Here is a 57,671-nt window from a genome sequence, read left to right as displayed (position 1 = left end):
CTAGCTTTCTTGTTAGTTGTGAGATTAAATAGTTTTTGTTCAGATTGCTCAAATACTTGTTCTAATTCAATGCTAGTATCGCAACCTAAATCAACTATGGTATGTCCTACTGCTACTAATTGACGGCGTTGGTATTTATCCAGTACTAGGGCAGCATAATGGTCTATATTTACTGCTGATACAGTACGGGTAAGAAGTTGAGATAGTTTATTATTACCTCCTATTTTTTCTAATACTTTATGGTCTGACAACCAAGTAGAAATAGTCATTAAATCTGTTTGCTTATTATTTTGATATAACTCTAAAGCTGCCTTATAAATTTGTTGATTACCATGAGTACCAAAAGCCTCTACAGGAAGAATATTAGCAACTATGCTAATAGCATTAGGGTCAAGTAAGATACCCCCTAGTATGGCTTCTTCTGCTTCTAAGTTTCCTAAAAACTGGTTACTCTTAGACATTGATAATATCTTTAGTTGGTATAGTAAGCTGCCAATAATTTGCAGCTTGTTTCATAGTCATTGATAAAAGTTTGGGATCTCCCAGATCCAAAACATCTTCAGGAGTAGTTGGATTCATTCCCAAACATTTCATAATTTCTGTACCAATTGCTCTCGCCAATGGTGGCGGAACTGAATTTCCTACCTGTCTCGCACCATGCCATTTTGTGATGTGAAAACGAAACCAATCAGGAAACCCATGTAATCGTGCCATTTCTCGTACAGTAATACAGCGAGGACTACTGTAATGAATAGGTCTTGGAGATGTGTGTGAGCCATGAGCAGCATCAGTTCCTGCCCTTAAGGTATTAGCTATGCCATCTTGTGCCAATTTGAAGAAGTGAGAAACAGGTTCTTTCTTTCCCTGTACTGTGGCATGAAATCTAGCTCGTGAGATTGGCGAATGATTAGTTCTTATGCTAGAAGTCAAAAGAAAGGGATTCCAATTTCTCCTATAGCCAAAATGCCAGCTACTATCATCTAAACATCTCATTTCTCGCCCATAGTGGCTGGGATTGCTCCATTGTCCCGTTTCTACGCAATCACTATATAGTAATTCCTCAAATTCTTCTGCTTCTGGTAAATCTTTGAGGGCATCCCAACAAGATGGAGTAGGAGGTAAGATAGGATTGGCTAACTTTGCAAAAAGTGGTTGGCTACATGGAGCAGGATACTCAGGCAAGACACAACCTTTCTTTGCACCAATTAGAAATAGTCTTTCTCTCTTTTGTGGTATTCCATAATAAGCAGCATTAAGGACTTTCCAGGGTAAACAGATTTGATAATTATTATTACTGAAAGTTTCAATTAATTCATCTAAAAATGATTGATATTTACTAACTGTAAAACCTTTGACGTTTTCAAAAACGAAATAAGAAGGCTTTAGCTCTAAGACTAATCTTATAAAATCTTTTACTAAAAAATTTCTTGGATCGTCTAATACTCGACGACCCATATAGGAGTAACCTTGGCAGGGAGACCCAGAAATAATAATTTCTATATTTTGGTTGCCAATTCCACTTCTTTCTCGAATATCTTTCCCTGATAACTCAGTGATCGAACAAGGTAATACAACGCAATAAGGAAAATTAAACTTATGAACAGCAGCATGAACTGGATCGATTTCAACAGCAGCTTTTACATCAAATCCAGCTTGCTCAAATCCTAAACTTAGCCCTCCCGCACCAGCAAATAGATCTATTGCTATTGGTCTTTTTAGCTTACTCTTCATTCTTTTCGTTAAATAACTTGCTAAGTTGTTTGAGCTTATCGTGAGAAATTAATTTTTTTTGATTATTATGCATAGCAACTGAAGATTTACTTGATGGTTTAAGTGTCGATCCTTCGGGGATATTAGGCTTTGCTTCATCACGTATCATGGTTAGTAAGCAAGCAGCAGGATTCTCTATATCAGTTTTACTACGATACTCTTGAAAAGCTTCAATTGATAACTTAACTTTATGATATTCACGACTTGCTATTTCTTGCTTTAGTTTTGAATTCATCTTAATCCCCATTTCGTTAATTAATTGAAAGATATCCGAGTCTTCTAGTTGAATATCAGCAGTATGAACTTCACTGGGTTTAGGTATATCAGGTGTAGAGGAACTTGTCTCAGGTTTATTTATTCTTAAGGAAATTATCTTTGTCGATGAATCAGCAGAAGCTTTCTCTCGTAACTGCGATCGTAGGCGATCGCACTCATCTTTAAGTTCATAGATTTCTGCGACATGACCTCTGAGTTTTTCATTCTGGTGTTTGAGTTCCCTAATCTCCGCTTCCAGTTCTCTAATTCTTTGCCTAGCAACTTCATGTAGAGTTTTAAGGCTATGGGGTCTTGGGTCTTTTTCTTCTAAGGGATTTAGTTTAGTCTCCTTTTCCTGTTGAAGTTCGTGGATATATGCCTTAATCTCATCCCATTTATAGAGATAAGAAATAGAACAGCCAGAAACATTAGCAATCTTTGCAAATGTCAATGGCTGTTTTTGATCAAGTATTACTTTAATAGCTTTTAATACTTGTTCTTTTTTTTGTTCCTTTCTTTGAGCTTGAGTACGACGCAGAACTTCAGCTTGTTTATCGCGATTATGTTTTTTAGCCATGTGCTAAATTTCTTAGTTCTGGTAGCCATTTATCCATCGCCTCGATGGTGGCTTTGGCTTCTTCTTTTGCTAATTCTGCACCAGCTTGTTCTGCTTCAGTTAGTCTTTGTTGTTCTCCGTTATATTGACGTTCATAGAGAGGTAATTTACCAGTGCTAGGGCGAAAACTGGAACAGCCATAGCATTTGGGGTAAAGATTAACAGGACAGGGCGTTTTCGGGTCGAGGGCACAGTGTCCATAGACCACTAAGCGTGGTGCAATTTCGAGATCGAGTTCGTGTGCTTTAGGGTTGTTGAGTAGGCTTTCTGGCAAAGATTGCCAAGGGAGGAACTTGTTATCCAGGTTCATTAACAGTTCCTGAAAAGGCAAGTCTACTGCTGCTACTTGTTCTCTAGTAGGAGGTGTATAGTTTTGAAAAGTAGTAGTACTTCTAACATGGTCAGCATAAAGTTGAGCAGCTTCAATACCATGTTTTACTCGTACTTCTTGTAACCTGTTATGGCGAGTGATTTTACCTGTGAAGTGGGGTCTCTGCCCATTAGCATCACGGATGTCTTCTTTTTCTATCAGTAAACGAATAATGGCTACCATCCTATTATCATTTATAGTTAACGGAGGTGGTATTGGCAAAGGCTTCATAGTAGTAAAAGTAGGGTAATTTTTGATCCTGATATTCCTGAAATGACAAAATAAATATGAATATTCTAGACCAATTTCTTGTCTTATCCATTGTTGTTGTTCCTCAATTAATTGCCTAATTTCACGGGTAGCAGGTACTTGATGCCAACGCTTAGTTTTATGTTGATAGAATTTGATATACCATTTGCTATTTTCCTCTACTAAGCAATCAAAAATTAATTGGCAAATATCTCCTGGACGAGCAGCAGTGTACTCCTGTACCAGGTAATGGCGAGCAATAGGTGCAGGAATTTTCGACAAATGTTCTTTAATAGATGTGCGCGTTACTTCATCCAACCAGTCAGCATCATTTTTTGATTCTTTAAGGTAATCACGGCTACGAATTAGGTGTGATGCATCAAGTTCTAACCATTCAAAAAAAGATTTTATGTAGCTTAATTTATGATTGATTGTTTTGTTATCGCAATTTTTGTAATTATCTAAAAATCTGAGTACAGCTTCGCGACTGATATCAGCAGTTTGTTTTATTTTATAAGTGTCTAGAATTTTTCCAAATTGCTTTAAATTTGTTAGAGTATGTCTAACTCCTGATGGTGAAGAATACACTCTAGATTTGAGTAAATATTGAATATATTTTTTAACTTCTAATAGATACCATTGCGGCGATATGTTTTGAAAACTAATTGATTGCGGAAAAGGATTATCGTAGAAATGTCTTAAATACCAAATGTCATCCTCAAAACAAAAAGGTAATAATTGACCTTCCGTTGTCCTATTAACCCAGCTTGATGCGGCAGTTGATTGAGGCTCAAAGCCAACACCGCAATAGCGACATTTACACTGTTCATATATATTTCTTATTGTATATATCCATCCTTTTTGCCCATCATGTCCTAATTGAGTACAAAGTGGGTTGGGACATTCTATATCAGAGCGGTATTTGTAAATAAAGGCAGGAACTAGACAAGTCAGAGAGATCCGTTTATTGCAGGTATTACAAATAAATCTAAGTTTACATATTGAATTTTCTTTATAGGAAGTTTTCTTCAGATTGGTTTTCTGACAATTGGGGCAAATAAATTCACCTTGATATTCTTTATTCCAATCTACTTCTAATTGTCCATATAAAGTAGGATGAATAGAAATTGTATTAGATATCTGTTGAGTCATTATATTGCATCCATCTTCAAATTTTGTAGTTCTACTAAGCCTTTTAATCGAACTTTAAGCAAATCTATTAATCGATTAATTTCAGTAATTCTTCTTTCTTGCCCTACAGTTTTTGCTTGCTCTAAATCTTGTTGTAAGCTTTCGCAATCAGCCTCTAACTTAGCCTTGTCATCTAGAGTAACTCGATGGTGATCGCAACTTAGACAGGCATAACGGGACTGGCAATCACCTAATATACTTGGTCGGTGGCATTCTCCTAGCGGAGTGCTAACTTTTAAAATTTCAGCTAGTTTCTCGTATCTATGTTTTCTAGGTTTAAAGCTACTAACTTGACCATACTTATTGACATATCCTTGAGAATTAGCCTCTTTCTCCAATCGCTCTAAAGAACGCTTACGATAATGTGGCAGCATATCCAAAGAAGCATGACCTAAAACCGCAGCAATATATTCATCTTCTGCTTCACAATAAGCCATGATACTAGCTTTAGTACGGCGGAAATGATGGCTAGTGAGTTTAAATCTATTACCGTGTTTATCTTTTAGGTCAGCCTCTTCTCGAAATTCACTTAACCAAAGTGCAGTTGTTGCAAAAGATAGAATTTCAGGTTGATAAACTGGCTCTACGTGAAATCTTCCTTTATAACGATGAGATGAAACATCAACTTTACAAAACAATTTATCAAATTTGGAATTAGCACCAAATTTACCATCTAAAAATTTCTGTTGCTCTTGAACCAATTCAGCTAACAAATAATGAATTTGATAGAACCGCCATTGTTTGCGTTTCTCTACCCAACGCAGCATAAACCACTTATCGTCTTCTTGTTTCAAACATTGGCGAGGTATCCTGAGCATTTCTCCGATGCGACATCCCAAAACAAGTTGGAGTCTAAATAATCTTTCTAGTTGCGGTGGGAAAAGATCAAAATTCTCATAAATTTGATAAAGAACTTCTTCTGGAATTGTCTCTAGTTTAGGAACTTTTTTTTTAATTTTAAAATGAGTATAAGTTAATTTCAACCATCCTTCTTCAGCCCATAATTTGACTGCATAGGCTATACATTGTTGACGAGCTTTTGTCATTCTTTGAGATACATACTCTCGCAATAGAGTATCGGTTAAATCTTCTGGCTGACTATAGCCTTTAGCCATCAAAAACTCATCCAATTGTCTTAAGTAAGTAATTCGATGTCTAATATTATCCAATGATTGTTTTTGTCTAAAGGTTGCTAAAACGGTTAATTTTGCCAACAACTTAAGCCAAAGTAGTGAAAACCCCTTGAAATAAAGATTGCTGTGTCCAATAAATTTACGTTCTTCTTCTGTGTAACTAAGTTCTTCAAGAGACCAAATATCTCTCTCAAAAAAAGGGAGATATAGCCATTTTGGTCCCAATTCTGATTTTGCTATCTTTTCTTTTAAGACTTCTAGAGATAACATAATTATTTTTGCTCATCTGCTGATAAATAAGCATCTAGACTCATTTCATTCAGTACATGAGAATAGATATCTTTAGTAGTCACAATCGAACTATGCCCTAATAGTTGCTGTACGTAGTGATCTGCATAACCCGCTTGGAGCATCCTAGTAGCGAAAGTATGTCTGAATAAATGAGGATGTGCTTCAATTCCTGTTCGATCTTTTAGTTGATAAAACAGACTATTTAACCTTGCACTGGTCATGGGTTTTCCAATATACTTGCCATCCAAATTAACGAACAGCATCCCATGTCCGAGTTTTTCTGCTTCTGAGGGATATTCTTCTAATAGATAAGCATGAAAAGTTTCTTGAACCGACTCTCTGTTATGAAGGACTGCTATTTCTCTTTCTGTGCCTTTAGCTATTGCGCCATTGGGATTATTGTCCCGCCTTACAACTCTAATTCTTCCTCTAGTATCAAAGTCCTGTACGTCTACTAAATGTAAGCCTAATAATTCTCCTCTCCGCAATCCCGTTTCTCTCAGTAGCATGACTATCAGCCTGTCTCTGTAGCTGTAACAGGCATTTGCTAGTTGACCTACTTGTTCGTCGGTCAGACAACCAGGGAATATTTTTGGCTCTTTTACTTTAATCCGTTTGCGTTTTTCTGGGGTGCTTTTAACTATGCCTCGTAAGAAGCCACCTCGTTTGCCCCATCCATGAACCAATTTAGCAAAAACTTTTTCGTCAATCCTACCTTCTACAATGTGGAATTCATAGAGTCCTTGTATAGCTGTAACTGCTTGATTGACTGTTTTTGGGCTACGTTTGGAAACTATTTCACGTACTTCTTCGGAGATAACTTCTACTTCGCCACCAAGGAGATACCAGTTAACAAAATCAGCCAGTTCTTGGAGTCCTACATCTTGCCAGCTAAGAGATTTATATTCTAGCCACTGCCAGAAATCTACTAATCGACAAGCATAAGTGTTAACTGTGTTAGCTGCTAATTGACGCTTACGGCAGTAGTTTAAGTATCGCTGGATTGGTTCTATTGGCAAGCCAGTTTCTGTGTCAAATACGCAGCAAAATCTTTCCTCTGTTTGAGGATTAATTGCTCTTTCTAGGCTTATCACTTTCTACTTCGTGGAAGTTTTACTATAGTAACTTTACCATGAAGAATAAGCTATTTGTTGTTGTTTTTCTAAATTGTGTAATATAAAATTGTTGTTGTTATAAGGACTCCCACAAATGACTACATCAATTTCACGATCGCCAATCTGCGATCGCTTTCTAATTTCATCCCCAGTTGTGTCTACAACGCTTTGGCATAAGACCGTCCAGAAGGGAAAGTTAAATTCGTGGATTGCACAATGAATGGGGTCAATTTCCACCGATGCGAGTACATCAAAGCCAGCTTGTTCAAAGCCAAGAGTCATCCCACCTGCACCGGCGAACAAGTCAACTGCGATTGGTCGTTGTTTTCTCAACTCATGAGCCATGACACCTCTAAGCTGACTCTGAAATTTCTACAAATAACTCCCAATCTAAAATCTAAACTCCCATATCCGGTAGCATTTGCAAAATTTCTTGAGCAGCGCGATCGCATACTCCTAATTCTCCCAAACCCTGCCGCATTTCTTGATAATCTGCTAAGGTTTGCTGTCTCTTATCAGGATTGAGCAGTAATTCCATCGTGGCTTGGATAATATTCTCTGCTGTAGCTTGCTCTTGTAAAAACTCTGGCACAATTTCCCGCATCACCAGCAAATTGGTTGGCGATGCAAAGGGGATAGAACCTTTAAGGATGTTACGAGCAATCCAAGCTGTAATTGGGTTTAGGCGATAGACAACCACTTGCGGTACATTTAACAGGGCAAGTTCCAGGTTGACAGTGCCTGATTTGGTAATAGCAAAATCAGCAGCAGCAAAAACTTCTTTTTGTTGACCCGATACAATTGTCGCGCGCAAACCATAACTCTGAATTCCTGCTGCAATGGGCTTTCTAAATTCTTCTAAAGATAAGGGAATCCAGAAATGCACCTCTGGTAATTTAGCTTGAATAGTTTGGGCAGCTTGAAAAATTACAGGTAAAAGATATTTTACTTCTTGACGACGAGAAGCGGGTAGGAGAGCGATCGCGATCGTCTCTGGGTCAATTCCCAATTGAGCGCGGGCTTTCTGGCGACTGGGGGCAGTTTGCATCCGATCGACTAGTGGATGCCCCACCCAGGTAACGTCGGCACCTTGCTGGCTAAAATAACGGGCTTCTTCGGGGAAGATGGCTAAAAGCTTATTTGTAAACCCGACAATGCGGTTGGTGTTACGCACACTGACAGACCATACCCACTCTTGGGGAGCGATGTAATAAACTACTGGCACTTTTGGTAAATGCTGTTGCATATAGGTACCAATGCCGAGATTTGGACTCATGTAGTCAATTAGCAGCACCAGGTCAGGGGGATTTTGCTTCAAGTAGGCGATCGCTTTTCGTTGTACCTGGAGAGTAGGTACAAGATAAGGCAGGCCTTCTAGAAGACCCATTGAGCCAATATGACTAGTATCGCCCAGTATCGTTGCTCCTACCTCTGCCATTTTTTCGCCACCAAGTGCCACAATCTCTAATTCCCAGCCAGCAGCCACAGCTTGACGCTTCAGCGCCGCAATTAGTAAAGAACCTTGCAAATCGCCAGACACTTCGCCAGTGCTGATAAATATCCGCATTTAGTAATTAGGAAGAAAATAAGGGACAGGAAAACATCTTTTTTATCTCACGCAGAGTCTCAGAGTCGCAGAGAAAAACGCAACAGAGTAATCTTGTACTTACGCAAAATCTCTTTCAAACTCTTATTTCTACCCTTCAAGAACGCCTCCGGCGAACGTGACCTTTGTGTCCTTTGTGGTACCCTACCCTGCGGGAACCCTCTTCTCCTACGGAGACGCTAACGCGGTAAGCGCAGCTATGCCCGAAGGGCTTTACGAGGGAACGGGAAGCCGCTAGCCTGCGGCAACGCTCCGCGTAGCTTGCTTCTTTGAAGGAGTACGCGTCTACGTTATTCTTAGTTTGAGTCGGGGATTCAGACCTCAACTCAAACTTCTAACTGACTCAGGACTCATCACTAGCGCTTGGTCTACCCTTTCCAGGAATTAAACCACGTCTTCCTGGCATCTTAGAAAGTAGCAGGAAGCGGCGCAGGTGTTGTAGCTGTTCGGTATCACCCAGCAGTTCTAGCTGTTCCAAAGCCTCTTTAAAGGTTAAGTTAGAGCGATAGAGAATCCGAAAAGCTTTTTTTAGGGTTTGCAACTCGCCCGGGTTCATACCAGAGCGTTTTAGCCCTACCAAGTTGAGGGTACGCACTCGTGCTGGATTTCCCTCTACAAGCATATATGGCGGCACATCCCGGTCAATACGTGCCATACCCCCGATCATGGAGTGCTTGCCAATACGCACAAATTGATGGACTCCCAAAACCCCGCCTAGTCTAGCGCGTGATTCTATATGAACATGACCCGCGAGCGCTACGGAGTTGGGAATAATCACATGGTCTTCAATAACGCAGTTATGAGCCACATGGACATAAGCCATCAATAGGTTGCCGTTGCCAATGACTGTCGCTTCCCCTGCACCAGTAGCGCGGTTAATGGTGACGTACTCACGAATTTGGTTATTGTCACCAATTTTGACCCAGGTAGGTTCTCCCACATATTTGAGATCCTGGGGTTCCATGCCGATAGTTGCACCAGGGAAAATCTGATTTCGCGCCCCAATTTCACAGGGTCCTTCTAGCACTACATGAGCGCCAATTATTGTTTCAGGACCTACTTTAACATGCGCTCCAATCACAGCATAGGCACCGACTTGCACTGATGGGTGGAGTTCCGAGTTAGGATGAATTACAGCAGTTGGGTGAATAAGCGTCTTCAAGGGTGAATCTCCAGAACTGTCTTGAGAGCCTGCGCCTTTCTGGGTTGGGCTGGCAGCGTACTGCTAGGGTTTCCCCGTTGAGGCGACTGGCGTTGCGGAACATTTAAGCTCTCAGTAACTGAACACTAAGTATTCAGTTACCGAAAGTGTCGGGCAAAGCAAGTTAAGTGTGAGGGCGACGAAATTAAGAAATTATAAATTACTCTTGTGGCTAGTTAGTTTTACTGCTATCCTTTTTCAGGTTTCAGTAAAGGCACTTCACGGCTGTGCCCCTACCACAAGAGCAGGTTTTTAGTTTACTAAAGAAAACATTAATTCGCCTTCAGCAGCTATCTGACCGTCAACTTCAGCACGACCCTGCATTTTACCGAAACGACGCTGTTTTACCCACAACAGTTCCACCGTCATGATTAGCTGATCTCCTGGAACTACTTGGCGACGAAAGCGGACTTTATCGATACCAGCAAACACGAATAGTCCACCTGCTTCATAATCTGGTAGTTGCGTCAGGACTATACCGCCTACTTGTGCCATTGCTTCGACAATTAGCACTCCTGGCATCAGTGGCCTTCCTGGGAAATGACCTTGAAATTGGGGTTCATTGACAGTGACGTTTTTCACACCTACCGCTAGTTTTCCTGGAACATAGTCAATAATTTTATCTACCAGTAAAAACGGGTAGCGGTGAGGCAGGAGGTTTTGAATTTCTTCAGTGGTGAAGATTTTTTTCGGTTCCGGTGTGCTTTGAGCTTTAATGCTATCGGCTTCGGTGAGGGTTGTCATTGGCTGTGCGCTTGTTTTTCAATCTGGAATCGAGCAGCGAAGGAATTTTAAATTTGAAGGTTAAGATTTGTGAATCAATCCAAAATCTAAAATCTAAAATCTAAAATCCTTTGTGCCAGTTGAATATGTAAATTGTGGCTGGCCTTATACGCTAAGAAGTGAGCACGAGGAATATTACCCAGTAAACTCAAATCTCCTACTAAATCCAAGATTTTATGACGTACTGGCTCATTTGCAAATCTTAATGGTGGATTTAACCACCCATCAGGGCCGCAGACGAGTGCATTCTCCAAGCTGCCACCTTTGATTAAGCCAGACTGTTGCAAATGTTCGATTTGATGCAGCAAACCAAAGGTGCGTGCGGGAGCAACCTCTGTAGCAAAGCTAGCAGAGGCATTTTCCAGATCGGCAGTTAGTGACCAGCTGTGCCATTGGTTACCAATAGCAGGCAGATCAAAGTCAATACCGTAACTAAAGCGGGTTTCTGGTGCGGGGATAGCAGCAACAAAGGTATCTCCCTCATAAATCCAAATTGGCTCTTTAATAGCTACAGATACTTCGCCGTCAGTTACGGCTTGCGATCGCAAGCCAGCTTGGGCGATGCTTTCTGCCCATACCCTTGCCGAACCATCCAGCAGTGGCACTTCCGGTCCATCAATTTCAATCCGGGCGTTATTTATACCCATACCCGTAAGAGATGCCAATAAATGCTCGACAGTACGGATGCACGCCTCACCTTTACCCAATTGGGTTGAGAGCAGAGTTTGACTAACTGCTGCAACTTGCGCTGGAATAATTGGCGAATTTGCTAAATCTACTCGCACAAAGTAGCGCCCACTACCCACATCGGCTGGTAGTATCCGAACTTGGGTACTCACACCGCTATGCAGCCCCACTCCGGTTTGAGTGATTGGTGCGGCTATTGTGTGTTGTTGCATAAGCAAAAAGTCAATATCTTGCGGTTGGTATTGTTCATGTTCAGATTTAGTTAAACCTGCGAACTGCACCTGAAAATATTAATAATTCCTCGTCAATGGTCAACAGTCAAGAGGAGCCACTGCGGTCTTGGGATCTGCTCAAGTAGAGCAAATGGCGTTTAGCGGTCAAAAGTTCTTTGACTTTGGACTCTTGACTAAAGTTAAAATCTTTCGCCAATCCCAAAATTGATCCGGCTGTCACCGTCATCGTTGAGACCGTAGTCAATACGAATTGGTCCTAATGGTGATTGCACACGAACACCAAGACCATAGCCATAGCCAGTACCATTTTTGTTCAGTAATTCAGCGGCTCTGGTATTGGTTCCTAAATCTGTACCAAAATCGAAAAATAGTGCCCCACTGACTACTGAGAACACGGGAAAACGATACTCAACAGAGGCTTGCACATAACTGCGGGAACTGGCTAGCGTACCTTCTTCATAACCACGCACAGAGTTACTACCACCTAAGGTAAAGGCTTCATAGGGGGGCAAGTCACCTAAAACAGTACCTCCTTGCAAGTTAAAAGCCAGAGTTTGCGGTCCTTTGCTGAGGCTAATTAAGCTGACCGGAAGATATTGGCTGTAGCTACCCCGTAACCGTGTGAGGAAAATACTACCTTGTCCTATGGGAACTGACTGATCGACCCCAAAACGAAGATAAGAACCACTAGTGGGTTGCAAGGGGTTATTACGGCGATCGCGCTGTGCTCCCAGTTGAAGTAGCAACAAATCGTCATCACCTGTCCCAGATTGGGTTAGGGGAATTAGTTCTGTCGGCAGTCCATCCCTGTAGACTGTGCCTTGGTTTCTGCTATTGCCATCAGCATCTTTGGTGGAAACTCGTTGATATTGGAAACCCGCTGAAGCAGTCCATTCAGAACTTGCGTAGGGATTAGCCGAAAGCGGACGGGTAAAAGTGAGACCGCCACCTAAACGAACAACACGGGGGCGATCGCCTTCAGTATCTCCTGGTGCAAAGGTCTCAATATTTTGATCTTTGCCATCAAAAATTAAGGAAATTGAACGGCGACGGAAAATATTAGCTGTGTAAGAAGTCCGGTATGGATCGCCGGCAATCCAAGGATCTGTAAAGCGCAGGTCAAACAGCAGTTCCCGTTCACCTACTTGTAACTCAGCTCCTAGTCTTTGGTTTCTACCATTGAAGTTTTGCTGCTGATAACTAATGGTGCCGAATAGTCCGCTAGCAGAACTAATCCCCGCACCTGCGGCAATAGAACCGCTATTGCGTTCAGCCACATTCACTACTACATCTACTTTGCTGGGGTCACTACCAGGGTCAAGGGAAACGTTCACATCTTCAAAGATGCCCAACCCATATACCCGTTGTAGGTCTTTTTGTACGGTGTTGCGGTTGAATACCTGTCCTGGCTTCAACTCCAACTCTCGCGTGACGATATATGTCTGTGTTCGTCCCCGGATTGGTTGGCCCTTCTCGTCTGTATCCTGACCTTCTTTATTGCGAAACCGGACTCTAATGTTCTCAACTACCCCTTCTGCTACCTGTAAGGTAACAACTCCATTTTCTGAGACTTGGGGCGCTCCGATGACATTCGCTAGTACGTATCCTTTGTCTTGATACCGCTTGGTTAATTGCTTGATACCTTCCTGCAAGTCACGCAAGTTGAGGATCTTGCCATACTGATCGCGAAAAACTTCATCCGCAGTAGTTTGCGGGAGTACGGAAGTCACACCTGTACCAGGATTTGCTTGGATTTGTACCTTAGTGAGGACTGGGTTTGGTTGGACTATAAAACTTACCCTTACTCCTAAAGGTGTATCTTCTGGCACTGCTTGGACATTCGAGAAGAAACCTGTACCAAAGATAGCATTGATATCTTCTTGAAGTTGGGAACGGGTGGTTGTCCTCCCCGGTTGGGTACGAATCACTGAGTAAACTTGATTTTCCAGTTCTGGTACTAGTTGCCCAGATTGAGTTCTCACCGCTACTTCTGATACCAATACGCGGGGTTCACTCGATTCTGGAGTAGTTTCTGGATTACTGGGAAATATAGGTGCCCCTACTGGTGGGTTGGTATTGTCTTGGGATGGATTGTTACCAGGAGCCGGAGCAGGTGCTGGTTGTTGCGTACCTGGGGACGGAATGTTGGGAACTGGTGTTTGTTGGGGAGTAGGCTGTGGGGTTGTTTGTTGTGGAATTGGCTGGGGAGTAAGTTGGAGAGTCGGTTGTGGCGTTTCTTGGGTAAGTTGTGCAGTTTTTGGTGTTGTCGTGCTTGGCACCAATACTTCTGGGGTCCCAGTCTCCGCTGACTGATTTGGTAATGTAGCGATCGTCCGAGGCTGGAGACCTTCTAATGCTTTTACCCCTGCACTAGGGGGTTTTTGCACTTGTATCGTTGTCGGCGTTATCGTCCCAGCTGAGCGATTGGGGAATGCTGCCACGAGAGTACGGGGCTGGAGTCCCTTCAGTGCCCTTACCCCGGCGCTAGGGGGTGTTTGAGGAATTTGTGTAGTTTTTGGCGTTGTTGTGGTTGGCACTATTACTGCTGGTGTCGTAGCCCCCAATGAGGGATTGGGGAATACTGCCACGACAGCAGGAGAATGGAGACCTTCCAATACCGAAACCGCTGGGGAGTGCGCGGAAGATTCCACATTTTCACTAGAGTGTTCTTGACCGATGTCATTTTCAGACTGCTGATTTGTCGTCGGTGTAAACACCTCTGCTGTCTGTTGGAAATTGTTAGTGGCTTGTGCATTTGCACTTAGCGGAGCACCCAAAGGGGCTGCAATTGTTACCGCTGCCACTAATACGGGAGATAAACGCATTTTATTTCACTTCCTCTTCTCGTCCACACACCATCACAAGGCAATCATGCTCTCATGTAAAAGGTAAAAAATAAAAATGGTATTTTTACCGATTTTATTTAATTTAGGCTTTCCACTGCTTGTAATACTCTTTGTAAAACCTCCTGGTAGGCGTTTTCTACATTTCCTAAGTCTTTGCGAAAGCGGTCTTTGTCCATTACCCGGCGGTTACTATCCTCTTGGGCTGTGTCCCACAAACGGCAAGTGTCGGGGCTAATTTCGTCTGCTAAAAGCACTTGCCCTTTTGAGTCCAAGCCAAACTCTAGTTTGAAGTCTACTAGGGTAATACCGCAACGCTGCCAAAAGCTGCGCAGAAACTCATTGATTTGCAATGCTAGATGGGTAATTGTCTCAACTTGTTCCGGAGTAGCTAGTTCCAGCAGGTAGAGGCGATCGCGAGTCAGTAACGGATCACCTAAGTGATCGTTTTTGTAATAAAACTCTACCAACGGCTGCTTTAGTATTGTGCCCAATGACAGCCCTGTTTGCTCACACAGACTACCAGCTGCAACATTTCGCACAACGACTTCTAATGGCAAAATTTTCACTGCCTTTACCCGCATTTGATGTGGGGCAGGGCTGTCAATATAGTGAGTTTTTATACCTTGTTTTTCTAGCTGCTGAAACAGTTGACTGGAAATACTACAGTTAATATTTCCCTTACCTATGATACTGCCACGTTTTTGGGCATTAAAGGCCGTGGCATCGTCTTTGAAATCAGCCAACAAGACTTCAGGATCATCCGTCTTGTAGAGGATTTTTGCTTTGCCTTCGTATAGCTTGGAATAAACAGACATGGCGAGCAGTAAATTTACAGGTGATGGGCAGATTTGGCTCTTAAAGCTAAACCATTTTATCTTTAGTTATTAGTAATTAGCCATTGCTTATGAATCAACGGTCAATCACAACAGGCAGTTCGCACTCTTATTTGATTGATGAATTTACTCGTAAAGGTAGGCAATAGGTAAAATCTGAGCCAGCCCAGTATTGGGTTTCCCACGCCATGTGCTACGACGGAGAACATCCCTTACGCGACGCTATTACCTTGCTAATGCTAGTTCCCTACGGAGGAAAACTCTTTCAAGGCAGTGCTGGTCTCCCTAGCAGCGACTGCCTTGAAAGAATGCTGAGTGCTGAGTACAGAGTTAAGAGTAATTAATTATCTCCCAATTCCTGCCTTCGGGTAGCGCTCGTACCTCGCTAACGCAGTCGCCTGCGGAGGGAAAACGCTACTTGCTACCCTTCTCCTAACGGAGACGCTACGCGAACGGGTTCTCCTTTGGAGTACAAGCTAGGAAACCCGTCCACCGGACTGGCTCACCGCTACGCTAACACCAACGGAGTGGCTCCCCTCCCGCAGCGCTGTCTCACCTTGTCCCTTTTTCATACATAGCGATGAATTTTTTTCATCGAGACTGCCTTGAAAACCCCGTAACGCACAGCCCTCCTCTGAGCGACTGGCGAATCAGAAGAGCAACAAACAATCCCCAGGAAAGAAAGGAGGTTCAGCATTAGGTCTATTTTTAATCAAACCAGATTTCCATAGCAGTGTTAAATTATCTTTGGCGCAAGCTAAATTTTTGAATAAAGTGTATTTTTTGACAATGTAATTAATTTTCTATATGCAAGGAAAAATATTTTAAATTGGCAAGATAGTATATATTAATACCTTGTCAATAAGGCTTTTAGCGTAGTTAATGGTAGTCGTTATTTCGTGCAATCATGCACTAAGATGTAATGAATTGGTAACTAGCAGGAGTAAACTATCCTACCTAGTTTGCAACGTTAATTAAAAACCTGTCTTGGTAAATCCTAATATTTAATGATTTTTAGCTTTGATAATCTCTGTCAAAAATTAAAATTGACAATTTTGCCCAAAAGGTTTAAACAAGAGGGATTTAATTTTTTAATTACTCCCGACTGAATAAAACAGAGATTTAGAGCGGCTAGTGATTCAGCTTCAGATATAAACACAGGGGGAGTTGAATAAGTGGAGAAAAAAATAGTGAGTAAAGATGATTTTCTCTATCCTCGTGGCCGCTACTACGGTCACGTAAAGCCAGAAAACTTAGTTTTCAATGCAAATCTACAGGAATTCGCCCAGAAAGTAAGTTATATTTGTAACTTAGAAACAGGGGGGAAATTACCGCCAGAAGAAGCTTATGAACAAATAAAAGAGCTTTGGAAACAGTTAAAACGTACAAAAAAACAACTAAAAATTGGTGAAAGCCCTTTTCAGGATGACCAGGGTAACCAGGATCAGCCTCAAGGATAAAGCCAGAAAAATTACTAACACTACCCTCCGGAGCAAGCGGAATTCTCAATAAGAATGAGTTTTTAGAGGCTCCGGGTTTACTCTGCGAGAATCTTTGGCTCCAAAGCGCAGGGTATATTGTCTTCATGCCCGCGATCGCGGTACTAAGTAAAAGTCAATAAATTGTTGGTAAAAATTTAAGATATCAATTTGCTTGTTAAGTAGCTTTATTAATTAAACTTCAGTTACTTAGCAGTCATTGTCCAGACACCATCCCAAGAATCAGGGGGTGGTGTTTTTTGATAATTATGAGCGCGTTCTAAGTGGATATTTACGGCTTGGTCTTGAGGGCGAATATTTTTGGCAGCTTCAAAGCAAACGATCGCACGTTGGAAGTTATGGGCTAAATAAGCCATCCTTCCAGACTGATAGTAGAACAAAAAATCTTGAGTGGCATCATCTAGAGGAGTAGTGCGATCGCTAATTAACTCATAGATATTTACTGCTTGATACTTACCTTTGACGCGAATTTTATCTAACTGGCGTGTCCAAATGCGATCGCTACAGAGTTGATAAGTAAATTCACTCAAAACGATGTCACAACCATATTCTTTTGTCACACCTTCCAAGCGGGAACTTAAATTGACGCCATCGCCAATGACGGTATAATCCATGCGTTTGTGGGAGCCGATATTACCAGAAACCACTTCTCCCGAACTAATCCCAATGCCAATATGAATTTGTGGCTGTGCTTGAATAATCCGGCGCTGATTAAATTCTGCTAACCGTTGGCGCATATCCAATGCTGCTTGTACGGCTCGCCAAGCATGATTTTCTGTGAGGGGTAAAGGCGCACCAAACACTGCCATTAAAGCATCGCCAATAAACTTATCTAAGGTGCCTTCATGGTTAAAAACTGCCTCTACCATTGTTTCAAAATACTGGTTAAGTAACGATACCACCTCAGCTGCACCGAGATTTTCTGTAAGTGTGGTGTAGCCACGGATATCAGAAAACAAAATCGTTACTTCCTTGCGTTCTCCCACCATTAAGGCATCTTCCCCCAAAGCCATAACTTGCTCAGCTACATGGGGTGTGAGGTAGCGGTACATGGTAGTTTTCAAGCGTTTTTCCTGGCTGATGTCTTCCAACACCACCAAACCACCCCTAACTCCACCTTCTGGGTTGGTTAAGGGATTCACAGTCAGATTGGTGCTGCGTTCGACTTTTTGCACCTCACTTGCACTCAAAAACTTAGATTGGGGTGTCAGGGGTAGATTCCAGGGAATAAAAACATCTAGATTTTGGCGATCGCTCACTGCCAAAATTAAGGAACCAGGGGTGTAAAAGAGTTCCCCCAGTGGCGGCGTATTACTTTGGTTCTGACGTTGCTGTGTCCATCCCGCATCCATTTCACTTGGTACTCGGCACTCAGAACTTTGGACGTGGTACAGTCCCACAGTTAAACTTTGCTCGGGAACGTAATGTTTTGCTCCGGTTTTTAGACTATCTTCCAGCCGCATTTGCAAATTTTCAATGGGCACTACTTCCCAAACTAAGCGCCCAAGCAAATTTTGTTCCCACAAATGTTTATTACTTTTTTGATGAGTATCTCCTATCGGACAACCAAGTAATTCCAGTGCGGCATCATTAATAGTGACAATTCGACCTGCCATATCTGTAGAAATTACAGCATCAGACAAACTTTGCAAAATGTCTTTTTGATACTGTTTTTCTAACAACACATTTTCAAAAAGGCGAGCGTTTTCCAGAGCAATTCCGGCTTGGATATTAAAAGCTCGCATAAATTCTTCATCAGAGGCAGTAAAACTACCTTGTTGCTTATTAATCAACTGGGTGACACCAATTAATTCATTCGCGGAATTAAAGACTGGCAAACATAAAATATTGCGAGTTACATACCCAGTCTTTCTATCTGTAGATGGATCGAAGCGGGGATCTTTATAAGCATCTGGGATATTCACAGCTTCACCAGTGGAAGCCACATAGCCAACAATGCCGCGATTGGATGGCATCCGGATTTCAATTGAGTTTGTGCCATCTGCTGCCGCCGCTACTTTTGTCCAGAGTTCCCCCATTTCTTTACGATATAGAAATAGCGTGCTGCGGTCTGCTTGCATTAAGATCCGGGCTTGCTCCATCACTATTTGCAAAGTTGCTTCTAAATCTAAACTTTGCCCTAGGGTTTGAGTTGCCCGTAAAAGTGCTGTGGCTCCCCGTTGATTGCGAGCTGCTACATAGAAAGTTTGGCAGCTTTCCAAGATAATACCAATCGAAGCTGCAAAATCTCGAAATCGTTCCTCATCATCATGATTAAAGGGAAGATCTCCCGCTTTATTAGCCAGTTGTACCACTGCTACGGTTTGGCTTTTGCTACTAACAACTGGCATACATAAAAGATTCCGGATTTTGTAGCCCATTTGTTTTTCTAGTTCTGGGCTAAATAAGGGATGAGTAGCGGTTTCAGATATATTTAAATATTGACCAGTGCTAGCAACATGACCAGGAATACCAACTGTAATTGGAGTGCGAATTTCTAAGAATTTTTGGCTGTTATCTTGGGGAACTTTTGACCACAGCTGGCCTTTGTCATAATCTACTAAAAAAATTGCCGTGTGCTCTGCTTGGAGAATTTGACCAATTTTTAGTGTGATCGCTTCTAGGACTTTCTCCAACATAGTTTCTAGAGCTTCATTATTGATCAGTTCAATTGCTCTAAGAAATTGCTGGAACTCAGCAGTAATAAAATCGAGTAAACAAACAAATTCGTTAACAGAAAGATCTTTAACACGACGCAATAAAGCGTGGGTACGATTAACTTGAGTCAGTTCAGTTAATGTAGCCAGGACGCTACCAGGATTAGGGAGTGTCATGGGAATTTTAGTTTTAGATTTTAGATTTTAGATTTTAGATTTATATTGCTATACACCATTTAACTGAGAATTACCACAGCACACAAAAATCAGCCGAAGGGGGACGCGAAGATAATTTTTCTCAAAATCTCTCAATGTCCCCGCATCTTGCTTTTGCGCATCCGTCCTATGGGTTAACTTAGTACCATTTGTGTTCAAATGCTTAGCTAGATAGCTCTAGTTAACTTTTGAGAAAACAGCACCTTTTGATAGTAATCTTGTAGCTGGCGTGTGGCGTTTGCCCATCCCCACCTTTCGGCTTCTCTACGAGCATTTTGACGGATTAGGTCACATTCTTGTTTCTCCTGTAAAAGGCGAACAGTAGCGGTAATTGCACCTTGAATATCTGCTGTTGGCTCAAAGAGATAGCCATTAACCCCGTCTGTAACAATATCAGGAATTCCGCCCGAACGAGCTGCGACTACTGGACAACCAGCCGCCATTGCTTCTAGTAGAACTAATCCCAGTGTTTCTGTACGGGAAGGAAAGATAAAAGCATCTGCACTCGCAAAGGCAGAACCTAACTCCCGTCCCATGAGATAACCGACAAAGTTGGTGTTCGTGCCAGCAAAGTGTTTTTCTAGCGCTTGGCGGTGAGGGCCATCTCCTACCAATGCCAACCGTGCTTCTGGAATTGCCTCTAAAATCGGTTTGATGCGCTCAATTTCTTTCTCGGCAGATAGACGACCAACGTAGAGTAGCAACGGACTTTCTGGGTGATTCTGTGTTAAACGCGATCGCATCTCGACACTAGCTAAATCAGGATGAAATAATTCTGTATCCACCCCCCTTTGCCATAAATCTACCCGTTCAATACCATGTGCTGTTAATTCTTCCACCATCGCTGTGGAAGTACATAGATTTAACTCGGCTTGATTGTGAGCGCCTTTAAGTAATTCCCAGAGCAAGCCTTCCAGCATCCCCAAGCCGTAATGTTGGAGATATTGGGGTAAATGGGTATGGTAAGACGCCACTAAAGGAATTTTGAGGACTTTGCTATAAAATATCCCAGACAATCCCAAAACTGCTGGATTTACGACATGGATGATATCTGGTTGAAATTCTTCTAAGGCGTAACCAATGGCTGGTCGCGGTAAAGCCATTTTTAATTCTGGATACAATGGCAAAGGAAAGCCAGTCACGCCATAAACTTTCGCTCCTTTATGTTCGGTGATCCCGCCTTCCGGGGCAATCACTAGGACTTGATTTCCATGACGCTGTAGGTGGTCAACGGTGTGACGCAGGCGCGTTACAATGCCATCAACCTTAGGCAAAAAGGTTTCAGTGAATAGGGCTATTTTCATGAACAACTATTCAGTCCAAGCAGATAATTCCAGCTTCTTTTGCGTTTCTTTCTCAATCACAGCGTAAACTGTCTCCCGTGGCGTAATCAATTCTGTACAGTCAGAATTAATGTTTTGTCGCTGTTTTTGGACAAAATCGGAGATGTCCTCAATATTCAAAATCCAATCTTTAGCATAAGTAGCTAGCACTTTTCCTCGTAACCCTAACTGAATAGCACGGCGCTCTAACTTGGCTCCAGATGGGTAACGATCGGGGTCCCATTGTAAGCGAACCTGTGACTGCTTCAGGGCTGTTTGCCATGCATTTCTATTGGGATAAAGTTCTAGAATATAGCTGGAATGAATAGCCATCGCTAAAATTTCATCAAAAGCCGAGCGTTTAATCCAAATAGCCAATACCACCTCTTGTCCTGCTTTTGTACCCCAACCGGAACGGTACATCATCCACAAGAAATTAGGCTTGATCCAACTCATGCGATCTAGACTAAATTCGCCACCAAAATAACCGTGTGCAGCAGCGAAGTTACCAATAGCTGGACGATACGCTTGATAAACAATAATTGACTGGTCATCATATTGCGCTAGGATATGACGACCAGTTTTTGGCCAGCGACTTACTTGACTTAAATAAGGTTCTGTAATCAGCCGCACACAGAATTTACCCTACTCAGCACTCAGGACTCGGTACTCAGGACTCTTCATCCTACTTTCTATGCCAAGAGACTTTAGGCAGAATTTGCTGATTATCAACTCGTTTCTGATACTTAATGGCAAAGTTTAACAGAGAATCAAGTAGAGAATCAGAGAGATAGTGCGGTTGTAAACCTAAATCGAGTAGTTTGGTGTTTTTAGCGTTGAAATAATGTTCTTCTTTCTCAACTCTGGGATTTTCTAAGTGATTTACTTCCACATTCAATCCCATAGCGTTCCCGGCTTTTTTCACCATCACTGCCAATTCACCAACACTGAATAGTTCGGTAAATTGGTTAAAGACGCGGAATTCACCAGGTTGAGCAGGATTTGCGATCGCTAATTCTACACACCGGACTGTATCCCGAATATCTAAAAACCCGCGGGTTTGTCCGCCTTTACCGTAAACAGTGAGGGGATGACCAATAGCTGCTTGAATGCAGAAGCGGTTAAGTGCTGTACCAAACACCCCATCGTAATCAAGGCGGTTGATTAACAATTCGTCCATTCCCGTTTCTTCGGTTAAGACGCCATAAACTACACCCTGATTTAAGTCTGTAGCCCGCAACCCCCAAATTCGGCAAGCAAAATGGATGTTGTGACTGTCATGGACTTTGCTGAGGTGATACATTGAACCCGGTTGTTTGGGATAAGGCAATGTATCTTTGCGCCCGTTGTGTTCAATGGTGATGTAGCCTTCTTCGATGTCGATGTTGGGTGTACCATATTCACCCATTGTTCCCAACTTCACCAGATGACAGTCTGGGAAATCTTCCCGCATCGCATAAAGCAAATTCAAAGTGCCGACTACATTATTGACCTGAGTTAGAACTGCATGTTCGCGGTCAATCATTGAAAATGGAGCCGAACGCTGTTCCCCAAAATGAACTATGGCACTGGGTTGGAATTTGTGCAGTGCTTTGTTGAGGAATTCGTAATTAGTAATATCGCCAACAAACAAGTCTATGGATTTACCAGTTAAGTCGTACCAGCGCTGGAGACGTTGCTGAATTGGCGCGATCGGAGTGAGAGTTTCGACACCTAGCTCGTTATCCCAGTGCCGCCGCACTAAACTATCTAAAATCCCGACCTCATAACCTTGATTTGAAAGGTAAAGAGCAGTCGCCCAACCACAATACCCATCGCCACCAATAACCAGGACTTTCATTTTTACCAGTTTTCACTCGCTGTAAGCTAAATCTACCAGGTTTGTGTCACCTCTCAACTATCCAAAGGGGTAAACTACTCAACAGATGTTTTTTCAAAGTGCTGTTTGCCATAGCTGGGAAAAGGTTTTAAAGGCAAAAGGAAAATTCTATTCTTTTTTGCTTCAGCTTTTTTCTTTGCTGTGCTTTGCCCAACTTCTACAGAAAATTTCATAATTGGTGCTGATGAGCCGAAATTTTGTCAAGGCATTTGTCAAGGAAATTTATGACAAATTGTATAATTAATTACTTAGGAACTTTGTACTGCTGGGCAACGTAGTAAAAAAAACGGTAGTAATCAGTAAAATCTTGGCTTTGGCTTCGGCCTTGCCAGTAGTATTTAACTTGTCCCTGAGTAATTGTGAGAGTCATTGAACTTACTTGCTGACCCACTTCTACAACGATTACCCCAGGTATTCCTTGGGCCGTCTTAAAGTTGGGATTGACGGTAACTTTAGTATTCCGGTTGAAAGACTCTGGTAGCCGGTTACCCGCCCAAGAGCGAATTTCTACTGTATTTTTTTCTGAAGAGACAAAGGCAACCCCATCATCATTTTCTGGTGGTGGTAAAGCATTCCAGTTGCTAGGATAGGGAAACTCAAAGCCGTACCGGGTATTAGTATAAGTCTTCCAAGTGACATTAGAGGCATTAAAACCAGGTGCTGCACACCCCCACAGCATCATTAATAAAGCGATCGCTCTGCCAAAGCTGTGGGCGTTAAGATAAATTTTTCGCTCCAAACTACAAGCCTTAACCGTAGCAGTAGACATTATTGCACCTAGTTACCAATTCTGGAAAATTGGTTTTAGTTTATACTCAAAATCTATTTTTAGCACCTTGAGTTTTTATTTGAGCATGACAACGGCTATGACCTGGATTTCTCACAAGTAAGAAATCCGGGCTAGATTATCTGACGGTATTTGAGCAGTTACACTAGTTGTAGAAAGGATAGATGCGGCTATGACTGCCAGCACTGCACTAGTTTTGTAGTGATTTGAGAAAATGTGAGTTAGGGCTGTAATCATAAAAGTTGTGAGCGCACAAATTACGCAAGGTAATAAAAGGTTTAAGACAAAAAGATAGAAATTTTCTCCTCTTTCACTACATTGGGAGTGATTATTCTTTCGCTCAATTTTACTAAACTTAATTGACTCAATCGTCACGCCTAAATCCTTGTAGAAGTTCCTTTAATTTGGAGAGCAAAGTTTATATGCATACACTTGAGAGAAAGTCAACGAAAAGAGCTTGGTCTCAGGCGATCGCTCAACCTGCGACCGAATTTCCTTCTACGGAATTATCGATTCTTTCTGGCAACATCCCGCAAGGTTTACGCGGCACACTTTACCGCAATGGCCCTGCACGCCTAGAACGTGGCGGGATTCATGTAGGACACTGGTTTGATGGAGATGGGGCAATTCTAGCTGTGAATTTTACCGATGCAGGAGCAACCGGAGTTTATCGCTACGTGCAAACCACTGGTTATCAAGAAGAAGCAGCCTCAGGTACACTGCTTTACGGTAACTATGGCATGACCGCACCAGGGGCAATTTGGAATCAGTGGCGCAGACCAGTCAAGAATTCAGCTAATACCTCAGTATTGGCATTACCTGATAAACTACTGGCACTTTGGGAAGGTGATAACCCCTATGCCCTTGACCTTCAAACCTTGGAAACTAGAGGTTTAGATAATTTAGGTGCTTTGGATAAGGGATTACCTTATTCTGCTCATCCCAAAGTTGACTACCAAACTAAAGAGATTTTTAACTTTGGCGTTAGTCCTGGGCCAAATGCTACGCTCAATGTTTACAAGAGCGATTTTACTGGCAAAATTCTCCAAAAAGCCAAGTTCACTGTAGAAGGTGTACCCTTAATCCATGATTTTGTACTAGCGGGTCAGTATCTTGTATTTTTTGCCCCAGCTGTGCGGGTAAATATTTGGCCTCTTCTGTTTGGGACCAGCCCATATAGCGATTCACTAAAATGGCACCCAGAAGTAGGTACTCAAATTTTGGTGATTGACCGTGAAAACTTATCTTTGGTAAGTCGGGGACAAACCGAACCTTGGTTTCAATGGCATTTTGCCAACGGTTATGTTGATGCTAGCGGTACAGTAATTGTTGATATCGCCCGTTATCAAGATTTTCAGACTAACCAGTACCTTAAAGAAGTAGCCACAGGAGAAACTCACACTCCTGCTAAGAGCACGCTAACGCGCGTTCATCTACATCCCGACACAGGTAAAGTTACAGCAATTCAAGAACTAATAGACAGACATTGTGAATTTCCGGGTGTACCTCAGCAAAATGTTGGGCAAGTCTCACGGTATACATATATGTCTTCATTCCGCCAAGAATCAGATATTAGTCAAGAAATATTAAACACGATCGCCCGTTTCGATCACCAAACTGAAACCTTTACCGAAGCAGATTTAGGCGAAAACTGCTATTGTTCAGAACCCATTTACGTTCAAGATGCGCAAAATCAAGAGCAAAGTTGGCTGGTAACCGTTGTCTATGACGGTAATTCTGATAGTAGTGAAGTTTGGGTATTTGATAGCGATCGCCTGGATGAACCGCCTGTTTGTAAACTAGGATTACCTAGCGTTATTCCTCCAAGTTTTCACGGTACATGGAAACCAAATTAATTTTGCAGGTTTCTAAGATGCCCAACTTCTTCAAGAAGTCGGGCATCTAAAAGTTATTGGAAGTAATCATCAACTAACTGTTGCGATGCTTGATTTAATCGCTCAATCATATTTTGCCGATCAGCATCTTCTAATGCATTGAAAATACTTTCGTACTCTTCTTGGAAGCTTTCTAATACATCTTTAACTAATAATTCCACTAATTTGTTTACAGAAACTCTACCCAATTTAGAAATAACATTGTTCAACCTGGTAGGCGTTACTAAAGCCAGCATTTCCTGAGTCAATTCCTCTTCTATACTCATCTGTTGAGTAATTATTGGCTGTTGTTGCACAGTCCATTTTTGCGCCTGATGAAATCGGCTATCTTCTGCAAATTCCGGAATCTTCTTTTTCAGAATTGGACGAATTCTTTGTTTACCTGTCTCTATATAAATAGAATGAAGTGGTTTAATTACAACTCCCTCAGCCTTATTCACAAAAGGTAGCTTAGGCAAACCTAAAGCTGCTGGAATTGTAGACTCAAACTCAATATTATATGCTAAAGCTTTTTCATATTTACCGATAAATAATGGTTCTGCTGCTATTATTCCCACTTGCTGAAACAGCTTGAGCGATATTTGATAATCTAGATAATATCTTAATGCTAGATTTTGACTCTCTAACCCAACAATATCAAAAGCACAATATTCTATTTTTGGTGAGTAATAAACACCAGTTTGTACAGCCTGAATACGATTAACAGCAGGTACATCTGGGTGGGGATACTCTCCGCCAAACAATTCACCATAAACATATATTCTTTGCAACGGAGCTTCGGACTGCAAAATTTGGAATATCTCTTTTACCTGGTGCGCTAATTTATCTTTTAAAGATTGATAATCAAAAAAATCGTCTTCTGGCTGTAAAAACTCTTTTCTTTTGGCAAAGCGGACTTGTGAACCATTGGTAGTTATACCAAAATTAGCACCATGAATTTTTTCCGTTACCACCCAATCTGTTTTGTTGAAAAGGCGATAATCGGCTTCTGTCAAACCCCATTTATTGAAATTCTCCGGAATCTTTTCATAGCTGAGGTACGTCCACTCATTGATGTTGCTATCTACTGCGTCCATAAATAGCGAAAATATCCTAACAATTCATTTTGTAATATTTATTGTATTACAAAAAATAATTTTAGAGAATTTTGTTAGCGATCGCCTAGACGATCAACCCGTTCGTCAACTAGAATTATCCAACTTGGAAATCAGTATAAACGCCAATCCCTAGTTAAAGACATTAAAGCTAATCATTAACTAACTTTAACGATGCTGGATGCAATTGCTCTAGCATAATTTGCTGATGAATATGCAATGAGAAGCTAAAAATATAGGCTCTACCGTACTTGTTATGCTAAATTCATAGTCTTTAAGAGGGAACAGGGGAAAGAGGCAATATTAAGAAATAATCTGACAAATAAGCATGATTTCCCATGTATACCAAGCTTTTTGAGATTTTCTCACGTAAATTTAGCATACTAGGTACTGAAGAACCAAAATATATTTTCTTATATATCAACAAAAGAAAATTCGCTAAACCTACGGCACCAATCATAGCCTGCCACTAATAAACTGGATTACGCACTTTTATTTCATTATGCAAGATAATATACTCGAATTAGCTCGCAGTGGAGACATCCAGGCGATCGCGTCTTTAATAGAACAAGCAATTAGTACAAAAGTGGAACCCAAAATACAATATCGGGTGGCTTTATTGTTAAAAATTAAATCCGCTGATCCCAAGGTTTGCGTCCGAATTATTCAAGTGCTTGAAGAAATCCAGTTGCCAATTAAATCAATTCACATAGCTGGAATCAATTGGAACAGATATTTTGCACTTCATTCTGATAAGTATGTAGATAATACAAATCTTGTGCAAGTGGTGAGTGCAGTTTTGGTGGGTTTGATTGGCGGCATAATTGCTATCAGCGATGTTTCCTACAGACTTCCTACACCAGTAGTAGCTAAGGCTACCACTACCGAGCAAAGAACTTTTAAGGGTCGCAGTGAAGCGGGTTATGAACTCTGGGCAGATAAATCGTGTATATATGTCAAAGGCATCAAAGAATCTGATGTTACACGCTTAAATACTACATTGGCGGGCTATAAACAAGTAATAAAGCAGCAAACTGGGTTTCAATGCGTGCTATTTGAGTAGCATCCTTCAGGTAAAGCTACAGCTTCATCCCATGCCTAGAAAGAGTCAGCTTTTACGCTCCCGCTAGTTCTTGTAAAAAACCTTTCAATTACTAACAATAAACATCTTCACCGAATTAATTTTCATTTTTTACAATTACACAAAGCCGATTGTCTGCCAACTATCCATCAAGTAGATAGTTAAGTGGGATACTTGGAAAAATCGAGCCAGCTTTTAATTAGGAGATGAGACGAATGTTAGAGTCGAGAGGAGTGTTCTCGCTCAAGTCTATCTCCTGGCAGATCCCTCCAAGACAGAATAAGCGCATTCTTAAAATGTATTATAAAAAGTAAATTCTTAAAGTAATTACTTTAATATCTCTTGCTACTAATTACTCTTGCACTAAATTCTGTTCAGATCAGTCCAGTTTATGCGAACAAGTAGACAAATCACTACAGAAATTGAAGAAAAGTTTGGTTTCTTTCCGCCTTTTTTCTCTCCAGCATTAGCAACTCCAAAGATATTGGAGAATTTGTGGCAGCAAACGCTTGCTGCCTATGTCGAGAATCCTTTACCATCTTTATTTAAGGAAAAACTTTCTGCCTACCTGTCGCGTTTTTGCCCCGTCCCATACTGCTTGGTCTGCCATAGTTGCTCACTGCGTGAGTTGGGAATGCAGGCACAAGAGATCCTCACCTTTCTTGAGTCAGCCCCTCCAGATGAACAAGAGGTTGAGCGGCATCTGCATTTGCTTGCAGCACAGGCAGACGTACTGAAGATTTTATCTGATTTAAATTCGATCCTCGAAGAAAGTTTACTTTGCTGCTCAATCTTTATCGCACTGAAAACCGATCTGTCTGAAGACTACCGAGATGAGCTACGCCATATTTTGGGAGATGAGAATTACGATTACTTAGTTACATTTATTGCTTATGTTAAAACTTGCCATGAGTGGATGAAAGCTCATCCTGAAGTGAGATACGAAACTGATAAGCGCGTTCAAGAACACTTCAGTGATTTAACCGTGGAGGAACCTCGTCTTGTAGACTTCTTCAACACCTACTGGAGTAGGGTTCAGCAGGAGTCGTTAAGCCCGGTAGAACAAATAAGTACGACGGAACCCCAAACTAATCAAGACAAAGGCGAAACAGCCGCGATCGCTAAGTTAGGGCTGGTACAAGCAATTGATTCCGCTTCTGATGGGATTATCATAACCGACCCCAATCAGGAAGATAACCCAATTATCTACTCAAATCCCGCTTTTACTAGAATTACGGGTTACTCTTCTGAGGAGATTCTGGGTTGCAACTGCCGATTTTTACAAGGGGAGGACACCGATTGGAACGTTGTGGCTCAGATCCGCGAGGCGATCGCGCAAAGACGAGAGATACAGACCACCCTCTTGAACTATCGCAAAGACAATCAACCCTTTTGGAATGAATTAAAAATTGCTCCGGTCTCTTCAAGTATTGGTGACCTGCTTTATTTTGTTGGCATTCAAACCGATATTACACAGCGGGAACAGACCCAAGAGCAAATGCGAGAGCAAGCAATGCTCTTTAATCGATCTCAGGATGCCATTGTAGTTGTGGATTTAGAAAATCGCATTCTTTTCTGGAATAGTGGTGCAACAAATCTATTTGGTTGGACGGCGAATGAAGCCTTAGGGCGTTATCTAGATGAACTGCTGTTTGAAGATTTTTCTCTGCTACTCAAAACAGCTCAAAAAGCGGTTCATCAAAAGGGTGAGTGGCAGGGTGAACTTCAGCAACGGACGAAAGATGGTAAGCGACTAACGCTTGAAAGCCGTTGGAAATTGATTTTTCAAAATGGCAAATCTAAATCGATTTTGATTGCCAATACAGATATTACACAAAGAAAACAAACTGAAACTCAACGGTTACAAACTCAACGCTTAGAGGGCATCAGCACAATGGCAACAGGTCTGGCTGCTGACCTCAATAATGCTCTGTCGCCGATTTTATTGGCTGTACAACTGCTCTCTGAAAATCTTCAAGATGAGCAGAGCCAGCAATTATTAGCGATCTTAGAGGAGAATACCAAGCGCAGTGCCAATATGCTGAAGCAGGTGCTGAATTTTGCCCAAGGGACTAAGGGTCAAAAGAGGATTTTAGATGTAAACCAATTGCTTTTAGAAGTTAAAAAATACGTTCAACAAAAATTTCCACCAGACATATTAGTTCGGACAAAAGCACCTGTAACGGACTTGTGGAAGATTTCTGGAGATCCAGACCAACTACGCGAGGTGTTAATACACCTGTGCAATAATGCTCGTGATGCTATGCCCGATGGTGGCATCTTACGCATTACCGCAGAAAATACTTGGATGGAAGAGAGTATCGCTCGTATCCCTTTAGGTGCTGGTATTGGTCCTTACATTGTGATTACAGTCTCTGATACTGGTATTGGCATTCCTCCAGAAAATTTGAACCGGATTTTCGACCCCTTCTTCACAACAAAAGCTTTTGGACAGAGAGCAGGGTTAGGACTATCGGCGGTAATAGGAATTATCAAAGGTCATGGGGGTGCAGTCGATGTGTTGAGTGAGGTGGGAACGGGATCTCAATTCAAAATCTACTTAAGAGCAACACCTGAGTCCACATCCTTTGAACAGACACAATCGATAGGAGATGCAAGGCTGATTCTGGTTGCTGATGGTGAAAATGATTCCCGCCAGATTATGAAGACACTGCTAGAAAGTTGTGGCTATAGAATTATGACTGCAACTAACGGAATTGAAGCGCTCTCACTTTATGCTGAGCATCAATCGGAGGTCAGTTTGGTTCTGCTTAATATGAGAATTCCAGAACTTGATGCACCAAAGGTAGTTCGGACAATGCGAATAATCAATACGCAAGTTAAGATTATTGCACTCAATGGAGTGGAATCGAATGAGCAACTTGATGAAGCTCTCAGAGCAAGTGTTAAAGCTGTTTTGAATAAGCCTTACACCCGAGAAGATCTGATAACGACTTTAGAAGCAGTTTTGGGAAACAGCGAGCCGTAGACAGCATTTAACCGAGATAGACCATTCCCCTTCGCCTCATTAAATGTCTTTAACGCTGTGCCAGTTTTCGCTAAAAAGCCCTGTAGACGTTAGGTTTTACTCCCTTTAAATGGGGCGGGAGCAATATCAGTTAGTAAAGCTTCTTGAACCATTAGTGCGATCGCCTCCTGCTTCCGGTGGACTTTTCTATACTTTAATAGAATAGAAATAAAGCTTATATAACTTACGCTGATTAAGCATAATTCCCCATGACCACTTCTAAACGCCGCTATCACATCACTACTTTTGGTTGTCAAATGAATAAAGCCGACTCAGAGCGCATGGCTGGCATTTTAGAAGACATGGGCTTTGAGTTTTCAGAAGACCCTAATCATGCAGATGTAATTCTCTACAATACCTGTACGATTCGGGATAATGCCGAGCAAAAAGTATATTCTTACCTGGGTAGACAGGCGAAGCGCAAACACGAACAGCCTGATTTAACATTAATTGTTGCTGGATGCGTTGCCCAACAGGAAGGCGAGAGCCTATTGCGTCGCGTGCCAGAATTAGATTTGGTTATGGGGCCGCAACACGCCAACCGTCTCAAAGATTTGCTGCAATCGGTATTTGAGGGCAATCAAGTTGTGGCTACCGAGCCAGTTCACATTATGGAAGATATCACCCAGCCACGACGCGATAGCAAAGTTACGGCGTGGGTGAATGTAATTTATGGCTGTAACGAACGCTGCACCTATTGCGTAGTTCCCAACGTGCGTGGTGTAGAACAATCCCGCACACCGGAAGCCATTCGCACCGAAATGGTAGAACTAGGAAAGCAAGGTTACAAAGAAATTACTCTACTTGGTCAAAATATTGACGCCTATGGTCGTGACTTGCCAGGAGTGACTCCAGAGGGGCGACATCTGCATACATTCACAGATTTACTGTATTATGTGCATGATGTGCCAGGTATTGAAAGACTACGGTTTGCTACTAGTCATCCCCGTTATTTTACTGAGCGTCTAATTAAAGCTTGTGCGGAATTACCCAAGGTTTGCAAACACTTCCATATTCCCTTTCAATCTGGGGATAACGAACTGTTGAAGGCAATGGCACGGGGTTATACCCATGAGAAATACCGCCGGATTATCGATACAATTCGCCGTTATATGCCGGATGCATCGATTAGTGCAGATGCGATCGTGGGTTTTCCTGGGGAGACAGAAGCACAGTTTGAAAATACCTTGAAACTGGTAGAAGATATTGGTTTTGATATGTTGAATACAGCCGCATATTCCCCACGTCCGGGAACACCTGCGGCTTTGTGGACAAATCAACTGAGTGAAGAAGTAAAAAGCGATCGCCTACAAAGATTAAATCATTTAGTAGGCATTAAAGCAGCCGAGCGATCGCAACGTTACTTTGGACGCATTGAGGAAGTGTTGGTAGAAGACCAAAATCCCAAAGATCCAACTCAGGTAATGGGACGCACAGGAGGTAATCGTCTGACTTTCTTCACTGGTAACATCAAGGAACTCAAAGGGCAATTGGTGAAGGTCAAAATTACCGAAGTTCGTGCTTTTAGCTTGACTGGTGAACCAATCGAAGTGCGACAAGCTTTGCCAGTCTAGTACCGCTGCCGAGTAAGTCAAAAGTCAAAACAATTGTATTCCGGGCTTTTGCAGCACTGATGGACACAAATAATCGATGTTTATCTGTGTCCATCTATGGATTGATCTCGAAAATCGCTATAACTCAGAAAGATTAGTCAATGAGTTGGGGGCTGGGAATTTGTCTGTCGATATCTGCTTGAGATAACGTCGGGAGTAACCAGTTACTTTCACCCGTCTTGAATACTTTAGCAGGTTCAACATTCAATTCAATCGCACCAGTTGCGGGATTGGTTCTAGCAATCGATTGTGTACCATCAACAAACTTAACAGCTATTGGTTCAGTCAGCTGTTGTACTTGGCTACCGGGACTGAGAAGTACCTGGCTACCTGCGGGTAAGTAAATACCATCGCAATCCCAATCATCATCCGTGATTTGCCCTGCGGCTAAGAAGTAGAGTTGAGTTGGATATTTTTTCGGTTTATTAGCATAGACAGCCAAAGTCTTGCCCGTTTCATTGCGGCACTGCGCCCGCTTTCTGGCTGTTTCTATGATATATTTTTGAGACTGCAACTGTGCTAGTCGCTGCTGAAATTGCTCAGGTGTATAACCAGATTGCTCAGGTGCATCCTTCACAGTTAAAAGTTGATTAAGTGCTTGAGTTACTTCTGCATAGTCAGCACCCTTGGTAAAATCCTTGCCAGCCCAAGAAGGCTGAGCGATCGCCAGGTTCACAATAAACACGAGAGCGACAAGAACAATTTTGAGAAACTGCATATTTTTCTTCTTTGCTTAAGATTGGTGTTGCTTTCCAATAAAGAATGTGATGAGGAAGTTGGAAGATACTGAATAAGTTAGAGTCAGAGGGTATGAAAGCAGAATTATCAGAAGGCTGATGCTTCTCTAGAGATTTCTATTGGTTTATTAGCCTAGAAAAATTGTAAGTAATAGTGAATCTCACTGGTATTTTATAACTTTAAGTTTAAGTAAGTTACTTTAATAAAAGCAAACAGTCTTTGTTGTTAATTTAATAAATAAAAATGATTAATTGTTAAGCGAATCTCTAAAGTGCAGAAATATATGGTTCAGATCGCTGACACTAGAAGTATGGTGGAATTTAGAAAGACTTTTAATGCTTTGTCTACTAGCTATTTCATCTTGGGGAAATTCTCAAGCCTGTTTCGATTCACCCACCGATTGACAACTTCGTTATTATGTTTAGGCACCTTGATTTGCACTTGCTTGGTGCCTAACTTAACTATCTCGGCGGGAATTCTTTGGACATCAGTAGAATCTGCACGAGGCTTGTAAAGCCAAATAACTTTTTGCCCTACTTCAAAATAGTCATGATTGCTCATTAAAGAAGATGAGCTATCTGCCCAAGAAGGGCTAGAAACTACTAAGTTGATTACAAGTACTAACACCACCAGAGAAATTGGAAAAACTTTCATCTTTTTTACGATTACAAACTTTCAGTTTTGAATTTGGAATTTTGAATTGTTTTGATAAGTCCTACCAAGCACAGACAGCTAACTACTAAGGCAATTGGAGTTAGTGAAGCGCTGTCTAGGATAATAAACACACCTAAGCCTATCAATACAAAGGGAACAAAATTGTTGCCGTAGCGGGTTAGTAAATTGGCGATCGCAACTTGGCAAGTCAGCTTGTATGTCACGTAGCACCAAACCCCAACTAGTAACAGAAACACTCCTACAATCACCAGCAAACTCGAGAGGGCCGTATTAGCAAATAATGGCATATAGATGCTGACATTATCACTGCCATTGGCGATAGTAATAGCCGCCACACTATAAGCCTGGGGAGACAGAAAACTAGCTAAGGCAGAAGAATGAGAAAAGTCGCTTTCTAATTGGGTATCTGACGATGAATCGCTATCTGAATTCAGCAAACGATTTAACCCGATAGTAATAGGCACCAAGCCTAGAAGTCCAATCCAATGGGATGGTAATACCAAGCCTCCCAAAAAACCTACTAGGCTGGCAATGACCAAAGTGCAAAAGCCCAAGTATTGACCAATTACGATGTGCCGACGACGGAAAGTTGCATTCACCTGAGAAAACAATAGCGTCAGGATGACTAAATCATCCAAGTTTGTGGCTGTAAAAGCTGTAATTCCAGTGGAAATGGCAATGAAGAGTTCGTTCATTTCTATCTATCCTCAATCTTATCGCTGCTGCTGTCTAAGTAACGTTGGTTAATGTCTGCAAATGTTTAGGAAATTCTACTTAGTTATGTGTGAAAGTATTGCGTTTCCAATTCAACGGGTAGCCTGTACCCTCTTGGGTTCTGTGAACTAGCAGAACTAATGCAAATATTCTTTTTGATCAAAATGCTTAAAGGATGGTTCTGACTAGAAATGCATCGAGTAATGTAATCTTCAGGCTCTTATGCGATCGCGGCAATGAAATAGGTACTATGGCTCAATACTTAGCGACGATTCAGTTTCTCAACAACTTTGCTGTTATCCCCGATTGGTTGGTCAACAGTAAAAGGTTTATTACTAGAAGCTTCTTTGGGAAATTTGCTGTTAGTTTGGATATGCAAACCTGGTACTAGGCTGACTTTAATATCTTTAATCTGTTTAGATTCAGGTGCTAAATTTACTTTTAGTTCATTGAGAACTCGTTGCTGTTGTTTGATAATCTCAGTCAGTTCGTTTAGCTGTTGAGTGTGTAATGCATCAAACTTTTCATGCAGCAGTTCAATATTTTGTCCAGCTCTCAAATTCACTTGGTGGTCAATTTCAGCATTTCTACGATCTGTATCAGACTGGCGATTCTGACTCATCAAAACGATGGGAGCTGTGTAGGCTGAAGCAAATGAAAATACTAAGTTGAGCATGATGAATGGTGACTCATCCCAGTGAGGAACCCCAGGCATTAAGTTCATCCCAACCCATCCTGCCAAAACAGTACTTTGGCAAATCAGAAATTTCCAAGAACCGACGTGAGAAGCTAATTTGTCGGCAAGGCGCTGTCCGCGAGTCCAATTTTCTGTTGAGGTGCTTTGATCTGCTGATTGCGGTATTTCTACAATATTGGGGTTTTGAACTGCTTTTGCATCAACATTGTTTGATAATACTTTTTTCACGTTATTCATGTTGCACCTGCTCGCGTCATTTCAGTTTGTGTTTAACCTGATGACTTTCAATGTATGCTGACCCAACGATAGGAGCAAATACTCTTTCTTTTTAAAATGATAGATAAAAGTGATTGTTGAGCAGAATTTATCTTCACAGCCCTACCAAAGCGACTTATGCCTGATCGCCATCTTTCAAAACTAAGTAACGATGCAAAATTAATTACAGTCATTGCGAGCGAAGCGAAGCAATCGCAAGGGCGGGGATTGCTTCATTTCGCTTCCCTTCGGGACGCTTCTCTACGAGAGGCTACGCCAACGCGAACGCTACATTCGCAATGACATTGTGTAATTAATTATGTTTAACTACCTACTCGCCCTTTACCAAGACCAAGCTGCATTCCACGCATACTATAGACAGGCCGCAAAGCAGTTTGAGCAACTGGGTAGAAGAAAAATCAGACAATCCTAAGCAGAGCAATAACCTAAATTATGAAAGCGATCGCCCATTCCGCCAAAAACTTGCGCTCATCTCATCATGGGAAATCAATCGAAAACTACACAACTGCAAGCGATCGCACAACTTTTCTCATCTTAGGCATTTAGATCTTCATCTAAATATTTAAGTTTTGTAAGATTTAAGATTTTCTTTAGATTTGTAATTTAAGATTTTCTTTAGATTCTTCGCAACACTGTGTTGGATTCACAAGAGTTGGAGCGGTTGTCATGAAGGGATGTCTTGTAAACTCAAAAATATTACGTCAACTTTGGTCTGTGGTTGAGCAAACTCAGACCAGTACTCTTGTTGGACTCAGCGATCCAGATTTAGTCAACCAGTTGTTGAGACAGCTTGAAAGCATACAAGCACTCAGCAGTGAAGAAATGAATTCTGTAAACGCTTACCTATTCTCCAGAACTCAGCTAATACGTGATTTAGCTTGTGCACGTTCGGCATAGGAGGTGTAGAAAGTCATTGCTCTAATTTGGCTTGCCTTGAGTGTAGTCTAGATTTTTATCTTCGTTATCGGAATCTCCCATCATATTATTTTGACTTTCTTGCCTCAGCTCAAATTGCTAGGGTTTTTTGTTGCTGATCAGGGCGTGGTGTAAAGCAGGTTCTCGTTAGCGATCGCCCATTTTGCCAAGAAGTTGCGATCGCTCTTTAGTGTTGGGGGAAAGTAGGGCGATCGCTATTCTTCTGTCTTAAAAGTATTAACTTAGCTACATAACTGCTTTTGACAATAACCCCGACATATCCAACACTCGCTTTGACCAAGTAGCCGCAACATCAGCTAAAGAAGCTATTTCGGTTGGTTTATCGCAAATAGTTACCCAATCTTGCAGCCAGTTTTGTAGTAATTCTTGGAGTTGGGTTAATTCAACATTATTGATATGGCTTTCTTGTTGTAATAAATTGACGTATAGCAGGTTTTCGGAAAGCAACACTGGGATTAATTCACGACTAGCATTCTTTTGACACCAGGATTTGAGACGTGCTAAAGAGGCTGCCAATTCTCCTAATTGTTGTGGATAGGATTGACGTAAAAAACTTGCTTCAATTACGCTCCAGTTCGGCATCATAATCCTCCTAGCAATCGTTGTGTAATCTGAGTAACACGCTCTCGAATTAAAGGAGATTGAATCTCCATACTACGATTATTTTCACTTGGACGGATGTTAATAATCGATTCAAACACTATTTCTTGAGTGTAAGGACTCGAATCTGCACCCCAAAGATCTCGTTGTCTGCTGCCATCTTTCAATAATTCTTGCTCGCATTTATAGTGACGTTCTCCACCACCTGCCAAAATTTCGCGCTCGATATCCACAACTATTTTGATAAACACTCCCCAGGTTTCGAGCATTTCCTCAATCTGCTGTTTTGTAGCAGGTTCACGGATCACAAGAATCAATGTAGTAACACCCTATCGATTAGATCATCCTTATTATTTGCCATCATTTGTATCTGGTATGTAAATCAGTAATTATCCAGGGTGGCAATTGAGCCGATCGCCGACGGCGTTAGGATTAATAAATGATGACACAAGTACAAGCCAAAGCAGATATCCAACAAGCAACAGTGATCGCATCAGAAGTGTCTCTAACTCCAATAGCGATTTATCTCTCCTTGTGGGGCTGATTTTTTCTAGCGATCGCAATTAGTCACTTGTGCAATTCCAAAAGAACTGAAAAAACTGTAAACCATAACTTGATACAGCTGACAATCTCTCCCAGGATGTGTAAAGTAGTTGAGGATTATTTATTAACTGCAATTATTTAACGCATCCTGATATGGAGAAAAAAACCAAACGCCTCTTGCTGCTTGTTGTTTTCTGTAGTCTGACAGGTGTAATTTTAGGGGGAACTACTAGCTGGGCAGAAAGCAGTATGTGCTTGAACGCCAAGACAGTCACCAGTGATTGTTTAACCCAAGACCCAATTCAAAAAACAATCCAAGGAATGAGTACCGGCTTGGTAGCCGGCGCTGGAGCAGCTTGCGGCGTAGCTTGGCAGTTACGGCAGCATGATTAAAAGCGGTAATTGCGATCGCGCACCCACAAACTAATGGGTACTGCGTTACCTTGGGGATCGACTTTAACTTTTACTACTATTGGTTGGCGTCGTCCCTCTCGGCTTTCTAAAGCACGGGAAATATCTCTACTAAATCGCTCCCGTTGCTCTTCTGGGATGTAATATCTTTCCATACCATAATTAACAATTCCATCGCGATATACGCCTTTTAAGGCGACCTGATCGTTTGCAAGGTTAGAGGGGCGTTTACCACTTACCCGCACCAGTCTCCAAGCCCGAGGCACACCACGATCAAAGGATTCTCTCTCTTGCAAAGTGACATACAAGTTGGTTCCTTGAGCCAATTGCCTATTTCTACCGCGATTTTGCCGCAGTAACTCCTCCCAGCCTGGCAGCCTTCTCAAAGTTGAGATGCGGGATATGTTATAGTCCAAATTGAGAGCGTAGTTTTGCCGCACATCATCAGGATCTACAGGCGCACTTTGCAGAATCACCGTCTTACCTGCAACATCTGTATACAAAGCTTGAGTAGGTACAGCCATGATTAACCCTGTTTGCAGCGCTAGGGGAACCAGTAGCCGCCAAAAAGGTAGAGGCTTGTTTGCTTTCTGTTCAGTTGCAATTAGATAGTCTCTAAAAGTCAGCTTGCCAGAGAATTCGGCTTCGGGAGACCAGGATTTATTAGATTTACTTGATTCAGAGGTACTGGATTTTTTTGATTCAGAATTATTCGATTTATTCGATTCAGAGGAGTTACTTTTCATGGGCGTAGTCCTAAAAGAAGGGGCGACAAGAGTCTGGTTGAGAACCCAGGATTAGGACTGACGCAGAGAGACACTAAATACTAAATATAGGAATACGCAGAGATCATAAGCAATTAAACTGAATTTAGATCATCAGTAAAAAGTCAAGAGTTACTTTTTTTACTTTTCACTTCAGATAGGCGGCGTTCAAACCATAGTCCAGAGCTAATTAGCACAGAACCGCACATCACAAACACAAGGGACTTGAACAGCAAGTCTGTATTGTATTCCCACACCCGACTGAGAACTTGTAAAGTTAACAATAGCATACCGCCCCAGAAGGAACGTCGATCATTTAACTTCAATCCTTCTTGAATTAGCCCCCAAGCTAAGATTACCAGCAGGACATTGAATACAAAAATTCCCAGTTCACTAATTCTGGTAATACCTTGATGCCAGAAAGGTACTACAGCCGTGATCGCAATAAATGTGCCAACTAAAACCAGAGTAAAAACCATTTCCCGGCGTGGAGCGTTGTTTCGTTGACGCAGCAGAAACAACCATTGTAAAACTGCCAAACCACTGAGAATCCCCACATCAATTATGGGAAGAGTTCTAAGGATGTTGCTGTTAGTGGTTGGTGGAGAATAACCATAATCTGGAAATTGCCATTGCCAACGGAAGGACAAGATATAAAAGGCAAAGCCAAAACATACTAAAGCTAAGGTACGCGCCAAGGGTTGAAACAACCTATAATTGACTGTGGGAAATAATAGGTCATCGTAACTCCACAATAAGGCTGGCGGAAGTGCAAAGGCAAACGATGCTACCCACGGTGCGATATCAGAATAAGTCAGGACTTGCAAGGGATTGAGGTTGAATTGCAAGGAAGTTGTAAAGGCAAAGACTGCTAGTCCAAAAATCCAGCGCGATCGACAAATATAAGCTAAGGGTACAAACAGTAACCATGACACCAGAGGCATATGTCGCACGATTAACCGCGCCCAAGTCCATTCGTTGGGAGTGTACCACCAGTCTCCCAATCCACTCCAATAGCCAATCTGGATGAGGACAATAGCCAAAATACCCAAGGAATTTAAAGACAGGCTGTAAGCCATCACCAAAACACCAAATCCCCAGGCGAGAAAAAGTTCCGAAGTGGAACCAGCAATATTGAAGGCTTGAGCCATCAACAGGATATTTGCGCCTAAAATAAAAGCGCCTAATATCAGCAACGCCTCTCCTAATATGCGTTTGCTGCGTTGTGGCTTTTTACCTTCAGCTTTACGAAGTGCAGGTTCTCGCCAGGTGTAAAAACCAGTGATAGTAACGGAGAAAAACAAACTCATCATTAAGATAAACTTGACATCCCGTGACCATTCCTGCCGGCTAGCAGCGATAAAAATGATCGCACCTAAGACTAACAGAATACCGCCGATTGCGATCGCAGTCATTCGAGAGCGATCGCGCGCAGCAGCTTCTATATTGTTAAATTGATAACGGTCTGCTAGCTGTTGGTACTGTGAGGAACTAATTATGCCTTCGTCTCTCCATAGTTGTGCTTCTTTGCGTATTTTTCGCTGAAAATCATCTAAGATCATGACCCTCTCCAGTGAAGTGGTGTAGTTTAGCGCGCTTGAATGCGTCCTTAAAGGCAACAGCTTCCAGTTCAACGCTGGAAGCTTATGCTGGTCGCACTTTGCGATGATTAGAATGGCGGTCATTATTTTTCAGTATGCAGCCAAACCCTGGCATGGCATTGTTCTTCCATAACAGTTTCAATTCCCAATGGAAAAACCTTCAAATCTATTACTTAAACTCTCGCGACGTTTGTTTGAAAACCTTGATATTCAAGAAAAGTTTATTCAGGCGCTAATTAATCCTCAACCTTTCCCACCTTGCATTCTTTGGTGTCAAAAAAGACCAGATATTCCACCTTTTGCTGTAGAAATACCAATGAATTGGCAACCCCAATTTGTAGACAGATTACACTGGGGACAAAAGCCTGGTAAACATCCTCTACATAACCAAGGAAATTTTTATTGCCTGGATTTTTCTTCAGTATTTGCGGCTACTACCTTGTTAGCAATTCCGCAATCAGTACATTTATTTTTTGATATGTGCGCTGCACCAGGAGGAAAGAGTATCTTTGCCTGGAAAGCGTTACAACCTGATTTACTCATCAGTAATGAAGTAATTGGCAAACGTCTGGGAATGCTAATTTCTAATTTAAAACGTTGCCAAATCCAACCTAGTTTTGTAGCTAATCGAGATTCGAGCATATTTGCCGAAGCTATACCTTTATCTAGTGATTTAGTTCTAGTAGATGCTCCTTGCACTGGGCAATCTTTATTAGCTAAATGTGAAACAGCACCGGGATGTTTTCATCCAACTAATATTAATAAATGTGCCAATCGGCAAAAACGCATTATAGCGAACTCCGCTCAAATTGTGGCACCTCAAGGCTATCTTGCCTATATGACTTGTACTTACTCTCCTGAAGAAAATGAGGAAGTTTGCGCATGGTTTTTGCAACGCTTTCCCCAATTTCAGCCAATCCAAGTTAGCCATTTACAAGATTATCAATCACATTTAACAGAAATGCCTTGTTATCGACTCTTTCCTCAAGATAGATTAGGTGCTGGTGCGTTCACGGTGCTTTTCAAAAATACAGAAGAAGGTGAGCCTAAAGAAGTAGATGAAGATATTTATCATCAACTCGGTTTTAGACAAATTTCATAGAACATAGAGTTCGTACCGCTTCTTAGCGTTACTCTGCGATTTCCTCAGCGTTACTCTGCGTTTCAATCTCTAATTCTTGATATCCCGTCTGCTCATCAAAAGTTCTCTTGAAACTAAACTCTTCAGTTGCACCAATGACTATTTCGGCAGTTGTATAAATAATGCATCCATTATCAAGATGTCCTCCAATAGTTTTACCTTGCCGATCAGCAATGGCAATATGCAAATGTACACCTGTGATTGCTACCGTACCATTAAGAGCAAGTATTTCAAACTTGTCACTAAAGACTGTACTATTTTCTTGATTAGCAAATCGAATTTTTGCTTCTTTCAGGCTACCAATTGCACTTAATATAAACCCTGCTTGGATATTTTGCTGAATGGCAAAGTTTTTGAGGCTTTCTCTTAAATCTTCATTGGGTTTAAGTCTGATTGCAAATATTTTCATAAATTTTTCAGCAGTAGTTTGTATATTGCCCTGACAACCAAGGTTTAGGCAAGTTTATCAGTAATTACACTGATTTATTTTAAATACAAAATTTCATAGCATATACATAAAATATGCTCAGGATACTAAATATGTCAGACTTGTCGCTTCATTCTCAAAATTTAAAAGAACAAGTTGAGTATATATTACATCTTTTAGACCAAGAACCTAGATTACGCTCTTATGACATTACGCCTGTGCAAACTTCTTTAAATAAAGCGATTTCTCCTAGATTTGAAATTGTCTTTGCAGGTGCATTTAGTGCGGGTAAATCAATGCTCATTAATGCCCTTTTAGAAAGAGAATTGCTATACAGTGCAGAAGGACACGCTACAGGTACAGAGTGCAAAATTGAATACGCAGAAGTAGATCAAGAACGTGTTGTTTTAACTTTTTTGAGTGAAGCAGAAATTCGAGATCAAGCAATTTCTTTATGTAAACAGCTAGGATTTAAGACAGTTGCGAATATTGATCAAACTGATGTAATCAACTTACTTAATCAAGGCTGTGATGCTATTCTTCAACAAGAGGGTGGTGAGAGTAAATCGGAACGTGCAAAACAAGCAAAGGCGTTAATGTTATTGCTTGAGGGTTATGTAGTAAATCATCAACACATCCACACTGTTAATAATGCCACTTATTCGATGGCACAATTTAATTTTTCTAATATTAAGGAAGCTGCTAGTTATGCGCGTCGTGGTAGTAACAGTGCTGTTTTAAAACGGATTGAATATTACTGCAACCATTCTCTGTTACAAGATGGTAATGTCATTATTGATACGCCAGGAATTGATGCACCTGTACAGAAGGATGCACTACTGACTTATGAAAAAATTCAACATCCTGAGACTTCAGCCGTAGTGTGTGTGCTGAAACCTGCTTCAGCCGGCGACATGACAAAAGAAGAAACGGAACTTTTGGAGACTACGCGGGGAAATGGGGGAATTCGCGATCGCGTTTTCTATGTCTTTAACCGCATCGATGAAACTTGGTATAATGCCCAACTAAGGCAACGATTAGAGGATTTAATTAACGGGCAGTTTCGGGATACGAATCGGGTTTATAAAACCAGTGGTTTACTGGGATTTTACGGGAGTCAAATTAAACAGACAAGTGAGAAAGATAGATTTGGCTTAGATTCTATCTTTGCTGCAAGTGTTAAAGCTTTAGATGGTAGAGAGGAAACACCACAATTTGTTAATGAGTTTCTGCGATATTGTATTTCTGGCAAGCTATCTACTAGTAAGTTCTCTATTGCAGTCACCAACGATCCTGCAAATATAAATTATGTCAGAATTTTAGCTGCACAGGGTACGCCACTAATTAACCAGCTAATTCAAGATAGTGGAATTGAAGAATTTAGAACTGCTATTACTCGCTATCTTACCCATGAGAAACGCCCTCAGCTTTTTAGAAATCTGGCTGAGGATTTGCAAGATATGTGTATTAAATTGCAAAAACATTATCAAGCGGTATATCGGCATTTAGATAGTCAACCGCGAGAAATTGAAACAATGAAAGTGCATGAGTTGCAACGCCTCAATCAGCAATTACAGCAAGTTGCTAAAGACTTTACCCAGCATATTACAGAAGAAGTAAACCAAGTCATTAATAACACTTGTGATAATTTTGAGACGGATTTTCGGCAATTACAATCACGGATGATTCGCCGTTTGGATGAATTGCTAGATACCTTTTCTGTTGCTGAGGCGTATCGACGTGCAACCCTGAGTCATCCTCGCAATGCTACTGCACCTTTAATCGCTATTTTAGTAGAGGCATTTTATTATCTAGCTAATCAGTTGGAAGATATTTTGATATTATCTTCCCAACAATTAGTCGCGAATCTATTTCAGCAGCTAATGGAAAAGATTCGTAAATCAGAATATTATCGCCAATTATATCGTCTCTTAGGTCACGATGGTGGCATTGAGCAAGAGATTAAGATTGTTGAAAAACAAGTTTCTCAAGCCTTAATAAGTGCAGCTAGTGTAGAGTGCGATCGCTTTGTCAGAGAAAGCCCTAGATTTTACGATGAAGGTACTTTTTCTATATATCAGTTTCGTCAAACATTGCAGCAAACTTCTCAAGGTTACGATTGCGAAAGTATGGTAGAAGCAGAACCAGCAATTAGACAGTTATTAAAATTAGATTTTGAACCAAAAGTCTCTCAAACTATTCGTAAGTCTTTCCGCCAAACCATCAATCAAATATTCAAAAATAAGTTGTTAGAAATGGCAGACAAGCAAGCAGAAGATATATTGCAACAGTATCCTCATGCACGTGATTATTTAGAGACAACCCTAGAGCAAGAAGCTGAGGAAAAAATTCTGAATAATCATCGTTTACTAAGCCTAGTTACACAAAAAATAGCGGCATATAATTTAGCAGTTTCTAGTATCAATACTTATTTGCAATCGATGCACTTAAATGATAGTTCATTGCCATTAATTAATAATTATGGCTCAGAGCTAGAAATTGTTGATGGCAGGCTTGCTAGTAACGGTTTTCTTGTTTCTGATGGGTTAACAGATCTTGTGGCTGAGAATTAAGTAGCAATCTAATTATATTACTAATATCGCTACCAAAAGTATCATACTTTCACGTTTGATGGTATGATTTTTTTATGGGTTTAGCTTGAAAACTTGTACCCATGTATAAGTAATAGCTGACGCAAGCGATCGCACAGAACCTTGTAGATTCAATATGATTGGCAATGTGCCTGCATCAACCTTACGGAACGCTTGCAGGCATCAAAAACCTACATAGCTACACAATTTTGACTCAACAATTAAAACTATTGTGCTCATGGGCTTCTGTGTCTATACAGGTATATTTGCAGAGTCAAATTCAGCCTTGAATACTATTGACCAATCATTGATTATTTGCAACTACACTATTAACTAATTGCAACAGTACCGATTGAATAGCTTGTAGTTCAGGTGGTGGATTATTGAGAAACTCTGCCGAGCTATTATCAATTAAATTGTTGTAAGCATTCACAACATTCACTAATCGAATTGGATCGACTTGTTTAGATTGATTAGTTTTTAACAAACCTTGTAGTTTATTGGCTAGTTGCTGAACCTGATCCAATCCAGGATTTCCTTGAACACTACTTAATGCGGCCGTAATTTGCCCAGTACATGCGTTTGTATTGTCCCTATTACCTGCGTCTGTAATTTTCTTACGATCTTCGTCCGTACTTGGCACACATTCTGATCCTGTTAGAACACTCCGTAAATTCTTTTGCGTCTCTGAAGCAATCGGTTGCCCTGTTAGTGAAGTTAAGCTATTCGTATCGAGCTTACTGACTATCTCAAGAGCAGTATTATTGACAGATGCTTGAATAGAAGGAGATTTAAATACTACTTCCTTGATATCCCTTCCTCCTGTAACCGAGTAGGGCAAAGTACCTCCTTGGATGTCACCGATTGTTACAGTCCCACCAGTGTTAGTTGGTGGATTTTGGAAAGTACCACCTGTGATGTCGCCAGTTGTAATAATATTACCCGTGACATCTGTTTGTTGATTGAAAGCTTGGGCAGAAGCAGGCTGCGATGTTTGACAAGTTATTAAAGCCAATGCAAAAGTAAAGCTCAGACCCAGATGAAATGGAAAATGTTTAATATTCATGATTCTGTTTATGTCAATGGATTTAGAAAGAATAGCCAAAACCCACTCCTAGAATAAATCTAGCACCATCACCAGCATTGCCTGTAATATCAGCTACAGCTGGAGTAATAACCATTGGGAAATTTCGGAAAGGGGCAATGGAAGCACCTACTGTCAAATCTTGACCAGTCCAGTCTGCAATTAGGGATATTGGTTCCAATACTCTTACCCCAACACTACCAAACACATTAACTGAGTCTATGCCTTTTTTTGTATCCTGTTCTGAGCGAAAACGACCACCCCCTAAACCCAAAGACAAGGTAACAGAGCTAAATGGTTGAGTAGGGTCGTTTTTCAACGGAAAGATTTTACTAACAACACCATAGACACTGCTTCCAGCATCCGGAGAACCAACCGTAAGTGCATTTTCTACTCCAGCAGCGATCGCCATGCCATTGGAGAATGAATGGTGAAGCTTCAAGCTAACACCACCATTCTCAAAAAAACCTTGCCTAAAAGTGGAAAAAGAAGAAACTGCGACTTCTAAAGCTACCTTTTGCCGTTCTCCCAGACCAAACCCAAACACTAGCCCACCATCATCCCTATTGCTATAGCGTGTCCTAGATTGGTAACTAACACCAGCAAAAACATCCCCAAATTCTGCACCGAACGCAGTAGGACTCGTTACAGATGAGCCAGGTATACTCACAATTCCTGATGTAATTACCCTCAGTTCTTGTGAGGTTAGTGATGGAACACGAAAACGTTGCCGTAACTCTTCAAGTGAGGGTGGCGTTTGAGCGGTGTTTTCCGATGGTTTGTAACCCACAATATATTGAGTTGCAGTTTCAGAGGCTGTTAGCTCCGGAGCATTTCCATTCTTGACTAAAGCTTGATAGATAAACGCTGCTACCTCTGCCCTGGTAGCTACCTGATTCGGATTTAGAATCTGTACATTGGGATAATTGACAATCAAATTGCTCTCTAAAGCACCAGTGACTTGTTTAAGAGCATAATCAGGAATTTGAGAAGCATCCTGAAAATAGGTATTCAAAACCGTTGGCATTGGCGTGTCGGCAGAAAGATTCAGACCAGTAGCCAGAGCAACCAATGCTTGAACACGAGGGATATTTTGGTCAGGCTTAAAGACACTGCCAGGATAACCTTCTAGAAAACCACTCTTGTAGGCTGCTTCGATTGCATCTTTACCCCAATAATTGTCAGGCGTATCTACAAATTGAATAGCATTGCGGACAGGAGCTTTCTGAAAAGCTTTCTGAAGCATGGCTGCAAACTGAGCGCGTGTTACTGGTTCGTCTGGACGGAAAGAGCCATCTGGAAATCCCAGAATAATCCCTCGTTGATTCAAAAATTCAATGAAACTTTGAGCCCAATTGCCCTGAATGTCTGATAGCATTAGCTGCTTAGTAAGGCTATCATACCCAGCACTGGAAGAATCTGTTTGCGCAATTAGCTGAGGTTGTTTTTGCTTATTCCTAGGATCTATATTTTGGGAAGCAACCAATTTTTGCTTGAAGTCTGCATTGTGCTTTTCTGCAATATCAGAACTGACAGAAAATTGTTTTGGTGTTTGCAAAGAACTGAATTCAACACTGGGATTGTGATCTTCCACAATTACCTGCCCCCAGTTTGTATCTTGCTCTGCAACATTTTCAAAAGTGGCAGAATCCTCTTGTGGTGTTTCCGCAAAACTGAATTCACTACTTGGATTGTCAGCTATCAACTTATCTTCGGCAGCGGCAGAATGAGTGGATATAGCTGTAGTCAGCAAAAGGCTAGTTATTAAAGTTCTTCCTAAACCAGAAAAAATATACTGTACTCTCTTGAGTAATAATATACTTACTAATTTTTCTTTCATCACAGTAAATTCCTCACACTTTAAAAAAAATATAACGTTACACTAGAGTTGATTCATCCTATATTAAAGTATTTATAAATACAAGATAGGCTAACAAACAGTTTTATCATACGGATACACAAAAAAGCTCCTAGCTTTCTAAAACAAGGATTCATGAGATTTAACATCGACGCTCGCTAGCCTTAGCTATTTAGATAGCTAAGGTTACGTAGTATTTGTCGCTGTAAATATTTAACCGTACTATTCTTAATAAAGACTAGCGTTTTTATCTAAGTAAACAAGTAATTAATACTGGAATACTTTGTCACACGGTTAAGCAGAATGTAACTGTCTAACGAGTGAAGAGTTGGACCAACCCGTAGCCTTGAGTAGATGATCTGTCCCTATTCATGAACGCAGCTTATGGACAGCAGTAAATTCACTATTCAGTTATAATCGCAAAATTCTATAACGCCAAATGCCATTAAAAATAGTTAAAATACCTAGGAATACGTGGGGTTTTGGCCTTCGCCCCAGGCATTTCCTAAGACGTTTCTGTAGACGCCTGCTAGGCGGCTTCTTGTAAAGTTGGATAAAACTAGACCTAGACGAACAGCATTGTACAGGCGCAATGTTATTCGCGCCTGTCACAAAAAAATTTTAATTTTTAGTAACCTACTGGTCTATCGCATTAATTTTGCGGGTTAAATATGGTGTAGTGGAGACTTTAGTGCTTCAATAATTTGGGGGCTAAAGTCCTGACTACAAACCTATCAAATGCCTTATGTTTCAGATGGTAGCAGTTACTTCCAGGAGAATTGGGTTGATTAAGGCAGAATAAAGCCAAATTTTTGAAGTACAGCTTTGGCTTGAGTACTAGTTAAATACTGGGCAAACTCTTTGGCAGCACCAGCGTTTTTACTACCTTTGAGCACTGCTAGCGGATAAACGATCGCAGAATGGTATTTTTCGTCAGCCGCAACTACGACTTTTACTTTGTCAGAGATTTTGGCATCAGTGATGTAAACTAGTCCTGCATCGGCGTTGCCACTTTCTACAGCAGCTAAAACTTGGCGTACATTGTTAGCGTAGACTAATTTCGATTTGACTTGTGGCAAAATTTTCAATTTCTGAAGCACTTGTTCGCCATATTGTCCGGCGGGTACACTCCTAGGTTCACCGATCGCAATTTTTTTAATTTTGGGGTCTTTGAGATTGTAAAAACTGGTGATACCTACACTATTCTTAGGTACAACCAAAACCAGGCGGTTCTTGGCAAGAATAGTACGGCTACCTGTAAGCAAGAGTCCTTTCTCTTCTAAAGCGTCAACCTGCTTTTTACCAGCAGAAACAAATATGTCTGCGGGTGCGCCTTGCTCAATTTGTTGTTGCAAAGCGCCAGAAGCCCCAAAATTATAATTAATATTGACGTTTGGTTGACTTTGTTGGTACAGAAGCTTAATTTCTGCCAATGCATCTTTCAAGCTAGCAGCAGCAGACACCAGAAGGTTGGTATTAGACTGGGCTACTACAGGCGAGGGTGCAAACGTCGGCAAGGTAACTGCCAATACCAAGCTAGCAATTGCTGTACCAATCAAGGCTAGAATTCGTCTTCTGTTCATAGTCAAAGTGCGATCGCGGTTTTTTTCTTGAGTTAATGGTTGGTAAAATCCTACCAGGAGAACCGCAAAGCTACCAAGTAAATTGGTAATAGTTTGCTGACAAAAAACAATTTGCACTTTATTTGTGAAGACCACACAAATAATAAATGACTAATGCACGTTCCTAGAACTGAATAGGTAACAGTAGACCAACACCTATTGTCGTTTCATTATCAGCTTTGACTCTTAAGCTATCAAAAGGGCTAGAACCAAGTCGATTAGTGAGGTATGCTTCTAATTGCAGCCCTGAAAACAAACCAGGATGCCAACGCAGACCTAGAGTCCAAGGAATAATTGTTTGGCGCTGGTTACCAATAAAGCCGTTACCTTTATCTGCTAAGTCTAAACCTACCTCTGCGATCGCCTGCAAGTTGTTCAACAAAGGAACCGATCCGCCAATATTAAACCCCGCAATTTCTAATCCTCTGCGTTGTACAAATCCCAAAATCGGAGTTAGCCAAGTTGCACTTCCGCCTGGAAATTGGTAATGCATGGGAGTAGAAATAGTAACGACAAATAATTCGCCTTGTTCATCCTTTTCGTTACTCAAGGCAAATCCCGCCTTTTGCAATCCTAGTTGTTGGAATTTATTACGATTGTTTTCAGTAAAGTTCACAAAAGGGTTATTCGCCCTTGCTATTGTTCCTGCAATACTTAAAGTAAATGGATCGCCGTCAGCTTGATGCAAATAACGAATCTTTCCACTGAACCCTAATAACGACTCATCTATAGTACCTGGAACATAATCAAGAAAAGCACCAATTTCTAAATCATCTAATAACCCGTAGCGAATTGCAGATAATATTCCCTGCCCTCCCCCTTGTAAACTTAGTAATAATTGATTATGGGGAACTGTACCTCCATCTAAAAAGCTAAATCCAGCGTATGTAGTTGGCGGTGGTTGCTGGGTTGGTCCAAAATGTTCTGGGTAGCGGCGGTTGGCGCTGGTGATACCTGGTAACACAGTCACACCAAATCCTATGGCAGTGTACTCTCTATCTGCCACTATAGACAAAGGTCCTGTATTACCTAAAGTATTAGAAACAAATAAATCTGTAGATAATCGAGGATTAACTATGTACCTTAAACCCGCATTGTAAGCAACAGTGCGACTAGGTAAGCCTGTATCACGGTTAATTGTGTTATTACCTGCAAATGGTATAAAGGCATCACCCCACAATATTAAACGTGAATTGAGCTTATAACTTACACCGCCAGCCAGCCCAAATGTAGTACCAAAAGATCCAGAATTTGGCAAAGGAAGTTTAGTTAAATATAAGGCATTATCTTCGGGTAAAAAAGCTATCTTAGGCGATAGAGTAAATTGCCAATTTTCATCAGGTGTAATGGTATATGGCAGTTCTAGAGAAAAAACTGTTTGTTGATTTTTTCCTGTTGCTACAACATCAATATCATTAGAAAATTGGAAGGGACGACCTCCATTTCCTACAGAAACAGCAATTACACCGCCGAGAGCCTGCGTCGCATTTTCACTCTGCCAAAGCCTTTGTTTGGCTTGCAAGGTGAACTCCTGAAAGAAGTTAGTACCGTTATTTCTATTAGTGTCTCTATTGCGATTGACGCGTTGAGTATTAAAACCACCTTGTTTGATGGGACCAGAATTATCAATTGTCTGTGCGTCTAAGGTAAGTTCTAGGTTATTGGTAACACCCCAGCTAAACCCAACAGTAGGTTGATCGGTAAGTCCGCTACGACGTTCTCCTCCAGGTACTAAAAAGCGGCGTTGTCGGATAGTTGTTAAAATCTCTCCTTGTCGCAACTGCTCCGCTGTGGTTAGTACAAGACGACGGCTAGGAATAACTAAACTACTCTTTGGTGATTCTTCAATTTCTGCTTGTAGTTTACTTGGTAGTGAGCTGACTTCACCTAAGCTATTAGCGCTGAGAATCGGTGTAGCCTCAACCATTGAATTTACTATTGCTAACAGCTTTTGCTGAGACTTTGTTCTAAAACTGACTTTATAAAATTGGTTATCTTGTTGCCATATCAAATGAGATAAATCTGTCGGATTATTTTGTTTTTGTGCTTCTAAGAAATACCCTTTTAGATTTTGATTTATAATAATAGATTCAGCTATGTTTTGATATTGCTTGAATGCTTTTTCAGCATCTTTATTTATCTGAAATGCACTAATAATGCCAACTAAGCAAGAAACTTCTTGTCGTTTGCAAGAAAAAATATTAACTGTGAGGCTAGACTTAGAGATTGAGGTAGCAACTTTAATACTATATTTGCTAGCTTCCTCTGCTAAGTTTTTATCGAGTAATATATGAGATGGTAAGCGCATTACCCAGCCGGGTGATAAACTAGCTGCAATCTCCTTGAGATAAGGTGTAAAAATATCAGCAGTAGGCGGAGAATCTGGAACTCCACTATTGATAACCTGACCAGACTGGTTGGCAGCTTGTCGCAAATTTTGAGAACTACGTGCTGTGGTTGTATTGGCTTGCCGATCTAGATTTTCAATTAATTGAGAAGACTGTTTGATCAACCCCGTCTGTTTAGGAGCTGCTTTAGCCTCATAGCTAAACTCCTGTAAAGCTAAAGCCGCAACAGTAAAAATCGCAGTAATTAATATACGCATGTGATTAAAACAAGTTAATTATTTCATAACTTGGTCTTAAAAATTACCCAAGAATGATATTTATAATTAAAGATATCTGTGCTACACCCTTACTCAGGGTGTTTTAGCATTCACATAAGTTTACGTTCTTTTGTGCAAGAAGTAAACTATCGTATGGTAGTTTACACAGTTTTATTTTGCTAGCTCATTTTTGCTAATAACTATCTGCTCAAGCTTTAAGACTTTAGCACAAAGAACTAGGTAAAAGATGAATATTACAGTAAAATTGCCATTGAATTAACTAATATTGTATACTTATACAACCTTAATAAAAACCGAGAAGGCTGGTTTCTTTAAAAGACGATATTCTTAAAATAAGACTTACGCAAAAACCCTCTTTCCTTCGTGTCCTTTGCGGTTCATTTTTTCATGATTTTGCGTAATTCCTGTGAAAGTAATAATTTTAACTATATTTAATTACTTATAGCAATCCGTATAGGAGTTGTGAAATTACTCGTTTACTTAGGGAACAAGGAACAGCAAAGAAGGATCTACAAATGTACCTTGTTTGTTGCACAAATGAAATAGGACTGCTAAAGTTCTCCGAATTATGATTATTCGCAACCCAGAGATGAGTTTTAATTAAGAAAAAATACACGACTTAGGTCTTATTTATTCTGTCTTACTAGCATCAACGTTGCTTTATATGTAAATTCCTGACCTCGGTTTCCAAACCTAGAGTGTTACTAACTCATGATAAAAATAACTAAAAATTAAAATAACATCCCTGACGCGAACGATACTAAAAATCTCGACAAAAGTCTAATTAACTCAGATGGTGGGTACATATAGTCTAGATACATCTGGATTAGCTACCAGCACAACACCTTCATGCTTATCTTCGTTCTTCAAACCTTAGCAGAAATTCTAGCTGGAGGAACCTCACTCACCAGTACAGAGCAAATTGACTTTAGTCATCCTAGTAATCGTCGCGAAGAGGGTGCAGGACCAACTCTCAATTTGTATGTTTATGACATTCGTGAGAGTAAGCAGTTTCAACAATCCGGTAGGCAAGTTGAACGTAAACCGTCACGGGGTCTGCAACCGACATCTGTAAGTTGGTCACCTAATTGGTTTGATGTCTCAATGCTAATAACAGCCTGGGATCGAACAGCTTTAGGTGAACATCACCTTCTCAGCGAAGCATTAACTGTACTGCTGCGCCATCGGTCTTTGCAAGAAGACTATTTGGTTCCGGAGTTGCGAGGTTATGGCAATTTATCTTTAACAGTTGCCTTAGATCCGGCGATTGAGATTGGTTCATTATGGAGCGCGCTAAATGTACCTTTGCGTTCCGCTTTGTATGTGACTGCAATGATACCCGTTGAGCCGCAATCTACTCTCGTACCTTTAGTTTGGGAACGAATTTTCAATTTGCAAAACCAATTGAGTGAGAATGGCAACAGCACAGTTGTCACCAGGCGGGTAGCGATCGCAGGTATGGTCAAAAGTGCAGTCACCAATCTGCCACTGCTGGCGGCAGAAGTAACTGTGCAAAGAACTAAAAAATCAGCGGTAAGCAATAAAGAAGGACTGTTCTTTTTTGAAGACATTCGTATAGGTAATTATGTTTTGACAGTTAATTGTCCTGGCTATTTACCCCAGAATGTCAATGTCTTGGTGGATAGCCAAAGTTATAGCTTCAAAGAAATCTTACTAACTCCTGAATAATTACTTTTTAACTGACTTGGAGAGAATTTCATGGCTAGACTTGATTACTTTGCACCTGGTGTCTATGTCGAAGAAATTGACCGAGGTAGCCGACCGATAGAAGGTGTCAGCACTGCGGTTGGTGGTTTTGTCGGCTTTACAGAAGATATTCGCGATGGGGCTGAACTATTGAAGCCCATGCTGGTGACCAATTGGACGCAATATCTCAACTACTTTGCCCGTCCCAACTCCGACGGTTTCACCGATTTCAACGCCTATTTACCCTTTGCCGTCTATGGCTACTTTATGAATGGTGGCGGTCGCTGCTGGGTGACCAGTATTGGTACGCAGTTACCAGGCGCACCCAAGCCCCCAAGCCAAGAACCTGCCACTCTCCGAATTAGCGGTCGCGGTAATCGTCCAACGCTGCGCTTTAGTTTGCGCCCAGAACAAGCAGCAGGCGGAGCCATCGATATTTTGATCACTGATAGTGGCCCTCGTGCCCTACCTGAAGGAACTGAAGGAGAAGCACCTCCCAATACAGGTGAATACTTTACAGTGCAAATTCGCCGGGGAGATGAAGTTCTAGAGCAATATGAGAACTTAACCATGAACCGCGAAGTTCCGGCTCAGGTAGCAACTTACGCATTAACAGCTTTGAGAAATTCTATGTATATTAACGTAGAAGATATTTCTCAAACTGGACAGCCTTTATCTCGTCGTCCGACCAATGGTCAATATGAACTAGCGCCGCCAATTGTTGCCCAGACAGTTGATAGATTTTCACGGGATTTTGAAGGGGTACGTGATGACCGAACAGGGGTAAGAGGGATTTTTGAAATTGATGAAATCACCATGCTAGCTTGTCCCGATTTAATGCGGGCTTATCAAGCGCAAGTGATGAACTTGGATCAAATCCACGGCATCATGGAACTGATGATTAGCATGTGTGAGGGTTCTGCTAGTGGTGATATTCCCAACCCACCCAACCGCATGGTTTTAATCGACCCACCACCAGAACAGACTAAACCCCAACAGGTAGTGGAGTGGTTGAACAGATTTAACCGCCGTTCCATGTTTGCGGCCCTCTATTATCCTTGGATCAAAGTTCCTAATCCCCGCGATCGCGGTAATCCCATTCTCATACCTCCTTGCGGTCACGTCATGGGTGTTTGGGCACGCACCGACGAAACCAGAGGCGTTTATAAAGCACCTGCTAACGAGGTACCCAGAGGTGTAATTGGTTTGGGTTATGAAACTAATTTCCGCGAACAAGAACTTTTAAACCCCTTGGGAATTAACTGCATTCGCAGCTTCCCCAATCGCGGTATCCGCATATGGGGCGCAAGAACTCTCGTTGAGCCAGATAAAACTGAGTGGCGTTATATCAGTGTGCGGCGGTTAATTAGCTATATAGAAAAATCAATTGAACTAGGTACGCAGTGGGTCGTTTTTGAACCCAACGATGAAGATTTGTGGGCAAGGGTAAAACGCACTGTCAGTAACTTTTTAGAGCGAATTTGGCGTGAAGGAGCTTTATTTGGTGCTTCACCAGAACAAGCATTTTATGTCAAGTGCGATGAGGAATTAAACCCACCAGAAACGAGAATTTTGGGGCGTTTATATATCGAAGTTGGTGTTTGTCCAGTCAGACCAGCCGAGTTTGTCATCTTCCGAATTAGCCAATGGAATGGCATCGAAGACGAAGAATAAATAGCATTTCTTTGTTTACTGTTTACTAATTATTAATTCATAAGGAGTTTAGTCATGCCGGGTCAACCTGAGTTATTATCTGCTTGTCTGTTTTATTTTGAAGCCGACGGAATTACAGAGAAGTCTATTAAAGAAATCAGCGGTTTAGGTGTAGAAAATACCCCCGCTCAAGAAGTACACGGATCTACTAAAGGCGGTAAAATTTGGCGGCAAGCAACTCCTACCGTTACCAAGTTTACGAATATCACACTTAAGGTGATTGCCACTGCTGATGTAGACCTTTACCAATGGTACAAAAAGTGTAACGAGGATATGGGAAAACCTCGCCAGTGGGATCAAAATCGTAAATCAGCTTCGGTAGTTGCTTACAATCAACAACTCAAAGAAGTAGCTCGTTGGAATATTATTAATTGCTACCCTGTGAAATATACAGGTCCAACATTAACAGCTTCTAGCGGTGATATGGCAAACGAAACAGTCGAATTAGTTCATGAGGGTGTTGAACGCGTTAACTAAAATTAAACCTGTAAAGAAAAATGGTTCCAGCAACTGAAAAGCTACCGGAAATTTTAGCAGCCCATCGGTTCTATTTAGGACTGACACTAGATGGACAAAAAGATAATATCGATTGTTACTTTTTAGAGTGTCAAGGCTTTAAAAGAACACAGGATGCAATTGAAATTGCTGAAGTTACTTCTAACAAGTGGGGTGCGGCGGTTAAAGGTCAGGTGGTTAGAACCAAGCTTCCTGGAAATGTTAAAAGTGGCAACATCACTCTACGTAGAGGTACGATCGCTAACTCTATGGTTTTTTGGAAATGGTTTGAGGAAGTGCAAAATGGTAAATGGGCAAAGCAACGGAAACTCATGGCTTTGTCTATTTACAATCAAAGAAATCAAGAAGAAGCTAGATTTGAATTGGCAGGTGCTTGGCCTGCTAGTTATAAAATGGCTGATTTCAATGCCCGTAGTACCGACCTACATATTGAAGAACTGGAGATTGCTTTCGAGGAATTTAAACGCGTGAAGTAATCAGGAGGATTATGTTTCCGACAGAGTTTGAATTTACACTGCCTAAGGGGTATCTAGACTCTGAAGGCAACCTCCACCGCAAGGGTGTAATGCGGTTATCAACAGCGATAGACGAGATTGCACCATTGCGTGACCCACGAGTTAAAGCTAATGAAGCTTATGCCACAATTATTATTTTGTCACGCGTCATTACTCGCTTGGGTGCTCTATCGGAAGTAACTCCTGCGATCGTGGAAAACTTTTTCTCCCAAGATCTAAATTATCTCCAAGATTTTTACCGTCAAATCAACGGCTTGGAGAGTACAATTTCCCAATCAGAAGATACAGTCAACGTCTTGCAAAATTCAGCTTCTTAACAATGGAACCACAGATAAACACCGATGAACACAGATATTTATCTGTGTTTATCTGGAGGACACTGCGTTGCGCGGGTTATCGGCGTTGAAGCAAGTGTCCGTTGTTTATCTGTGGTTATATATATTTAAAAACCTAGACAAATTATGGGTCGCAAGCAGGATACTCTCAGCACTGAATTTGCCTTCATTCTTCCTCGAGGGTTGATTGATAGCCAAAACCGAGTCCATCGTCATGGTGTGATGCGTTTAGCTACCGCTAAAGATGAAATTTTGGTACAACAAGAACGCAAAGTTCAGGAAAACCCTGCTTACGGTGTCTTGGTAATGCTGGCACGGGTTATTACCCGCTTAGGTAGTTTAAATTCTGTTAGCCCCAATTTATTAGAAGGACTGCTCCTTCATGATATTGCCTATCTCAGAGAATTTTATAATCGTATTAATCAGCAAGGAAATGTACAAATACCCACACAATGTCCCCATTGCAATACTCAATATTCAGTGGAGTTAAAACTAGCGGGGGAGTCGTAAGCTACCCCTCTGATACTCTATATGAGGAGGTAGCTTTTATTGCTTACCATTTCCACTGGTCACAAAATGATATTTTAAATTTAGAGCATAAAACCCGTCAGCGCTGGGTTACAGAAATTAATAAAATTAACGAAAAATTAATATGAAAGTAAAAGTTAACTACTCACCAACACTAAATGAAGTTAACGAACTTGATTTAGCATTAGCAACTACACCAAAAGGAGAGTATATTATTGGTCGTGCTCCGGAATCTGATTTAGTGTTGGACAGTCCTGATGTTAGTAGGGTACACGGCAAATTCTTTCTTCAAAATGGCAATTATTACTTCTGCGATCTTGGTAGTAGAAATGGCTCAATAATTAATGGCAAACTGGCTGAAAAAAATAAACCAGTTTTGTTGAAAGATAAAGACGTTATCCGTATTGGCGATTACGTTATGACAGTGGAAGACATGGTTCCTTTGTCTGAACAATTGCCAGAAACAGTATTTAGAACTATAGATCCGGCACTGTTTTCCGGGTGGCGAGGAAATGAGAATTTAAACAATATTAATGTTGTCAATCAACCCTCAGAAGTAATTAGCGAAGTTCCACAACAGGTTAATTCAGTAACTAATGATGAACTTATTCAACCTCAAAGTGAAGTACAAATCTCAGAATTAGAAGAGGCAATAAACGCACTCGACAACATTATCGAAACTCCTGAGGAAGTCAGTGAAGTTCCCACAGATCTTGATGATGCAGGTGTGAATGTAGGTACAACGATTGCAGATGAAGCTACCTTCATACAACCCCAGGATTTAATTAGTCCTGTACCGGAGG

The 57,671-nt window shown here is 41.2% G+C and carries 49 protein-coding genes and 1 pseudogene (1 of these 50 running past the window's edge); 17 read left to right on the top strand and 33 right to left on the bottom strand.

All coding sequences use genetic code 11. From position 1 onward, the window contains the following. The 13 genes and pseudogenes from dnaB to purC form a co-directional block, all read right to left on the bottom strand. Window positions 1–461: the 5' end (the start) of a replicative DNA helicase gene (dnaB, locus tag BV372_RS04630; protein ID WP_086683933.1), read on the bottom strand. It extends 853 nt beyond the left edge of the window; 461 of the gene's 1,314 nt are visible here — the first part of the coding sequence; its start codon is at window positions 459–461; its stop codon lies beyond the left edge, outside the window. Continuing rightward, entirely contained in the window at window positions 454–1,731 is a 1,278-nt protein-coding gene (locus BV372_RS04625) for a DNA cytosine methyltransferase (RefSeq protein WP_086683930.1), read from the bottom strand. The genes dnaB and BV372_RS04625 overlap by 8 nt, the downstream gene beginning before the upstream one ends. Beyond that, window positions 1,721–2,602: a DUF6262 family protein gene (locus BV372_RS04620; RefSeq protein ID WP_086683927.1), complete on the bottom strand. Its 882-nt coding sequence runs from the start codon at window positions 2,600–2,602 to the stop codon at window positions 1,721–1,723. The genes BV372_RS04625 and BV372_RS04620 overlap by 11 nt, the downstream gene beginning before the upstream one ends. After that, entirely contained in the window at window positions 2,595–4,412 is a 1,818-nt protein-coding gene (locus BV372_RS04615; protein ID WP_086683924.1) for a site-specific integrase, read from the bottom strand. The genes BV372_RS04620 and BV372_RS04615 overlap by 8 nt, the downstream gene beginning before the upstream one ends. Further along, complete coding sequence (locus BV372_RS04610) at window positions 4,412–5,854, bottom strand: tyrosine-type recombinase/integrase (protein ID WP_218776679.1); 1,443 nt, start codon at window positions 5,852–5,854, stop codon at window positions 4,412–4,414. Before BV372_RS04610 ends, BV372_RS04615 begins: the two co-directional genes overlap by 1 nt. Window positions 5,855–5,856: 2 nt before the next feature. Further along, window positions 5,857–6,969, bottom strand: coding sequence for a tyrosine-type recombinase/integrase (locus tag BV372_RS04605; RefSeq protein ID WP_086683920.1), 1,113 nt, complete (start codon window positions 6,967–6,969; stop codon window positions 5,857–5,859). A gap of 102 nt (window positions 6,970–7,071) precedes the next feature. After that, window positions 7,072–7,335 (bottom strand): annotated as a pseudogene (locus BV372_RS04600) (DNA cytosine methyltransferase); the annotation flags it as partial. 52 nt (window positions 7,336–7,387) lie between these two features. Then, on the bottom strand, window positions 7,388–8,557 hold the full coding sequence (gene lpxB, locus BV372_RS04595) for a lipid-A-disaccharide synthase (protein ID WP_086683918.1): 1,170 nt from the start codon (window positions 8,555–8,557) through the stop codon (window positions 7,388–7,390). Window positions 8,558–8,939: 382 nt separating this feature from the next. Next, window positions 8,940–9,758 carry an acyl-ACP--UDP-N-acetylglucosamine O-acyltransferase gene (lpxA, locus tag BV372_RS04590; protein WP_086683915.1) on the bottom strand — a complete coding sequence of 273 codons (819 nt, stop codon included), beginning with the start codon at window positions 9,756–9,758 and terminating at the stop codon, window positions 8,940–8,942. 291 nt (window positions 9,759–10,049) lie between these two features. Beyond that, window positions 10,050–10,541 carry a 3-hydroxyacyl-ACP dehydratase FabZ gene (fabZ, locus tag BV372_RS04585; RefSeq protein ID WP_086683912.1) on the bottom strand — a complete coding sequence of 164 codons (492 nt, stop codon included), beginning with the start codon at window positions 10,539–10,541 and terminating at the stop codon, window positions 10,050–10,052. A gap of 86 nt (window positions 10,542–10,627) precedes the next feature. Next, a complete protein-coding gene (gene lpxC, locus BV372_RS04580; RefSeq protein ID WP_086684149.1) occupies window positions 10,628–11,479 on the bottom strand; it encodes a UDP-3-O-acyl-N-acetylglucosamine deacetylase in 852 nt (283 codons plus the stop codon). A gap of 200 nt (window positions 11,480–11,679) precedes the next feature. Beyond that, window positions 11,680–14,325, bottom strand: coding sequence for a BamA/TamA family outer membrane protein (locus BV372_RS04575; RefSeq protein WP_086683909.1), 2,646 nt, complete (start codon window positions 14,323–14,325; stop codon window positions 11,680–11,682). A 98-nt stretch (window positions 14,326–14,423) separates the two neighbouring features. After that, the gene (gene purC, locus BV372_RS04570; protein ID WP_086683906.1) at window positions 14,424–15,161 is read right to left on the bottom strand and encodes a phosphoribosylaminoimidazolesuccinocarboxamide synthase; all 738 of its coding nucleotides are present in this window, start codon (window positions 15,159–15,161) and stop codon (window positions 14,424–14,426) included. Between the two features lie 1,193 nt (window positions 15,162–16,354). Between purC and BV372_RS04565 the strand changes: the two genes are divergently transcribed. Beyond that, window positions 16,355–16,639: a hypothetical protein gene (locus tag BV372_RS04565; RefSeq protein WP_179197976.1), complete on the top strand. Its 285-nt coding sequence runs from the start codon at window positions 16,355–16,357 to the stop codon at window positions 16,637–16,639. 224 nt (window positions 16,640–16,863) lie between these two features. Here the strand turns inward: BV372_RS04565 and BV372_RS04560 are convergent, their stop codons facing one another. The 6 genes from BV372_RS04560 to BV372_RS04540 all read right to left on the bottom strand — a co-directional run bounded on the left by BV372_RS04560 (window position 16,864) and on the right by BV372_RS04540 (window position 23,521). Continuing rightward, window positions 16,864–19,512: a GAF domain-containing protein gene (locus BV372_RS04560; RefSeq protein WP_086683900.1), complete on the bottom strand. Its 2,649-nt coding sequence runs from the start codon at window positions 19,510–19,512 to the stop codon at window positions 16,864–16,866. Between the two features lie 206 nt (window positions 19,513–19,718). After that, window positions 19,719–20,855 carry a glycosyltransferase family 1 protein gene (locus tag BV372_RS04555; protein WP_086683897.1) on the bottom strand — a complete coding sequence of 379 codons (1,137 nt, stop codon included), beginning with the start codon at window positions 20,853–20,855 and terminating at the stop codon, window positions 19,719–19,721. A 6-nt stretch (window positions 20,856–20,861) separates the two neighbouring features. After that, window positions 20,862–21,506, bottom strand: coding sequence for a DUF4291 domain-containing protein (locus BV372_RS04550; RefSeq protein ID WP_086683894.1), 645 nt, complete (start codon window positions 21,504–21,506; stop codon window positions 20,862–20,864). Window positions 21,507–21,558: 52 nt separating this feature from the next. Further along, window positions 21,559–22,713: an NAD-dependent epimerase/dehydratase family protein gene (locus tag BV372_RS04545; RefSeq protein ID WP_086683891.1), complete on the bottom strand. Its 1,155-nt coding sequence runs from the start codon at window positions 22,711–22,713 to the stop codon at window positions 21,559–21,561. A gap of 74 nt (window positions 22,714–22,787) precedes the next feature. After that, a complete protein-coding gene (locus BV372_RS35945; RefSeq protein ID WP_179197975.1) occupies window positions 22,788–22,925 on the bottom strand; it encodes a hypothetical protein in 138 nt (45 codons plus the stop codon). 71 nt (window positions 22,926–22,996) lie between these two features. Then, window positions 22,997–23,521: a hypothetical protein gene (locus BV372_RS04540; protein ID WP_086683887.1), complete on the bottom strand. Its 525-nt coding sequence runs from the start codon at window positions 23,519–23,521 to the stop codon at window positions 22,997–22,999. A gap of 440 nt (window positions 23,522–23,961) precedes the next feature. Between BV372_RS04540 and BV372_RS04535 the strand changes: the two genes are divergently transcribed. Beyond that, entirely contained in the window at window positions 23,962–25,395 is a 1,434-nt protein-coding gene (locus BV372_RS04535; RefSeq protein ID WP_086683884.1) for a carotenoid oxygenase family protein, read from the top strand. Window positions 25,396–25,448: 53 nt separating this feature from the next. On the opposite strand, the gene BV372_RS04530 is transcribed toward BV372_RS04535, so the two are convergent. Next, window positions 25,449–26,510 (bottom strand): RNA ligase family protein, encoded by a 1,062-nt coding sequence (locus BV372_RS04530; protein WP_086683881.1) that lies wholly within the window; start codon window positions 26,508–26,510, stop codon window positions 25,449–25,451. 520 nt (window positions 26,511–27,030) lie between these two features. Here BV372_RS04530 and BV372_RS04525 point away from each other — a divergent pair. The 3 genes from BV372_RS04525 to miaB all read left to right on the top strand — a co-directional run bounded on the left by BV372_RS04525 (window position 27,031) and on the right by miaB (window position 32,211). Beyond that, window positions 27,031–27,591 carry a hypothetical protein gene (locus BV372_RS04525; RefSeq protein ID WP_086683878.1) on the top strand — a complete coding sequence of 187 codons (561 nt, stop codon included), beginning with the start codon at window positions 27,031–27,033 and terminating at the stop codon, window positions 27,589–27,591. 409 nt (window positions 27,592–28,000) lie between these two features. Further along, complete coding sequence (locus BV372_RS04520) at window positions 28,001–30,598, top strand: PAS domain-containing sensor histidine kinase (RefSeq protein ID WP_086683875.1); 2,598 nt, start codon at window positions 28,001–28,003, stop codon at window positions 30,596–30,598. Between the two features lie 248 nt (window positions 30,599–30,846). Next, window positions 30,847–32,211 (top strand): tRNA (N6-isopentenyl adenosine(37)-C2)-methylthiotransferase MiaB, encoded by a 1,365-nt coding sequence (gene miaB, locus BV372_RS04515; RefSeq protein ID WP_086683872.1) that lies wholly within the window; start codon window positions 30,847–30,849, stop codon window positions 32,209–32,211. Between the two features lie 133 nt (window positions 32,212–32,344). Here miaB and BV372_RS04510 read toward each other — a convergent pair whose 3' ends face one another. The 4 genes from BV372_RS04510 to BV372_RS04495 form a co-directional block, all read right to left on the bottom strand. After that, window positions 32,345–32,968, bottom strand: a complete 624-nt coding sequence (locus BV372_RS04510; RefSeq protein ID WP_086683869.1) for a hypothetical protein — start codon at window positions 32,966–32,968, stop codon at window positions 32,345–32,347. A gap of 371 nt (window positions 32,969–33,339) precedes the next feature. Then, window positions 33,340–33,642 (bottom strand): hypothetical protein, encoded by a 303-nt coding sequence (locus BV372_RS04505; RefSeq protein WP_086683867.1) that lies wholly within the window; start codon window positions 33,640–33,642, stop codon window positions 33,340–33,342. An 11-nt stretch (window positions 33,643–33,653) separates the two neighbouring features. Beyond that, on the bottom strand, window positions 33,654–34,358 hold the full coding sequence (locus BV372_RS04500) for a cadmium resistance transporter (RefSeq protein WP_086683864.1): 705 nt from the start codon (window positions 34,356–34,358) through the stop codon (window positions 33,654–33,656). 281 nt (window positions 34,359–34,639) lie between these two features. After that, window positions 34,640–35,311, bottom strand: a complete 672-nt coding sequence (locus BV372_RS04495) for a DUF1003 domain-containing protein (RefSeq protein ID WP_086683861.1) — start codon at window positions 35,309–35,311, stop codon at window positions 34,640–34,642. Between the two features lie 705 nt (window positions 35,312–36,016). Here BV372_RS04495 and BV372_RS04490 point away from each other — a divergent pair. Then, window positions 36,017–36,247 (top strand): hypothetical protein, encoded by a 231-nt coding sequence (locus BV372_RS04490; RefSeq protein WP_086683858.1) that lies wholly within the window; start codon window positions 36,017–36,019, stop codon window positions 36,245–36,247. Between the two features lie 264 nt (window positions 36,248–36,511). Here BV372_RS04490 and BV372_RS04485 read toward each other — a convergent pair whose 3' ends face one another. Together BV372_RS04485 and BV372_RS04480 are read right to left on the bottom strand one after the other, a co-directional pair. Next, window positions 36,512–36,871: a hypothetical protein gene (locus BV372_RS04485; protein WP_086683855.1), complete on the bottom strand. Its 360-nt coding sequence runs from the start codon at window positions 36,869–36,871 to the stop codon at window positions 36,512–36,514. After that, the gene (locus tag BV372_RS04480) at window positions 36,868–37,203 is read right to left on the bottom strand and encodes a DUF5674 family protein (protein ID WP_086683852.1); all 336 of its coding nucleotides are present in this window, start codon (window positions 37,201–37,203) and stop codon (window positions 36,868–36,870) included. Before BV372_RS04480 ends, BV372_RS04485 begins: the two co-directional genes overlap by 4 nt. Window positions 37,204–37,582: 379 nt before the next feature. Here BV372_RS04480 and BV372_RS04475 point away from each other — a divergent pair, with 379 nt between their 5' ends. Beyond that, window positions 37,583–37,822: a hypothetical protein gene (locus tag BV372_RS04475; RefSeq protein ID WP_086683849.1), complete on the top strand. Its 240-nt coding sequence runs from the start codon at window positions 37,583–37,585 to the stop codon at window positions 37,820–37,822. Here the strand turns inward: BV372_RS04475 and BV372_RS04470 are convergent. Beyond that, window positions 37,819–38,586, bottom strand: coding sequence for a GDYXXLXY domain-containing protein (locus BV372_RS04470; protein ID WP_086683846.1), 768 nt, complete (start codon window positions 38,584–38,586; stop codon window positions 37,819–37,821). The genes BV372_RS04475 and BV372_RS04470 overlap by 4 nt on opposite strands. A 143-nt stretch (window positions 38,587–38,729) precedes the next feature. Continuing rightward, window positions 38,730–40,166 (bottom strand): DUF2157 domain-containing protein, encoded by a 1,437-nt coding sequence (locus BV372_RS04465; protein WP_086683843.1) that lies wholly within the window; start codon window positions 40,164–40,166, stop codon window positions 38,730–38,732. A 187-nt stretch (window positions 40,167–40,353) separates the two neighbouring features. On the opposite strand from BV372_RS04465, the gene BV372_RS04460 reads away from it, so the two are divergent. Beyond that, entirely contained in the window at window positions 40,354–41,307 is a 954-nt protein-coding gene (locus BV372_RS04460; RefSeq protein ID WP_086683840.1) for an RsmB/NOP family class I SAM-dependent RNA methyltransferase, read from the top strand. 28 nt (window positions 41,308–41,335) lie between these two features. On the opposite strand, the gene BV372_RS04455 is transcribed toward BV372_RS04460, so the two are convergent. Next, a complete protein-coding gene (locus BV372_RS04455; RefSeq protein ID WP_086683837.1) occupies window positions 41,336–41,755 on the bottom strand; it encodes a PPC domain-containing DNA-binding protein in 420 nt (139 codons plus the stop codon). Between the two features lie 131 nt (window positions 41,756–41,886). Here BV372_RS04455 and BV372_RS04450 point away from each other — a divergent pair, with 131 nt between their 5' ends. Next, window positions 41,887–44,346 carry a dynamin-like GTPase family protein gene (locus BV372_RS04450; protein WP_086683834.1) on the top strand — a complete coding sequence of 820 codons (2,460 nt, stop codon included), beginning with the start codon at window positions 41,887–41,889 and terminating at the stop codon, window positions 44,344–44,346. Between the two features lie 322 nt (window positions 44,347–44,668). On the opposite strand, the gene BV372_RS04445 is transcribed toward BV372_RS04450, so the two are convergent. The 4 genes from BV372_RS04445 to BV372_RS04430 all read right to left on the bottom strand — a co-directional run bounded on the left by BV372_RS04445 (window position 44,669) and on the right by BV372_RS04430 (window position 51,533). Further along, on the bottom strand, window positions 44,669–45,430 hold the full coding sequence (locus BV372_RS04445; protein ID WP_086683830.1) for a hypothetical protein: 762 nt from the start codon (window positions 45,428–45,430) through the stop codon (window positions 44,669–44,671). A 22-nt stretch (window positions 45,431–45,452) separates the two neighbouring features. Then, window positions 45,453–47,288, bottom strand: a complete 1,836-nt coding sequence (locus tag BV372_RS04440) for an S-layer homology domain-containing protein (RefSeq protein ID WP_218776678.1) — start codon at window positions 47,286–47,288, stop codon at window positions 45,453–45,455. Between the two features lie 806 nt (window positions 47,289–48,094). After that, window positions 48,095–48,889 (bottom strand): molybdate ABC transporter substrate-binding protein, encoded by a 795-nt coding sequence (gene modA / locus BV372_RS04435; RefSeq protein WP_086684143.1) that lies wholly within the window; start codon window positions 48,887–48,889, stop codon window positions 48,095–48,097. 163 nt (window positions 48,890–49,052) lie between these two features. Beyond that, on the bottom strand, window positions 49,053–51,533 hold the full coding sequence (locus tag BV372_RS04430; RefSeq protein ID WP_086683828.1) for a hypothetical protein: 2,481 nt from the start codon (window positions 51,531–51,533) through the stop codon (window positions 49,053–49,055). An 870-nt stretch (window positions 51,534–52,403) separates the two neighbouring features. Here BV372_RS04430 and BV372_RS04425 point away from each other — a divergent pair. The 8 genes from BV372_RS04425 to BV372_RS35005 all read left to right on the top strand — a co-directional run. Continuing rightward, entirely contained in the window at window positions 52,404–53,243 is an 840-nt protein-coding gene (locus BV372_RS04425) for a Pvc16 family protein (protein ID WP_086683825.1), read from the top strand. Window positions 53,244–53,273: 30 nt separating this feature from the next. Continuing rightward, window positions 53,274–54,935 (top strand): phage tail sheath C-terminal domain-containing protein, encoded by a 1,662-nt coding sequence (locus BV372_RS04420; protein WP_086683821.1) that lies wholly within the window; start codon window positions 53,274–53,276, stop codon window positions 54,933–54,935. Between the two features lie 54 nt (window positions 54,936–54,989). Then, window positions 54,990–55,451 (top strand): phage tail protein, encoded by a 462-nt coding sequence (locus BV372_RS04415; RefSeq protein WP_086683818.1) that lies wholly within the window; start codon window positions 54,990–54,992, stop codon window positions 55,449–55,451. Between the two features lie 20 nt (window positions 55,452–55,471). Beyond that, window positions 55,472–55,966: a phage tail protein gene (locus tag BV372_RS04410; protein WP_086683815.1), complete on the top strand. Its 495-nt coding sequence runs from the start codon at window positions 55,472–55,474 to the stop codon at window positions 55,964–55,966. A gap of 11 nt (window positions 55,967–55,977) precedes the next feature. Beyond that, window positions 55,978–56,322: a hypothetical protein gene (locus BV372_RS04405; RefSeq protein ID WP_086683813.1), complete on the top strand. Its 345-nt coding sequence runs from the start codon at window positions 55,978–55,980 to the stop codon at window positions 56,320–56,322. Between the two features lie 144 nt (window positions 56,323–56,466). After that, on the top strand, window positions 56,467–56,850 hold the full coding sequence (locus BV372_RS04400; protein ID WP_086683810.1) for a hypothetical protein: 384 nt from the start codon (window positions 56,467–56,469) through the stop codon (window positions 56,848–56,850). Next, window positions 56,793–56,996: a DUF6760 family protein gene (locus BV372_RS38310; protein WP_086683807.1), complete on the top strand. Its 204-nt coding sequence runs from the start codon at window positions 56,793–56,795 to the stop codon at window positions 56,994–56,996. Before BV372_RS04400 ends, BV372_RS38310 begins: the two co-directional genes overlap by 58 nt. Next, on the top strand, window positions 56,993–57,671 hold a 679-nt coding region (locus tag BV372_RS35005), incomplete at its 3' end, for an FHA domain-containing protein (protein ID WP_143844965.1). The genes BV372_RS38310 and BV372_RS35005, both read left to right, overlap by 4 nt.

The organism is Nostoc sp. T09, from assembly GCF_002154695.1.
In the GTDB taxonomy this organism is placed as follows: Bacteria; Cyanobacteriota; Cyanobacteriia; order Cyanobacteriales; family Nostocaceae; genus Aulosira.
The sequence above is the reverse complement of the archived record's forward strand: the minus strand, read 5'-3'. Positions and strand labels throughout refer to the sequence as shown.

Bases quoted from the DNA above. Each gene is read 5' to 3' on its own strand.
- BV372_RS04625 (WP_086683930.1), bottom strand. From the start codon at position 1,731: ATGAAGAGTAAGCTAAAAAGACCAATAGCAATAGATCTATTTGCTGGT.
- BV372_RS04620 (WP_086683927.1), bottom strand. From the start codon at position 2,602: ATGGCTAAAAAACATAATCGCGATAAACAAGCTGAAGTTCTGCGTCGT.
- BV372_RS04615 (WP_086683924.1), bottom strand. From the start codon at position 4,412: ATGACTCAACAGATATCTAATACAATTTCTATTCATCCTACTTTATAT.
- BV372_RS04610 (WP_218776679.1), bottom strand. From the start codon at position 5,854: ATGTTATCTCTAGAAGTCTTAAAAGAAAAGATAGCAAAATCAGAATTG.
- lpxB (WP_086683918.1), bottom strand. From the start codon at position 8,557: ATGCGGATATTTATCAGCACTGGCGAAGTGTCTGGCGATTTGCAAGGT.
- fabZ (WP_086683912.1), bottom strand. From the start codon at position 10,541: ATGACAACCCTCACCGAAGCCGATAGCATTAAAGCTCAAAGCACACCG.
- lpxC (WP_086684149.1), bottom strand. From the start codon at position 11,479: ATGCAACAACACACAATAGCCGCACCAATCACTCAAACCGGAGTGGGG.
- BV372_RS04575 (WP_086683909.1), bottom strand. From the start codon at position 14,325: ATGCGTTTATCTCCCGTATTAGTGGCAGCGGTAACAATTGCAGCCCCT.
- purC (WP_086683906.1), bottom strand. From the start codon at position 15,161: ATGTCTGTTTATTCCAAGCTATACGAAGGCAAAGCAAAAATCCTCTAC.
- BV372_RS04560 (WP_086683900.1), bottom strand. From the start codon at position 19,512: ATGACACTCCCTAATCCTGGTAGCGTCCTGGCTACATTAACTGAACTG.
- BV372_RS04555 (WP_086683897.1), bottom strand. From the start codon at position 20,855: ATGAAAATAGCCCTATTCACTGAAACCTTTTTGCCTAAGGTTGATGGC.
- BV372_RS04545 (WP_086683891.1), bottom strand. From the start codon at position 22,713: ATGAAAGTCCTGGTTATTGGTGGCGATGGGTATTGTGGTTGGGCGACT.
- BV372_RS35945 (WP_179197975.1), bottom strand. From the start codon at position 22,925: ATGAAATTTTCTGTAGAAGTTGGGCAAAGCACAGCAAAGAAAAAAGCT.
- BV372_RS04540 (WP_086683887.1), bottom strand. From the start codon at position 23,521: ATGTCTACTGCTACGGTTAAGGCTTGTAGTTTGGAGCGAAAAATTTAT.
- BV372_RS04535 (WP_086683884.1), top strand. From the start codon at position 23,962: ATGCATACACTTGAGAGAAAGTCAACGAAAAGAGCTTGGTCTCAGGCG.
- BV372_RS04530 (WP_086683881.1), bottom strand. From the start codon at position 26,510: ATGGACGCAGTAGATAGCAACATCAATGAGTGGACGTACCTCAGCTAT.
- BV372_RS04525 (WP_086683878.1), top strand. From the start codon at position 27,031: ATGCAAGATAATATACTCGAATTAGCTCGCAGTGGAGACATCCAGGCG.
- BV372_RS04520 (WP_086683875.1), top strand. From the start codon at position 28,001: ATGCGAACAAGTAGACAAATCACTACAGAAATTGAAGAAAAGTTTGGT.
- miaB (WP_086683872.1), top strand. From the start codon at position 30,847: ATGACCACTTCTAAACGCCGCTATCACATCACTACTTTTGGTTGTCAA.
- BV372_RS04510 (WP_086683869.1), bottom strand. From the start codon at position 32,968: ATGCAGTTTCTCAAAATTGTTCTTGTCGCTCTCGTGTTTATTGTGAAC.
- BV372_RS04505 (WP_086683867.1), bottom strand. From the start codon at position 33,642: ATGAAAGTTTTTCCAATTTCTCTGGTGGTGTTAGTACTTGTAATCAAC.
- BV372_RS04500 (WP_086683864.1), bottom strand. From the start codon at position 34,358: ATGAACGAACTCTTCATTGCCATTTCCACTGGAATTACAGCTTTTACA.
- BV372_RS04495 (WP_086683861.1), bottom strand. From the start codon at position 35,311: ATGAATAACGTGAAAAAAGTATTATCAAACAATGTTGATGCAAAAGCA.
- BV372_RS04490 (WP_086683858.1), top strand. From the start codon at position 36,017: ATGAAGGGATGTCTTGTAAACTCAAAAATATTACGTCAACTTTGGTCT.
- BV372_RS04485 (WP_086683855.1), bottom strand. From the start codon at position 36,871: ATGATGCCGAACTGGAGCGTAATTGAAGCAAGTTTTTTACGTCAATCC.
- BV372_RS04475 (WP_086683849.1), top strand. From the start codon at position 37,583: ATGGAGAAAAAAACCAAACGCCTCTTGCTGCTTGTTGTTTTCTGTAGT.
- BV372_RS04470 (WP_086683846.1), bottom strand. From the start codon at position 38,586: ATGAAAAGTAACTCCTCTGAATCGAATAAATCGAATAATTCTGAATCA.
- BV372_RS04465 (WP_086683843.1), bottom strand. From the start codon at position 40,166: ATGATCTTAGATGATTTTCAGCGAAAAATACGCAAAGAAGCACAACTA.
- BV372_RS04460 (WP_086683840.1), top strand. From the start codon at position 40,354: ATGGAAAAACCTTCAAATCTATTACTTAAACTCTCGCGACGTTTGTTT.
- BV372_RS04455 (WP_086683837.1), bottom strand. From the start codon at position 41,755: ATGAAAATATTTGCAATCAGACTTAAACCCAATGAAGATTTAAGAGAA.
- BV372_RS04450 (WP_086683834.1), top strand. From the start codon at position 41,887: ATGTCAGACTTGTCGCTTCATTCTCAAAATTTAAAAGAACAAGTTGAG.
- BV372_RS04445 (WP_086683830.1), bottom strand. From the start codon at position 45,430: ATGAATATTAAACATTTTCCATTTCATCTGGGTCTGAGCTTTACTTTT.
- BV372_RS04440 (WP_218776678.1), bottom strand. From the start codon at position 47,288: ATGAAAGAAAAATTAGTAAGTATATTATTACTCAAGAGAGTACAGTAT.
- modA (WP_086684143.1), bottom strand. From the start codon at position 48,889: ATGAACAGAAGACGAATTCTAGCCTTGATTGGTACAGCAATTGCTAGC.
- BV372_RS04430 (WP_086683828.1), bottom strand. From the start codon at position 51,533: ATGCGTATATTAATTACTGCGATTTTTACTGTTGCGGCTTTAGCTTTA.
- BV372_RS04425 (WP_086683825.1), top strand. From the start codon at position 52,404: ATGCTTATCTTCGTTCTTCAAACCTTAGCAGAAATTCTAGCTGGAGGA.
- BV372_RS04420 (WP_086683821.1), top strand. From the start codon at position 53,274: ATGGCTAGACTTGATTACTTTGCACCTGGTGTCTATGTCGAAGAAATT.
- BV372_RS04415 (WP_086683818.1), top strand. From the start codon at position 54,990: ATGCCGGGTCAACCTGAGTTATTATCTGCTTGTCTGTTTTATTTTGAA.
- BV372_RS04410 (WP_086683815.1), top strand. From the start codon at position 55,472: ATGGTTCCAGCAACTGAAAAGCTACCGGAAATTTTAGCAGCCCATCGG.
- BV372_RS04405 (WP_086683813.1), top strand. From the start codon at position 55,978: ATGTTTCCGACAGAGTTTGAATTTACACTGCCTAAGGGGTATCTAGAC.
- BV372_RS04400 (WP_086683810.1), top strand. From the start codon at position 56,467: ATGGGTCGCAAGCAGGATACTCTCAGCACTGAATTTGCCTTCATTCTT.
- BV372_RS38310 (WP_086683807.1), top strand. From the start codon at position 56,793: ATGTCCCCATTGCAATACTCAATATTCAGTGGAGTTAAAACTAGCGGG.